The organism is Burkholderia theae, from assembly GCF_048565265.1.
Lineage (GTDB): Bacteria > Pseudomonadota > Gammaproteobacteria > Burkholderiales > Burkholderiaceae > Burkholderia > Burkholderia theae.
Genome location: NZ_CP183461.1, coordinates 2,148,393 through 2,204,134 on the forward strand (window position 1 = coordinate 2,148,393; position 55,742 = coordinate 2,204,134).

Sequence of the window (55,742 nt, forward strand, 5' to 3'; positions counted from 1 at the left end):
CGCAGGTTCAGCGGTACCGCGCGGTTGCGGTAGTTCCACTTCTGCTCGCCCGTCTGCGCGTTGAACGCGATCACCTGGCCGTCGATCGTGCGGACAACCACGAGGCCGTTGCCGACGAGCGGCGGCGAGAAGATCTCGCCCTGCACGCTGGTCTTCCACAGTTGCTTGCCGTCCGGGCCCAGCACGAACACGCCGCCCTTCAGCGCGCCAACCGCGGTCAGGTTGCCGTCGCTGCCGACACCGGCCGACAGGTCGGAGTCGACCTTCGAGCGCCAGACCGTCTGGCCCGTCTTCGCGTCGATCTTCTCGACCGAACCGTTTTCGCCCGCCGCATAGACGGCGTCGCCCACGGCCACCGGCGAGAACAGGTAGCGCCCGCCCTTGCCGACGCTCGCCTTCCAGACCTGTTGCACGTCCATGACGGGCTTGAACTCGGTGAGCGGCGTCGGCACGCGGCGCGCGTCCTTCGACGACGAGCAGGCCGCCAATGCGAGGACAGCCGCCGCGCAGGCGACGGGCACAGCGTAACGTTTCAGCAAATTCATCGGTTAGCGAAGCAGAGTTAAGAGGTTGAGGGGACCGGGGTTCAGCCGCCGAGTGCGTCCAGCTTGAACTGTACGAGCTGGCGTGCAGACTGGTCGTCCTTCGACAGGCCGTCGAGCGCGAGCTTGTAAGCGGCGCGCGCATCGTCGGTCTTGCCTTGCGCGGCAAGCAGATCGCCGCGGCGATCGGCCACGAGGCCCTTGAATGCATCGACCGGCGTACCCGACAGCAGCGTGAGGCCCGCGTCGTACGCCTTCTCGTCGAGCAGCAGCGATGCGAGACGGAGCTTCGCGATCTGCTTGTACTCGTCGTCCTTGGCGTGATCGACGGCCCATTGCAGCTGCGCCTTCGCGCCTGCCGCGTCGCCTGCCGCGTACAGCACCTTCGCGGCGGAGAGCGCCGTCATCTGCGCATACGGCGTGCTGCTGAACTTGTCTTCCATGTCGGCAGCCGCGCGCGCCATCGTCGCCTTGTCGTTGGCGGCGGCGGCCTTCTGGACCTGCTCGTACAGCCCGGACGCCTCGGCAGCCTGACGCCGCTGCCAGTAGTTCCAGCCGTTGAAACCGGCCGCAACGACGAGCGCCGCGAGCACGATCCACGTGGTGAGGTTGCCCCAGCGGGCCCACCACGCCTTCAGACTTTCAATCGATTCTTGTTCGTCGTGATAACTCATCGGCGAGCGTTTCCTTCCTGTTCAGGCTTTTCTTGTCGAGCGGATGTCAGCGCGATCAGTCGTCGCCGTCTTCGGCGGATGCAACCATCGCATTGATTAGGAATTCGGTCAAGCTTTCGACCGGTACGGTCTGCTGAACGTTCTTTTCCCCTTCTTCGCCCGCACCGCGCAGCGCTTTCACGCCCACCGTGCCGTTCGCGACCTCTTCTTCGCCGAAGATCACCGCGAACGCGGCGCCGCTTGCGTCGGCCCGCTTCATCTGCGACTTGAAGCTTGCCGTCGCACCGTCGGCGCTGCAGTGGAAGATCACGTCGAGGCCCGTGTCGCGCAGGCGCTCGGCGGCGATGAACGCCTGTTCGCGCGCGGTCTCGCCCTGGTGCACGACGTACACGTCGACACCTTCCTGCTCGGGCGCGAGATCCTCTTCCTTCAGCAATTCGAGGATACGCTCGATGCCCATCGCCCAGCCGCACGCGGCGGTCGGCTTGCCGCCGAGCTGCTCGATCAGCGGATCGTAGCGGCCGCCGGCCGCGACCGTACCCTGCGCGCCGAGCTTGTCGGTCACCCACTCGAACACGGTCAGGTTGTAATAGTCGAGGCCGCGCACGAGGCGCGGGTTGATCTTGAACGGAATGTTGTTCGCGAGCAGCAGGCGCTGCAGCCCGTCGAAGTGCGCACGCGATTCGTCGCCGAGGAAGTCGATCAGCTTCGGCGCGTTCTGCGCGATCTCCTGCAGCGCGGGATTCTTCGTGTCGAGCACGCGCAGCGGGTTCGTATACAGGCGGCGCTTCGCATCCTCGTCGAGCACGTCGGCAAACTGCTCGAGGTACTTGATCAGTTCGACGCGGTGCGCGGCGCGCTCTTCGGCGAGGCCGAGCGAGTTGATCTCGAGCTTGATGCCGGTCAGGCCGAGGTCGTCCCACAGGCGCTGGCACATCATGATGATCTCGGCATCCGCATCGGGACCCGCGAAACCGAGTGCCTCGACACCGACCTGGTGGAACTGGCGATAGCGGCCGCGCTGCGGGCGCTCGTGGCGGAACATCGGGCCGATGTACCACAGGCGCTTCGGGCCGTCGTACAGCATGTTGTGCTCGATCGACGCACGCACGACGGCCGCGGTGTTCTCCGGGCGCATCGTCAGGTTCTCGCCGTTCAGCGCGTCGGTGAAGCTGTACATCTCCTTCTCGACGATGTCCGTGACTTCGCCGATGCCGCGCGTGAAGAGCTGCGTATGTTCGACGATCGGCGTGCGGATGTTCTGATAGCCGTAGGCGCGCAGCAGCGATTTCACCGTGGCTTCGAAGAACTCCCAAAGACCGGCATCCTGCGGAAGGATGTCGTTCATGCCCTTGACGCCGGCGAGCTTCTCGATCTTGCGTTTCTGTTCAGTCATCGTGTGTATGGACGAATTAATTCAGGGCCTCGGTGCGGCCGTAATTGCGTGCGACGTAGTCGCTGACGATCTGCTGGAATTCCTCGGCGATCCGCTCGCCGCGCAGCGTCTTGACCTTCTCGCCGTCGATGAAGACGGGCGCGGCCGGGTTCTCGCCCGAACCCGGCAGGCTGATGCCGATGTTCGCGTGCTTCGATTCGCCCGGGCCGTTGACGATGCAGCCCATCACCGCGACGTTCATCTTCTCGACGCCCGGATACTCCTTGCGCCACGCGGGCATCTGCTCGCGCAGGTAGGTCTGGATCTGCATCGCGAGTTCCTGGAACAGCGTGCTCGTCGTACGGCCGCAGCCCGGGCACGCGATCACCATCGGCGCGAACGAGCGCAGGCCCATCGTCTGCAGGATTTCCTGGCCGACGATCACCTCGCCCGTGCGCGACGCGCCCGGTTCCGGCGTCAGCGAGATGCGGATCGTGTCGCCGATCCCTTCCTGCAGCAGCACGCCGAGCGCGGCCGTCGATGCGACGATGCCCTTCGAGCCCATGCCGGCCTCGGTCAGCCCGAGGTGCAGCGCGAAGCCGCAGCGGCGGCCGAGTTCGCGGTAGACGGCGATCAGGTCCTGCACGCCGCTGACCTTGCACGACAGGATGATGCGGTCGCGGCCGAGGCCCAGTTCGACCGCGCGCTCGGCCGAGCCGATCGCCGACTGGATCAGCGCCTCGTACATCACGCTCTGCGCGTCCCACGGCTGCGACCGCGCGCCGTTTTCGTCCATCATGCGCGCGAGCAGATCCTGGTCGAGGCTGCCCCAGTTCACGCCGATCCGCACGGGCTTGTCGTACTTGGCCGCGGCTTCGATCATCTGCGCGAACTGCGTATCGCGCTTCGCGCCCTGACCGACGTTGCCGGGATTGATCCGGTACTTCGACAGCGACTCCGCGCAGCCCGGGAAATCGCGCAGCAGCAGATGGCCGTTGTAGTGGAAATCGCCGACGAGCGGCACGGTCACGCCCATCCGGTCGAGCTGCTCGCGGACCGCCGGCACGGCGGCCGCGGCCTCAGGCGTGTTGACCGTGATGCGCACCAGTTCGGAGCCCGCATTCGCGAGTTCCTTGATCTGGATCGCCGTGCCGATCGCGTCGGCCGTATCGGTATTCGTCATCGACTGCACGCGCACCGGCGCGGTGCCGCCAATCGTCACGAGCTGTCCGCCCCAGCGGACATCCACCGCATGCGACACGCGGCGCGGCTGATGCCCGCCGAACACCGGCTCGGTTGAACAAATCTGACTGCTGCGTGGGGATTGGGCTTCGGATTGCATCGATAGATCCATTTACGCGGAATGCGCCGCAACGCAGCGCATGAATTGAAAAAGCGCCGTGCCCTCGCGGCCTGCCGATATCGACGACAGGCCTTCGCCACGGCGCTTGACGTCAGGGCAACGTGAACCGCGCCACATTACCCCGCGCTGCCGAATATTTTGCCGGATCGACAGGTTTTCCGTCGAACGCGACCGCGTCGAGGCCTGCCTTGTTGCCGATCGTGACCTTGAACGGCCCGTCGCCGGCGACCTGCTTCGTCTCGCCGGCCCGCACCAGCGCCGAGAACAGCTCCTTGCCGTTCTTGTCGCGCACGCTGAACCAGCAATCCTGCTTGACCTTCAGTTCGACCATCGACTGACCTGCCGCGACCACGACGCTCGCCGGCTCGGCCGGCGTGGCGGCGCTCGCCGGCTCGGCCGGCGTGGCGGCGCTCGCCGCCGTCGTTGCCACGACGGGCTGCGACGCAGGCGCCGTCACGGCCGGTGCCGCGGGCGCCGGGACAGCAGATGCAATCGCCTGCACGGCGCCTGCGGACGTCGAAGCCGGGGCCGGAACCTCATTGGCGACCACCGCCGACGCGCCGCTCGCGGCCGCATCTTCAACGGACGACGAGGACGCAGCCGGCGCGCTCGCGGCCGACGCATGCTCCGTGTCACCGCCCTTGAAGCGCGCGAGCAGGCTCGACGAATCGCCGCCAGTGTGCCACATCAGTACGGCAACCACCGCGACGACGACGATCGCCGTTCCCCACAGCCACGGGTGGTGACGCGACGAGCCGCCCAGCGGAATCGACACGCGGCCGCGCGGCAGATCCGTCCCGGACGACGCAGGCATCGACAGGTCGACTTCCGGCACCCCGCGCTCACGGCGCAACGCCTGCGCGAACGGTTCCGGGTCGACGCCGAGCATCTTCGCGTAGCTGCGCACGACACCGAGCGCGAACGTCACACCCGGCAAATGGCTGATGTCGCCAGCCTCGAGCGCTCGGAGCTTCTGCGGTGCGACCTTGAGTCGCGCCGACACGTCGTCGACCGTCCAGCCCTTCGTCTCCCGAAGCTGCGCCAGCCGGCTGCCGACCGCCGCCAGCGATTCCAGTCCCGCCGGTGCCGGCTTCGCGGCATTCGTCTCTGCGCCGTTAGACGGCTGCGGCTCACTCATCCTTGTCCTCGCGTCGATTCTTCTTCACTGGCGGCCGCCGCCGGCTTCCACCGGCCGGCACCCGCAACTGTCCATACCATGCGCGGCGCCGTGGCGCCGCGACCGATCGCTGTTCGCGTGTTGTACTGCCAAAAGGTTCGGACATCCCCGGACAGGCATCCCCGACTAGGCGTCCCCGACTAGGCGTCCCCGTCAAATTGCCCGAACTTCGATGATTTTTGCTGCTGCGCCCGTTCGTTCCGCGAGGCGCGTGCGGTCCTTCACCGCGCCGGCCAGCTGGCCGCACGCGGCATCGATATCGTCGCCGCGCGTCTTGCGCACGGTCGTGACGACACCCGCGTCGATGAGGATCTGTGCAAAGCGCTTGATCTGCTCCGACTTCGAGCGGAGGAGGCCCGATTCCGGAAACGGATTGAACGGAATCAGATTGAACTTGCACGGCACGTCACGCGTGACGGCCAGCAATTCGCGTGCATGCGCTTCGGTGTCGTTGACGCCGTCCAGCATGCAGTACTCAAAAGTAATGAAGTCACGCGGCGCGACTTTCAGATAGCGCTGGCACGCAGCCATCAGCTCGCGGAGCGGGTACTTCTTGTTGAGCGGCACCAGCTCGTCGCGCAGCGCATCGTTCGGCGCGTGCAGCGAAACGGCCAGCGCGACCGGCAACTCGGCGCCGAGGCGGTCCATCATCGGCACCACGCCGGACGTCGACAGCGTGACGCGGCGGCGCGACAGGCCGTACGCGTTGTCGTCGAGCATCAACCGCATCGCGGGCACGACCGCGCTGTAATTCAGGAGCGGCTCGCCCATGCCCATCATCACCACGTTGGTGACGACCCGTTCGGCCTTGCCGTTCGGGCCGGGCGCGCGGCCCAGCGACGCTCGCAATGCAAATTCGGCCATCCGTAGCTGGCCGATGATTTCGGCTGTCGACAGGTTGCGGGAGAAACCCTGCTTGCCCGTCGAGCAGAAGCGGCAGTTGACCGCGCACCCGGCCTGCGACGACACGCACAGCGTGCCGCGCGTCTCTTCCGGGATGAACACGGTTTCGACCGCATTGCCGTTTCCGACGTCGATCAGCCACTTGCGCGTGCCGTCGGTGGAAACGTGATCGCTGGCGATATCCGGCATCACGATCGACGCGCGGCCCTTGAGTTTTTCTCTCAGGGACTTCGCGAGATCGGTCATGCCGTCGAAATCGCCGGCGTTGTATTGGTGGATCCAGCGCTGCAACTGCTTGGCGCGGAACGGCTTCTCGCCCAGGCTGCCGCAGTACGCGACAAGACCCTCGGCATCGAAGTCGAGAAGATTGACGGAAGTTTCGCTCGTCATGATGTGCTGCCTTGCCGCGTGCGCTGAATCCTGCCTACTTGCTGTCAGCCAGGGCTTAACGCGAGTAAACGTTCATTTCCGGGAAGAAGAACGCGACTTCGACGGCAGCCGTTTCCGCTGCGTCCGAGCCGTGCACGGCGTTCGCGTCGATGCTGTCTGCGAAGTCGGCGCGGATCGTGCCCTGTTCCGCCTTCTTCGGATCCGTTGCGCCCATCAGGTCGCGGTTCTTCAGGATCGCGCCTTCACCTTCCAGAACCTGGATCATCACCGGGCCCGAGATCATGAAATCGACGAGGTCCTTGAAGAACGGACGCGCTGCGTGAACCGCGTAGAACTTCTCTGCGTCAGCACGCGACAGGTGTGCCATGCGCGATGCGACGATCTTCAGGCCGGCGCCTTCGAAACGGCTGTAGATCTGGCCGATCACGTTCTTTGCCACAGCGTCCGGCTTGATGATCGACAGGGTGCGCTCGATTGCCATAAAAACTCCAAAAAATTAAGAAGTTACAGGTTCAAATGAATCCGCTATTGTAGCACGATCCCGTGTATCATTGCGATTGAACCCTTACACATGTGAAAGATTCCGAATCCATATGTTTTGCGCCGTGCAGCCATTGAAACCTCCCGGCGCGGAACGTATCTTAGCCATAGCTGCTCCGGTTTGCTGCGCCGCACACCGCGCGCGCCGAACCGGCCCCGGACGCCCATGCGTTCAATGTTAGGAGAAACCATGAACGACTATCCGTACAATTTCGGCCGTGGCGGTTCCGTCAGCACCGCCGAGGTTCGCAACCGCGTGCTGCGGAACACGTACTGGCTGCTCGCGCTGTCGATGGTGCCGACCGTGCTGGGCGCCTGGGTCGGCGTCGCGACGGGCTTCTCGCTGTTCGCGGCCACGAGCCCGATGATGAGCCTGCTCGCGTTCTTCGCGATCGCGTTCGGCTTCATGTTCGCGATCGAGCGGACGAAAAACAGCGCGGCCGGCGTGTTCGTGCTGCTCGGCTTCACGTTCTTCATGGGCCTGATGCTGTCGCGGCTGCTGAGCTTCATCCTCGGCTTCTCGAACGGCCCGTCGCTGATCATGCTCGCGTTCGGTGGCACCGGCATCATCTTCGCCACGATGGCGACGATCGCCACCGTCAGCAAGCGTGATTTCTCGGGGCTCGGCAAGTGGCTGTTCATGGGCGTGATCGTGATCCTGCTCGCATCGGTCGCGAACATCTTCCTGCAACTGCCGGCGCTGATGCTCACCGTGTCGGTGCTCGCGATCGCGATCTTCTCCGCGTACATGCTGTTCGACGTCCAGCGTGTCGTGAACGGCGGCGAGACGAACTACATCTCGGCCACGCTTGCGATCTACCTCGACCTTTACAACGTGTTCACGAACCTGCTCGCGCTGCTCGGCATCTTCGGCGGCAACCGCAACTGACGTTCGCCACGCACCATGAAAAAACCGGCCTTCAGGCCGGTTTTTTTACGTCCACCGCCCGGCTCAGTCGCGCTCGAACAATGCGATCGATTCGACGTGCGACGTATTCGGGAACATGTTCACGACACCGGCGCCCTTCAGCCGGTAGCCGGCCTCGTGCACGAGCAGGCCCGCGTCGCGCGCGAGCGTCGACGGGTTGCACGACACGTAGACGATGCGCTTCGGCAGCGGGCCTTCACCGCTCTGCGCGATCTCGGCCAGTGCCTTCGACACCGCGAGCGCGCCTTCGCGCGGCGGGTCGATCAAGTACTTGTCGAATGCGCCGAGCGCGCGGAGGTCGTCGCCCGTCACTTCGAACAGGTTCCGGCACGCGAACGTCGTGTGCCCGTCCACACCATTCTCACGCGCGTTCGCCAGCGCACGCGTCGTCAGCGTGTCGCTGCCCTCGATGCCCATCACTTCGCGCGACAGGCGCGCGAGCGGCAGCGTGAAGTTGCCGATCCCGCAGAACAGGTCGAGCACGCGGTCGTCGCGCGACGGCGCGAGCAGGCGCAGCGCGCGGCCCACCAGCACGCGGTTGATCTGATGGTTGACCTGCGTGAAGTCGGTCGGCTTGAACGGCATGCGGATGCCGAATTCCGGCAGCGTGTAGTCGAGCGGCACGTCCAGCGGATAGAACGGCGTCACCGTATCGGGGCCCTTCGGCTGCAGCCAGAACTGCACCTTGTGCTCGTCCGCGAACGCGCGCAGCAATGCTTCGTCGTCCGCGTTGATCGGCTCCAGCACGCGCAGCACGAGCGCCGTGACCTCCGAGCCGACCGCCAGCTCGATCTGCGGCATCCGATCGCGGATCGACAGCCCCTCGACGAGCCGGCGCAGCGGCACGAGCATCGCCGACACATGCGGCGGCAGCACTTCGCAGCTCGTCATGTCGGCCACGTAGCTGCTCTTCTTCTCGTGGAACCCGACCAGCACGCCGCCCTTCTTCACCACGTTGCGCACGGTCAGGCGCGCACGGTAGCGATAGCCCCACGACGGGCCGTGGATCGGCGCGAACATCGTTTCCGCGCGCAGCTTCGCCAGGTGCCACAGGTTGTCTTCGAGCACACGCTGCTTGACCGCCACCTGCGCGCGCATATCGAGATGCTGCATCGAGCAGCCGCCGCAGGTACCGAAGAACTTGCATTTCGGCTGGGTGCGCATCACGCTCGGGCGCAGAATATCGACAACCGTCGCCTGCTCGTAGCTCGGCTTGCGGCGGTAGCTCGAATAGGTCACGCGCTCGCCCGGCAGCGCACCCTCGACGAAGATGACCTTGCCCGGCTCGCCGTCCTCGGTGATCGTGCGGCCGACACCGCGCGCTTCCATGTCGAGCGATTCGATCTCGAGAACCGGGGCGATCCCGGGCGCGACGGGCGCATTTTTCGATTTGCGCGCAGAAGTGGGGACGGCTTCGGACACCAGCTTTTCCTGACAAACGTTGAAGAAGGCGAGATTGTAGACGACGAAGGCCCGCATCGGCCGCTTTGCATGGGGCAAGCGTCGACACTTAAGCATAGACGGCCCTGCATCGCGCCGGAACGGCCAGGCAGGCGGCTCGGGCAGGCCCGCGGCCGGCGGGGCGCAGCGCCAATCGGGAGCGGTGCGCGGCCCGGTATCCGCGCGGCAGGAGATTCGACCATGCGACTGATCGACTGGAACATCCAATGGGGCCGGGACGCGGACGGCGTCGTCGACCTCTCGCGCACCGTCGCGGCGATCCGCCGGCTCGGCGATTTCGACGTGCTGTGCCTGCAGGAAGTCACACGCGGCTTCGGCGCGCTGCCCGGCCGGCCCGGCCCCGACCAGTTCGCCGAACTCGCGGCGCTGCTGCCCGGCTACACGATCGTCGAAGCCATCGGCGCCGACCTGCCGGCCATCGAACCCGGCGCACCACGTCGCCAGTTCGGCAATGCGATCGCAACCCGGCTGCCGGTCGGGCGCGTGCTGCGCCTGTTGCTGCCGTGGCCGGCCGATGCCGACGCGCCGTCGATGCCGCGCGTCGCGCTCGACGTCGAGTTGCAGGCACCGTTCGGCCCGCTGCGCGTGATCACCACGCATCTGGAATATTATTCGGCGCGCCAACGGCTGGCGCAGGTCGACGCACTGCGCGACCGGCATCGCGAAGCCTGCACGCACGCGGAACAACCGGCGCCCGCCGAAACCGCCGAGGGGCCGTTCAGCGCGACCGGCCAGCCGCGCGACGCAATCGTCTGCGGCGACTTCAACAGCGCGTTCGGCAGCGACGCATATCGGCGCTTCCTGGAACCGATCGCCGACGCCCCGTGCTTCGTCGACGCATGGGCCGCGCGGCATCCCGGCAGCCCGCCGCCGCCGACGGCGGGCGTCTACGATACGGTGCAATGGTCGGAGGGGCCGCTGGCGTGCGACTTCGTGTTCGTGACCGACACGCTGCTGCCGCGCGTCACGCGGTGCGAGATCGACGGTGATACGCGCGCATCGGACCACCAGCCGGTGCTGCTCGAACTCGCTTGATCGCGCGGGCCGCATGCGGCGGCGCCGCCCGCCCGCACTATGCGTCGAAGCCGGCCAGGTATTCGGCCCAGTGCGACGCCGGTTCCAGCGCGAGCGCGTTCTTCACGAGCAGGATCTCGTCCGCATACTCGCTCGGCGTCAGGCCGCCGCGCATCAGCTGGAACCGGCAGTACAGCAGGTAGGTATTGACGACGTCGGTCTCGCAATAATTGCGGATCTCCTCGATCCGCCCTTCCCGGAACGCCGGCCACACCTGGCTGCCGTCCATCCCGAGCTTGCCCGGAAAGCCGCACAGCTTCGCGAGCGCGTCGAGCGGCGCGTTCGCGCGCGCCTGATACATCGCGAGCACGTCCATCAGGTCGGTGTGCCGCGAGTGATAGCGCGAGATGTAGTTGTTCCACTTGAATTCACGGTCGTCCTCGCCGAGATCCCAGTAGCGGGTCGCGGGAATGCCGTGCACGAGCGCGCGGTAATGGAGCACCGGCAGATCGAAGCCGCCGCCGTTCCACGACACGAGCTGCGGCGTGTATTTCTCGATCACGCGGTAGAACGACTGGATCAGCGTCGCTTCGTCGTCCTGCGGCGTGCCGAGCGAGCGCACGCGGAAACCGTTGTTGTCGCGGAACACGCATGAAATCGCCGCGATGCGCTGCAGGTGGTGCGGCAGGAAATCACCGCCGGTCTTCTCGCGGCGTGCGGCGAACGCATGTTCGGCCACCGCGGCATCGTTGAGCGTCGCGGGCAGGTCTTCCAGACGGCGAATGCCGTCGACATCGGGGATCGTCTCGATGTCAAAAACAAGAATCGGAGTCATCAGTTACAGAACGGCGTCCTTGCGCACGCCGTTGGAGGCAAAGAACCGCTTGAGGCGCACCAGCGCTTCCTGCTGGATCTGCCGCACGCGCTCGCGCGTGAGCCCCATCTCGTCGGCCAGCTCCTCGAGCGTCGCCGGTTCGATGTGGTTCAGACCGAAGCGGCGCTCGATCACGTGCCGATGCTTGTCGGACAGCCGCGACAGCCAGGCGCGCGTCAGTGTCTCGAGCTCGCGGTGCTGCACCTCGGCGTCGGGCGACTGGCTCTGGTCGTCGGGTAGCAGATCGAGCAGGCTGCTCGCGGGATCGAGATCGAGCGGCGCGTCGAGCGACGCCGTGTGCTCGTTCAGCGCGAGGATGTCGGTGACTTCCTCGGCGGTCTTGCCGGTGAGATAGGCGATGTCGTCGATGCTGGCTTCGCGGCGCTCGGCCGCCTCGCCCGTCGACATCGAATTCTTTTCAAGGTGACGCTTCGCGCGCAGCACCTGGTTCAGTTCGCGGATCACGTGCACGGGCAGGCGCACCGTGCGGGCCTGGTTCATGATCGCCCGCTCGATGCTCTGCCGGATCCACCAGGTCGCATAGGTCGAGAAGCGGAAACCGCGCGTCGGGTCGAATTTCTCGATCGCGTGCATCAGGCCGAGATTGCCCTCCTCGATCAGGTCGAGCAGCGGCACGCCGCGATTCAGATACCCCTTGGCGATACTGACGACGAGACGCAGGTTGCGCTCGATCATCACTTGCCGCGCCTCGAATTCGCCGGCCTTCGCGAGACGGGAATAGCGCTGCTCCTCCTCGACGGTCAGCAGCGGCTTCACGCTGATGCGGTTCAGGTAATGCTGGATCGTGTCGGCCGTGAGTTCGGCCTGCAGCAGCGTGCGGAAATCGTCGACCTCGGGCGATACTTCCGAGCGGCCTTCGCGCTCGTCGTCGCCACCGTCCGCCTCGACGTCGCGTGCCTCGAGGTCACGCTCGTTTTCCGCGACGTCGTCTTCGTCGTCCGTCGAAGCGCCAGCTCGCCCCACCGATGCTTGCGTGGCACGACTGATCTTCTCAGACTCGGCTTGCGGCTCGTGGCGCTTCGATTTCGGCATGGTCGTCTCGGTTATTGAGGCGGCAAATACTTCAGCGGATCGACAGGCTTACCCTGCCGGCGAACCTCGAAATGCAGCATCACGCGGTCGGCATCGCTATTACCCATCTCGGCGATCTTCTGCCCCTTCGTTACCGCGTCCCCCTCTTTTACCATCAAAGCGCGATTGTGTGCATACGCCGTGAGGTAAGTTGCATCGTGTTTGATGATAATGAGGTTGCCGTAGCCGCGCAGGCCGTTGCCCGAGTAGACGACGCGGCCGTCGGCCGCCGCCTTCACGGCTTCGCCGGCCGTGCCGCCGATGTTGACACCCTTGTTCTTCGCATCGTCGAACCCGTTCAGCACGGGGCCGCGCGCGGGCCACGCGAACGTCACGGGGCCGCTCGGGGCTGCCGCCGTGTCGCTCGATCCGGTGGCCGCGGCCGGCGGCGTCGCAAGCGTGGACGACGTGCCGGCAGCCGGCGTCGCGGGGCCGCTGCTCAGCGGCGCGGTTGCGACGCCTGCGCCCGTGATCGGCGCGGTAACCTGTGCGCCCGCAGCCGGTACGCCCGCAACCGCGGCGCCGCCCGGCGGCGCGACGCGCAGCAGCTGGTCGACTTCGATCTGGTTCGGGTTCGCCAGGTTGTTCCACGTGGCGATGTCGCGATAGTTCTGCCCGTTCTCGAGCGCAATCCGGTACAGCGTGTCGCCCGGCTTCACACGGTAGAAACCAGGAGGCGGCGGGCCGAGCGGCACCGCGGGCTGCGCGGTGCCGGACGTGCCGAGCGACCCGGAGCGGTCGACGACGGGCGCGTTGTCGAGCCGCGTCGCACACGCGGCCAGTAGGGTGGAGAACGCTGCCACACAGATCGCGCGCTGGGCGAGCGTGAGCGGTTCCCTGGATCGGTTGTTTTGCATCGCGCGCAACATACTCATCGGTTTCAAATCACTCCGGATTTTAAAGGGACAAAGAAAACGCGATCAAGCCGTGACTCTCGCCATTGCGCGTGCGCGACGCGCTCGACGAGGGTGAGCACCTGGTGCTGCCCGCTCTGCGCGCCGACCGGCGCGATGAGCCGCCCGCCGATCGCGAGCTGCTCGAGCAGCGCCTGCGGCACGTCGAGCCCCGCCGCCGCGATCACGATCGCGTCGAACGGGGCCGCGGACGGCAGACCGACACGCCCGTCGCCGTAGTGCAGACGGATGTTCGGCACGCGCAGCGGCCGCAGGTTCAGCTTCGCGCGCTCGTACAGCGGCTTGATGCGTTCAATCGAATACACGTCGCGTGCCACGTGGCTCAGCACGGCGGCCTGATAGCCGCAGCCCGTGCCGATCTCGAGGACGCGCTCGAGTGTGCGGCCGGCCATCGCGAGTTCGATCATGCGCGCGACGACCGACGGCTTTGAAATTGTCTGCTGGTGGCCGATCGGCAACGCGGAATCCTCGTAGGCCTGCGTCGCGAGCCCCGGATCCACGAACAGGTGGCGCGGCACCGCGGCCATCGCCTCCAGCACGCGCGCGTCGCTCACGCCGTTCGCGCGCAGCCGTTCGACCATCCGCTCGCGCACACGTTCCGACGTGAGCGCGAACGCGCCGGCCGGCGCGACGCTCGGCGCCGCCGGCTTCGGCAGCGCGGGCTTGAGTACGGTCGGCTTCGGCGCGGTCGCGGGCTTCGCGGCGGCGGGACCGGGCAGCGTCGTTCGCACGGCGGCCGGCTTCACCGCAACCGGTTTCAGCACGGTCGCGGGCTTGTCGGCGGCCTTCGGCTTCGCGGCTGCCGCATGGCGATCGCCGGCCCGACCTTCCGACTTGCGTGGCGCTCGTTTGAGATCCTCGAGCGCGAGCGGGAACCGCTTCGCGCGCTCGCCGCTCATGAAGCCCGCCCTCCGGCGCGCGCCCATTCGCGCGTCGCGGGCAACATCTGCGTATGCGTGAGGTCGAGCTGCAGCGGCGTGATCGACACGAAACCGTTTGCGACGGCGTGGAAATCGGTGCCTTCGCTCGCGTCCAGCGCCGCGCCCGCCGCACCGATCCAGTAGACCGGCTCGCCGCGCGGGTCGGTCTGGCGAATCACCGGCTGCGACGGATGACGCTTGCCGAGGCGCGTGACCTTCCAGCCTTTCAGTTCGTCGTACGGCAGGTTCGGAATATTGACGTTCAGCAGCGGCTGGCCCGGCAGCGGATGCGCGAGCGTGTGCTCGACGATTTCCGCGGCGACGCGCGCGGCGTCCGCCAGATGGGCCCAGCCCTTGTCGGCCAGCGAGAATGCGATGGCCGGAACGCCGAACATGATGCCTTCGGTGGCCGCTGCAACTGTCCCCGAATAGAGCGTGTCTTCGCCCATGTTCTGGCCGTTGTTGATCCCCGACACAACGAGATCCGGCTTCGCGTCGGTCATCCCCGTCAACGCGACGTGCACCGAATCGGTCGGCGTGCCGTTCACGTAGAAGAAACCCGTACCCGTCGCGCGCTGCACCGACAGCGGCCGCGACAACGTCAGGGAATTCGACGCGCCGCTGCAGTTCTGCTCGGGCGCGATCACCGTGAGTTCGGCCAGCGGCCGCAGCGCTTCGCTGAGCGCGGCGAGACCGGGGGCAAGATAGCCGTCGTCGTTGCTGAGTAGGATTCGCATCCGGCGATTGTAACCGAGGAAAGATGGCGCGAGAGCGACAGTCCGGCGGCCGCGGATGGACGGCGCACGCATCCGCGCACGGTGCGCCGCCGCATTGCGCGGCGGCGTTCTGCGCTCAGATCGCGCCCGCGTCGCGCAGTGCGGCAATCGCCTGCGCGTCGTAGCCGAGGCCGCGCAGCACCTCGTCCGTATGTTCGCCGAGCTCGGGCCCGAGCCAGCGCGTTTCGCCCGGCGTGTCCGACAGCTTCGGCGTGATGTTCGGCAGCGGAATATCGGTGCCGTCGGCCAGCTTGAAGCGCTGGATCATCTGACGCGCGACGAACTGCGGATCGGTGAACATGTCGGCGGCACTGTAGATACGCCCGGCCGGCACGTCGGCCGCGTTGAGCACGACGAGCGCATCGTCGATCGTGCGCGGCGCGAGCCACGCGGCGATCGCGTCGTCGATCTCCTGCGTGCGCGGCACGCGTCCGTCGTTTCGCGCGAGCGCGGGATCGTCGGCGAGGTCGTCGCGCTCGATCGCCTTCATCAAGCGCTTGAAGATCGGGTCGCTGTTGCCGCCGATCACGATGCTGCCGTCGCGGCACGCATAGGTATTCGACGGCACGATGCCCGGAAGCGACGCGCCGGTGCGCTCGCGCACCATCCCGTACACGCCGTATTCGGGCACCACGCTTTCCATCATGTTGAATACGGCTTCATACAGCGCAACGTCGACCACCTGCCCCGCGCCGCCATTGACCTTGCGGTGATGGAGCGCCATCAGCGCGCCGATCACACCGTGCAGCGCGGCGATCGAATCGCCGATCGAGATGCCGATGCGCGGCGGCGGCAGATCGGGATAGCCGGTGATGTGGCGCAGCCCGCCCATCGATTCGGCGATCGCGCCGAAGCCGGGCCGGTCGCGGTACGGGCCCGTCTGCCCGTAGCCGGACAGGCGCACCATCACGAGGCCCGGGTTGTCGGCCGACAGCACGTCGTAGCCGAGCCCGAGCTTTTCGAGCAGGCCCGGACGGAAATTCTCGATCACGATGTCGGCCTCGCCCGCGAGCTGTCGCGCGATCGCCTTGCCGGCTTCGGATTTCAGGTTGAGCGTGACCGATTTCTTGTTGCGCGCCTGAACGGACCACCACAGCGACGTGCCGCCCTGCTCCGGGTGGAGCTTGCGCCACTTGCGCAGCGGGTCGCCACCGTTCGGATCCTCGATCTTGATCACTTCCGCGCCGAATTCGGCGAACAGCCGCGACGCGAACGGCCCCGCGATCAGCGTTCCGAATTCGAGCACTTTGACGCCCGCGAGCGGGCCCTGGCTGGTGCTCATGTGTCTCCCTGGCATGAGGAACGGCGCCGCCCGCGGGCGGCGCCCGGCTTACATCGTGCGGCGGTCGAGCATCGCGCGGGCGATGGTGCCCGCGTCGACGTATTCGAGCTCGCCGCCCACCGGCACACCGCGCGCGAGGCGGGTGACCGCGAGCCCGCGCGCCTTCAGCGTCTGGCCGAGGTAGTGCGCGGTGGCTTCGCCCTCGTTCGTGAAGTTGGTCGCGAGCACGACTTCCTTGACGATGCCGTCGGACGCGCGCCGCACGAGGCGGTCGAAATGGATTTCCTTCGGGCCGATCCCGTCGAGCGGGCTCAGCCGCCCCATCAGCACGAAATACAGCCCGCGGTAAGTCATCGTCTGCTCGAGCATGATCTGGTCGGCAGGCGTCTCGACGACGCACAGCAGCGTCGGATCACGCTCCTCGTCGCTGCAGACCTCGCAGATCTGCGCTTCGGTGAAGGTGTTGCACTTCTCGCAGTGCTGCAGGTGCTCGGTCGCGAACAGCAGCGACCGGCCGAGCCGCTCCGCGCCCTCCCGATCGTGCTGCATCAGGTGAACCGCCATGCGCTGCGCGGATTTCGGCCCGACGCCGGGCAGCACGCGCAACGCTTCGACGAGAGCGGACAGGGCGGACGGCTGTTTCATACGGCGGCAAAAAGTGGCACGGACGCTGCGCTCAGAACGGCAGCTTGAAGCCCGGGGGCAACGGCAGACCCGACGTCATGCCGCTCATCTTTTCCTGCGACGTCGCTTCGGCCTTGCGCACGGCGTCGTTGAACGCAGCCGCGACGAGATCCTCGAGCATGTCCTTGTCGTCCGCGAGCAGGCTCGGATCGATCGACACGCGACGCACTTCGTTGCGGCACGTCATCGTCACCTTGACGAGGCCGGCACCCGACTGGCCTTCGACTTCGATCAGCGCAAGCTGCTCCTGCATCTTCTTCATGTTTTCCTGCATTTGCTGCGCTTGCTTCATCAGTCCGGCGAGGTTGCCTTTCAACATGGGAATACTCCTTCTTGATCGTGTGAAAACCGGCACGCGGCGCGTGCCGGCCAATGTGTGGGCGTGATTGTGCCTGTCGGGGCGCGGTCAGTTCAATGCAGCGTCGGCGGCGGGCCGTCCGACGCCGAATCGGCGAGCGGACGCACCGAACCCTCGACGACGCGCGCACCGAAGTCGCGCACGAGCTGCTGGACGAACGGATCGCCGTGAATCTCCTGCTCGGCCTCGCGCTGGCGTGCCGCGCGCGCGGCCGCGTCGAGTGCCGCCGCGGTGCGCCGTGCGGGCCCGACCTCGACGGCCACCTCGACCGGCTTGCCGAGCGCGTCGGCCAGCGCGGCCTTCAGCTTCGCTACCTGTGCGGCGTCCGCATACTGCGGCACCGGCACGGAAAGTTTCAGCGTCGTCGCATCGACGGCAGTCAGTTCGCTGTTGAACGCGAGCTGGTACGCGACGCCCTTGAGCGGCAGCCGTGCGGCCAGCGCCGGCCAGTCGCCGTCGAAGCCGACCGGATCGAGTGCGATCGCGGGCGGCAACGGCCGCGTGTCGACCGGTGCGGACGGACGGGCTTCCACCGGATTCGGCGTCACGCGCACATCGTCGGGACCGCTGTCGAACACCGGTACGAAGCCATCGTCGGGCGGGCCGCCGAACATCTCGTCGGCGCTGAGCGGCACGTAGTCGTCCGGCGGGATGTCTTCCCACGGCGGCGAGGCCTGGCGCGAATCCGCTGCCTGCGGCGCACGGGCGGCAGCGCGCGGCGTCGGCACCTGGACGGCAGGTCGCGGCGCGGCCGGTTTCTCGGCGGCCGGCTGGGCAGCCGGTTTGGGTGCAGCGCCTGCGCGCCCGCGGTCGGACGACACGCGCATCCCTGCATTGCGCAACACGTCGAGCGCGGCGGCAGCACCGCCTGCGCGCGCGGACGGACGCGCGGCCTGTTCGGGCGGCGCAGCGCGCTGCGCCGTTGCGGCAGGCGCAGCCGGTTCGTCGTTTCGCTGTGCAACGGCAACGGCAGCAGCGGCAGGCGGCTCGGATTCCTTGCGGGCGGGCGGCGGTGTATCGCTGGCCGGCGCCGCTTGCGGCACCGCATCCGCTTCCGGCTGCGGCGTTTCGATAACCTGCGCTTCAACCGCGGCCGGCGCGGACGCCTGGACGGCAGCCGGCTTCACGGCCGGCTGGCCTGCTGGATCGCCGGACAGCGCCGGCGCCGGTGCCGGTGCTGAACGCGCAGCCGGCGCAGCGGGTGCAGCCGGTGCGGCAGCCTGCGCGCGCACTGCTTCAGCGGGTGCGGCCGATACCGGCTTCGCCGCAGCGGCCGATGCGGCAGCGCGCGGGCCCGGCACGGCACGCGGCACGGACGGCTGGCCACCCGGTGCACTGCCGGCGGCAACGGCCGGCTCGAATGCGAGCATCCGCAACAGCGTCATCGTGAAACCGGCGTACTCGTCCGGCGCAAGACCGAGCTCCGCGCGTCCGACCGTCGCGATCTGATAGAACAGTTGAACCTGTTCGGGGCTCAGCGTCTCCGCGAAGCGGCGCAAGTCGGTCGCTTCCGGCCATTCGTCGAGCACCGAGCCCGGCGCGAACTGCGCCCAGGCGATCCGGTGCAGCAGGCTCGCGAGATCCTGCAGCGCGGTCGAGAACGACAGGCTGCGCAGCGACATCTCGTCGGCAATCGCGAGGATTTCCGGGCCGCTGCCGGCCGCCAGCGCGTCGAGCAGGCGCACCATGTAAGTCTGGTCGAGCGCGCCGAGCATGCCCGACACGGCCGACTCGGTCACCTCGTTCGCCGAATAGGCGATCGCCTGGTCGGTGAGGGACAGCGCATCGCGCATGCTGCCTTGCGCGGCGCGTGCGAGCAGTCGCAGCGCCTGCTGCTCGAAACTGATCTGCTCTTCGCCGAGGATCCGCTCGAGATGCGACACGATGTGCCCGGCCGGCATCTGCTTCAGGTTGAACTGCAGGCAGCGCGACAGCACGGTGACGGGAATTTTCTGCGGATCGGTCGTCGCGAGGATGAACTTGACGTGCGGCGGCGGCTCTTCGAGCGTCTTCAGCATCGCGTTGAACGCGTGATTCGTCAGCATGTGCACTTCGTCGATCATGTAGACCTTGAAGCGCGCATCGACGGGCGCGTACACCGCGCGCTCGAGCAGCGCGGCCATCTCGTCGACGCCGCGGTTGCTCGCGGCGTCCATTTCGACGTAATCGACGAAACGGCCCTCGTCGATCTCGCGACAGGCACGACACACGCCGCACGGCTGCGACGTGACGCCGGTTTCACAATTGAGTGCCTTCGCGAAGATCCGCGACAGCGTCGTCTTGCCGACACCGCGGGTTCCGGTAAACAGATAGGCGTGATGGAGACGCCCGCCGTCGAGCGCGTGCGTGAGCGCCCTGACAACGTGCTCCTGGCCGACGAGCGAAGCGAAATCCTTCGGACGCCACTTGCGTGCGAGAACTTGATAGGTCATCGGGAAATTGTATCAGTAACGTTGCGTCGCGCCGACACGCGAAACAGTGCGGAAGTCGGGCAAAGTGCAGGTAAAACGGAGTGTGGCGCAGAAATGAAAATCGCCCGGCGAACGGGGCGAGAAGGAAGGTGACGAGCCCGACCCTCGGCACTGGCGGAAAACGATTGTGGCTGCTTCGTTCCCGACCTGACCAGGTTCACCGCCCCACCATGCGAGGAGGCCCGTCACGGCATATTCTATCACCGCTTCCGGATGAATGCGACCGTTTGTTCGCATCAATGCGAAAGGCCAGGCAAAACCGGCGCGCGTCCGGCCATGCGAATCGCATGCGTGCCCGCCCCCCTTGTAATTCGCGAGCCGGCCTCCACCTGCAGGGCACAACGGTCGAACGTCGCGTCGTACCCCTACTCGCGTAGCGGCTACTATCGCCGCCCGCAGCAGATAGCAATTTAGGCTAATATGACGCCCGAACGACCCGCGAGCCGCGGCATGCAGCGCTTACGCCCCTCCCGTCCGGAGAGCGGAGCTACCTGCCACGGCGGCCGGCAGCCTACGGAGGCCGGTACGCCGCAACGCGCAAGCAGGCAGTCCCCGAACCGTAAGAGGTATTGACCCAATGAGCGAACAGATCAAACACATCAGCGACGCATCGTTCGAACAGGACGTCGTCAAGTCCGACAAGCCCGTGCTCGTCGATTTCTGGGCCGAATGGTGCGGCCCGTGCAAAATGATCGCCCCGATCCTCGACGAAGTCGCGAAGGACTACGGCGACAAGCTGCAGATCGCGAAGATCAACGTCGACGACAACCAGGCGACGCCCGCGAAGTTCGGCGTGCGCGGCATCCCGACGCTGATCCTGTTCAAGAACGGCGCGGCCGCCGCGCAGAAGGTCGGCGCGCTGTCGAAGTCGCAGCTCACCGCATTCCTGGACAGCCACCTGTAATACCGGCAGTTCCGCGGACGTGTTGTCAGCCGGCAACACGTCCGTCGTCAAGCCGCCGATCGGCCGCTCAAGCGCGAATCGGCCTATGCTAGAATTAAAAAACGTCTACAAGACGCATTTAAGTCTCTGAGCGCTTCCGCTCGCCCTCCTCCCTTTATTTCTTTCGTCGCTTCTCCTCCCTGGCGGGTTCTCCGTATGCATTTATCCGAGCTCAAGTCTCTGCACGTCTCCGAACTGATCGAAATGGCCAATGGCCTCGAGATCGAAAACGCGAACCGCCTGCGCAAGCAGGAGTTGATGTTCGCCATTCTCAAAAAGCGCGCCAAGACGGGAGAGACGATCTTCGGCGACGGTACGCTCGAAGTGCTGCCGGACGGCTTCGGCTTCCTCCGCTCGCCGGAAATGTCGTACCTCGCGAGCACCGACGACATCTATATCAGCCCGTCGCAGATCCGCCGCTTCAACCTGCACACCGGCGACACCATCGAAGGTGAAGTCCGCACGCCGAAGGACGGCGAGCGCTACTTCGCGCTGGTGAAGGTCGACAAAGTCAACGGGCAGCCGCCCGAGGCCTCGAAACACAAGATCATGTTCGAGAACCTCACGCCGCTGCACCCGAACAAGCCGCTGTCGCTTGAACGCGAAATGCGCGGCGAAGAGAACGTCACGGGCCGCATCATCGACATGATCGCGCCGATCGGCAAGGGCCAGCGCGGCCTGCTCGTCGCGTCGCCGAAGTCGGGCAAGACCGTGATGCTCCAGCACATCGCACACGCGATCAAGCAGAACCACCCGGACGTGATCCTGTTCGTGCTGCTGATCGACGAGCGTCCTGAAGAAGTGACCGAAATGCAGCGCTCGGTCGCCGGCGAAGTGATCGCATCGACGTTCGACGAACCGGCCACGCGCCACGTCCAGGTCGCCGAAATGGTGATCGAGAAGGCCAAGCGCCTCGTCGAAATGAAGCACGACGTCGTGATCCTGCTCGACTCGATCACGCGTCTCGCACGCGCTTACAACACCGTGATCCCGGCTTCGGGCAAGGTGCTGACGGGTGGTGTCGACGCGAATGCACTGCAGCGTCCGAAGCGCTTCTTCGGCGCGGCGCGCAACATCGAGGAAGGCGGTTCGCTGACGATCATCGGCACCGCGCTGATCGAAACCGGCAGCCGCATGGACGACGTGATCTACGAAGAGTTCAAGGGCACCGGCAACATGGAAGTGCACCTCGAGCGCCGTCTCGCGGAAAAGCGCGTGTATCCGTCGATCAACCTGAACAAGTCGGGCACGCGTCGCGAGGAAATGCTGATCAAGCCCGAGATCCTTCAGAAGATCTGGGTGCTGCGCAAGTTCATCCACGACATGGATGAAGTCGAGGCAATGGAATTCCTGCTCGACAAGATCCGCCAGACGAAGAGCAACTCCGAGTTCTTCGACCTGATGCGCCGCGGCGGCTGATCGCCCTCGCTCCGCAACGAACGGCCGCCTGCGCATCTTGCCGGCGGCCGTTTTTCGATCCCAACCTGAACGTGAACGTACAGGTTGATCTATAATCTCGCCATCACCCCGACCGAATCCCCCGCCTCCCGATGCCGAACGACGCCTCCACCCCGCTGCTGACCGTGAGCGACGCCGCGTCGCGGCTCGGCGTCACGCCGCGCACGCTGAAGTATTACGAAGAGCGCGGGCTCGTCACGCCGTCGCGCAGCGAAGGCCGCTACCGCCTCTACGACGAAGCCGACCTCGAGCGCTTCGCGCGCATCCTGCGGCTGCGCGCACTCGGCTTCTCGTTGCACGGCATCACCGAAATGCTGAAGCGACCGCTCGAGGAAACCGGCGACGGACGCCGCCGCTATTCGGACGCGTCGCTGCGCGACATCCGCACCGGCCTCGCGGAGCAGATCGGCACGCTCGACCGGCGGATCGCGGCCGTCCAGCGCGAACTGAAGGAAGCCGTCGCGCTGCGCAAGGAGCTTCAGCACGACATCGACTACGTCGAGCGGCGTCTTGCCGGCGAAAACCCCGATGCGCTGATCGCACAGCGACAGGCCGAAGCCGGAACGCGGCGCGCGCGCAAGGATCGCGAATGAGTGCGTTGCCCGGTCGTTCGCCGCTGTGGAGCCGCGCGAACCTGCGCGCGGACCTGTTCCCGTGGGCGCTCGCGCTCGTCACCGGCATCGACTACTTCGACAACGCGGTCTTCTCGTTCTTCGCGAGCTACATCGCGGGCGGCATCAACGCGTCGCCCGACGAACTCGTGTGGTCGTCGAGCGCGTACGCGGTCACGGCCGTGCTCGGCATCCTGCAGCAGCAATGGTGGGTCGACCGGCTCGGGCATCGTCGTTACGTCGCCGGCTGCATGCTGATGTTCTCGTTCGGCGCGATCGCGGCCGCGCTCGCCGATACGTCGCTCGAACTCGCGTTCGCGCGCGGTTTCCAGGGGTATTTCATCGGCCCGATGATGGGCGCATGCCGGATCCTGATCCAGATCAGTTTCAAGCCGCAGGAACGGCCGCCCGCGACGCGCGCGTTCCTGATCATGATCCTGCTCGGCAGCGCGCTCGCGCCGATCGTCGGCGGGCTGCTCGTCGCGCATTCGACGTGGCGCGCGCTGTTCGCGTGCACCGCGCCGGCCGGCATCGCGTTCGCGATCCTCGCGCTGCTCACGCTGCCCGATTCGGGCAGAACCCCCGACGACGAACGCGGCTCCGGACACTTCTGGCCGTATGTCGTGTTCGCGCTCGCGCAAGGTGCACTGCAGATCGTGCTGCAGCAGGTGCATTACCAGCTCTACAGCGGCTCGCCGATGCTGATCCTGCTGACGATCGCGGGGCTCGGCGCGCTCGCATGGTTCGCGTATCACCAATGGAATCACCCGACGCCGCTCGTGCGGCTGCATGCGTTCCGCGAGCGGACGTTCCAGGTCGGGCTGCTGCTCTACATGTTCTATTACTACGAGACAACGGGTTTCAGTTACCTGACATCGCGGTTTCTCGAAGGCGGGCTCGGTTATCCGGTCGAGAACGCCGGGCGGCTGGTGGGCACGATGTCGCTGATTTCGGCCACCGCGCTGTTCGCGTACCTGCGCTACGCGAAATTCGTCACGCACAAGAAGTGGTTCGTCGTGCCGGGGTTCGCGATCGCGGTCACGGCCGCGCTGTGGATGACGCGGATGACGCCGCAGGTCGGCGAAGCCGCGCTAATCGTCCCGCTGCTGCTGCGCGGCCTGCTGCTGCTCTTCATCGTGCTGCCGGTGGCCAACCTGACGTTCCGGATCTTCGCGATCGACGAATACACGCACGGCTACCGGCTGAAGAACATCGTGCGGCAACTGACGATCTCGTTCGCGACGTCGTCGGTGATCATCGTCGAGCAGCATCGCGTGGCCGTGCACCAGACGCGGCTGGTCGAGCGCGCGAACGTGTTCGACCCGCTGTTCCAGCAGACCGTCGACACGCTGACGCGCAGCTATGCGGCGGCCGGCCACGCGCTGAACGAGGCGCACGGCCTCGCGATTGCCGCCATCGCCCGCATGGTCGCGCAACAGGCATCGTTCCTGGCGTCGCTCGACGGCTTTTATTTCCTGGCGGGCGTGGCACTCGTCGGCGGCCTCTTCGCAGCATGGCAAAAAGAGATCGATTGAGTTAAAAGACAGAGTTTGGATTTCCGCGAGCCGCCTCCATGCTCTCGAAACTGACCCGCTGGTTCGACGACCGCCGCCGCGACCGCGCGCTGCGCAGCCACCCGATCTCGGACGCGCTGTGGCACGACACCGTCGAGCGCCTGCCGTTCCTCGCCACGCTACCGCCCGACGCGCTCGGCCGGCTGCGCGAGCTGACGAGCCTGTTCGTCGCGAAGAAATCGTTTTCGACCGCGCACGGTCTCGAATTGACCGACGCGATGATCGTCGCGATCGCGGCGCAGGCCTGCCTGCCGGTGCTGAATCTCGACCTGTCGCTGTACGACGGCTGGGTCGGCGTCGTCGTGTATCCGGGCGAATTCCTGATCCGCAAGACCGTGCAGGACGAAGACGGGGTGGTCCACGAAGTCGAACAGGATGCGAGCGGCGAGGCCTGGGAAGGCGGCCCCGTGATCCTGTCGTGGGAAGACGCGCAGATGACGGACGGCCAGGACGCGTACAACGTCGTGATCCACGAGTTCGCGCACAAGATCGACATGGTCAACGGCGCGGCCGACGGCTATCCGCCCCTTTTTCGCCGCTGGCATGCGCCGCATCTCGACGCGCAGGCGTGGGCCGACGTGTTCGAGCATGCGTACGACCAGTTCTGCGCGCGCGTCGACGCGGTGCCGGACCGCGCGTGGGCGCGCTTCGAGCGGGAATCGCTGATCGATCCGTATGCGGCCGACCACCCGTCGGAATTCTTCGCGGTGTGCAGCGAAGCGCTGTTCGTGCGACCGCGCGCGTTCGAGTCCGAATTTCCGGAGCTGTACCGGTTGCTCGCCCGCTACTACCGGCAGGATCCGGCCGGCACCGGCGCGCTCGACGCACCGTGAAAATTATTCGTCAACCATCTGATTTTCTGGCATAATCGCCGTTTTTCGACCTTAGGCAAGTGGCTCGCGCCGGGCTTGGCGTCGGCTGGTACGCGTAATTCACGCGATCCGGCACGGCAAGCGGCGGGTTGGCTACCGCTCTCACCAAGGAAAGACCATGAAAGAAGGCATCCACCCGAATTACCGCGAAGTCGTCTTCCAAGACATGTCGAACGGCTTCAAGTTCATCACGCGCTCGACGATCCAGACGCGCGAAAACATCGAACTCGACGGCAAGACCTACCCGCTCGCCAAGATCGAAGTGTCGTCGGAATCGCACTCGTTCTACACGGGTCAGCAAAAGATCATGGACACGGCAGGCCGTGTCGAGAAGTTCAAGAACAAGTTCGGCGTTCGCGCCAGCGGCAAGGCGAAGTAAGCTTCGCACCGCATCCGGTGGTTGCAACGCACCGGTATCGCACAAAAGGGCAGCCCAGGCTGCCCTTTTTTGTCTCTGCTCACCCGGAAATCGCCGGCCGGCGCCCGGGGCATCGACCTGACGCGCAACAGCCGGCGCGTCTACAATGCCGGATGCTCGAAACCGGCTCGGCCGCGCGCGATCGCGCCGGCCGCCCGCCCATAACAAATCGCTCATCTGCATGAAGCCTGTCGTCCGTCTCACCGCCTCCGCCACGCGTGCGCTGCCGCGCTGGCTGCTGCTCACCCTCTGCTTCGTCTACGCAGCGTTCGGCCTGTTCGGCCGCGACCCGTGGAAGAACGAGGACGCGGCGGGCTTCGGCGTGATGTGGACGATGGCCAAGGGCGGCTGGCACGACTGGCTGCTGCCGAACCTCGTCGGCAAGTTCATCACGACCGACGGGCCGCTCGGCTACTGGCTCGGCGCGCTGTCGATCCGCGGCCTCGGCCCGTGGGTTGATGCGAGCAACGCGTCGCGCGTCGATACGGGCGTGCTGTTCTGCGTCGCGTGCGCGTTCGTCTGGTACGCGGCCTACCTGCTCGGCCGGCGCGCCGAGGTCCAGCCATTCAAATACGCCTTCGGCGGCGAGCCCGAGCCGCGCGACTACGGCCGCACGCTGGCCGACGGCGCGCTGCTGGTCCTCGTCGCCTGCTTCGGCCTCGCGGAACGCGGGCACGAAACGACGCCGCAGGTCGCGCAGTTCGCGTGGATCGCGATGCTCGTCTACGGGATCGTGCGCGGCATCGACAAACCGATGCAGGGCGCGCTGTGGTGGGGCCTCGCGATCGGCCTCGTCGCGCTGTCCGGCAATCCCGTGCTGGTCGTCGCGCTGCTCGCCGGCACGGCCGCGCTGTGGCTCGTCACGCCCGAGATGCGCAACCTGCGGCTGCCGCTGGTCGGCGTGCCGCTCGCGGCCGCGATCTTCGCGCTGTGGCCGCTTGCCGCATTCGTTGCGGCGCCCGACGACGCCGCATGGTTCTTCAACCAGTGGATCCACGGCAGCCTGATGCGTTTCTCGGGCCCGCCGACCGCCGTGCTCGCTTACGCCGCGAAAAACCTGCCGCTGTTCACGTGGCCCGCGTGGCCGCTCGCGATCTGGGCGTGGTGGAGCTGGGCCGGCATGCGCCGCCGCGCGCACATCGCGATTCCGCTGTCGGTCGCCGTGCCGCTCGTCGCGCTCGTGATCCTGCAAAGCCAGCAGTCGAACCGCATGTACATGCTGCTGCTGCCGCCGCTCGCGGTACTCGCGACGTTTGCGCTGCCGACCCTCAAGCGCGGCGCGATCAACGCGTTCGACTGGTTCGCGGTGCTGAGCTTTACGATCCTCGGCACCTTCGTATGGCTCGTGTGGCTCGCGTCGCTCACGGGCTTCCCGCATCCACTCGCGCGCAACCTCGCGCGTCTCGTGCCCGGCTACGAGCCGCATTTCAAGATCCTGTCGTTCATCTGCGCGGTGATCGTCACGGTGTGCTGGTGCGTGCTCGTGCGCTGGCGCATCTCGCGGCAGCCGAAGGTGCTGTGGCGCAGCGTCGTCCTGTCGGGCGCGGGCACCACGCTGATGTGGGTGCTGCTGATGACGCTGTGGCTGCCGATCGTCAACTACGGCCGGACCTATCGCGACGTCGCACAGCAGATCGCGGTGCACCTGCCGTCCGACTACGAATGCATCTCGCCGGTGCGGCTCGGCGATGCGCAGATCGCGACCTTCGCGTATTTCGGCAACATGCATTTCGATTTCTCCGGCGACTGCGACGTGATCCTGCGCCAGGACCGCGCGGACTTCGGCGAGCCGAGCGCGATGTCGCAATACGTGTGGCGTCTCGTGTGGGAAGGCCGCCGCGTCGCCGACCGTGACGAACGCTTCCGCCTGTACGAACGCATCGAGCGGCCGAAGACGCCCGTCAAGCGGCGTCCGCCGCGCCGCCAGGCGGCCGATTGACGATGCTCGGCGACATCCGCCGAATCGTCGGTCTCGCGTGGCCGGTGCTGGTGGGCCAGCTCGCGATCATCGCGTTCGGCGTGATCGACACCGCGATGGTCGGCCGCTACTCAGCCACCGATCTGGCCGCGCTCGGGCTCGGTTCGTCGATCTACGTGTCGATCTATATCGGCCTGACGGGCATCCTGTCCGCGCTGCAGCCGATCACCGGGCAACTGTATGGCGCGCGGCGCTATGCCGAGATCGGCGAGGAAGTGCGCCAGGCGTTGTGGCTCTCGCTGCTGCTCGCGGTGCCCGGCTTCCTGCTGCTGCATTTTCCCGAACCGCTGCTGCACCTCGCGCACACGCCCGCCGCGCTGCACGACCGCACCGTCGACTACCTGCGCATCCTGTCGTACGGGCTGCCCGCCAGCCTCGTATTCCGCATCTACAACGCGCTGACCAACGCGGCCGGCAAGCCGCGCCTCGCGATGATCCTGCAGATCGGCGCGCTGCTGCTCAAGTTTCCGCTCAACGTGTGGTTCATCTTCGGCGGGTTCGGCGTGCCGGCGCTCGGCGGCCCGGGCTGCGGGCTCGCCAGTACGCTGATCAACTGGGCACTCGCGCTGATCGGCTACACGCTGCTCGCGAAACTCGACGTGTTCGCGCCGCTCGCGATCTTCTCGCGCTTCTGCTGGCCCGTCTGGGAACGCCAGAAGGCGATCCTGAAACTCGGCGTGCCGATGGGCCTGTCGTACCTGATCGAGGTCACGTCGTACACGTGCATGGCGCTGTTCATCGCGCAGTTCGGCACGACGACGCTTGCCGGCCACCAGATCGCCGGCAACATCGGCGCGGTGCTGTACATGACGCCGCTGTCGATCGGCGTGGCGGCCTCGACGCTGGTCGCGCGCGCGCTCGGCGCCGGACGTCCCGAAGAAGCACGGTTGCTCGGCCGGCACAGCGTGATGTTCGCGTGCGGCGTCGCCGCCACCTACGGCGTGCTCGTGTTCACGCTGCGCCCGCTGATCGTCAGCGGCTACACGCCGAACCCGGCCGTCGCCGCGGCCGCGATGCCGCTGGTCGCGATCGTCGCGTGCTACCACTGCTTCGATGCGCTGCAGGTCACGTCGGCCTTCGTGCTGCGCGCGTACAAGGTGGCGATCGTGCCGACCGTGATCTATGCGGTCGCGCTGTGGGGCGTCGGGCTCAGCGGCGGCTACGTGCTCGGCTTCGACGTGGGCGGCATCGCGCCCGCGTGGCTGACGGGCGCGCGCGGCTTCTGGTTCGCGAACACGATCAGCCTGATGCTCGCGGGCGCCGGGCTCGTGTTCTACCTGCGCCGCGTGAGTCGCGCGCACGTCGCGGCCGAGGCCTGACGCGGCACGACCTGCCGGCCGACATCACCGCGCAGCTCGGCGAATGCCCGATCGTCAGCGGATCGGGGGCAGAACGTTTCGATACGGTTCTCGACCTGCCAGGAACAAAACCACGCCCCGCGACACCGTAAAGAATGGTCAAAATCGCCGCCCGGCGCGGCTTTCGGTCTTTACAGCAACGCAAGCCTTCAGCAAGATTCGGTCAGCCTGTCTTAAAAAGGGCACGCATTTGTCCTATGCTTAACGGCGACACTTCGCCGGGTCTCGCCCCGCCGTCCGTTGCAACAGCCATTCATCCGTCAGAACCAGGGAGCCTTTGCCATGCTGAAAAAGCTGCTGATGCTGTTCGTCGCGCTATCGCTGTCGCTTGCCGCCGGCCTTGCCGCGGCCGTCGAAGTCAACACGGCCGACCAGGCCACGCTCGAATCCGTGAAGGGTCTCGGGCCGGTGAAGTCCAAGGCGATCATCGACGAACGCACCAAGAACGGCCCGTTCAAGGACGCCGACGATCTGGCGAACCGCGTGAAGGGCCTCGGCACGAAATCGGTCGGGCATCTCGAGGAAAATGGCCTGACGATCGGCGGCTCGGCGACGCCGCCGAAGGGCGTGAAGCTGTCGAAGCCGGCCGCGACGGCACCGGCCACCACGCCGGCGACGACGTCGGCAGGCACTGCGACGTCCACGACCACGACGGCCGCTACGACGGCCCCGGCTGCCAGCGCGCCGGACGCGGCAACGAAGCCGGCGAAGAGCAAGCGTATGTCGAAGAAGGACAAGGCGGCGGCTGCCGCGTCGGCGTCCGCGGAAGCGGGTGCGAGCGCACCGGCCGCGGCATCGTCCGCGAAGGCGGCGAAGGGTTCGAAGAAGAAGAGCAAGAAGGACAAGGCAGCCTCCGCCGCCGCGGCGTCGGGCGCCTGATGTGCGCCGCGCGCGCGACGGCGTGCGCGCGGTATTCGTTCAACGGGCGCCGTCGTCACGGCGCCCTTCTCAGTGAAGGTGAAGAACCATGGGTCTCCTCGACATCGTTGGCGGTCTGATCGGCGGCCAGGCAGGCGGCAACTCGCAAAGCGCGCTGATCACCACCGCGCTCGAATTCATCAACAACCAGCCGGGCGGCCTGAACGGCCTGATCGAGAAGTTCAAGGCAGGCGGCGCCGGCGACATCATCGGCTCGTGGGTCGGCAACGGCCAGAACCAGCCGATCTCGCCCGACGCGCTGCAGAACGTGCTCGGCTCCGACGCGATCGGCGCGCTGGCGAGCAAGTTCGGCGTCGACCCGTCGATGGCATCGACCGTCCTCGCGCAGGTGCTGCCGCACGTCGTGAACCACGCGACGCCGGACGGCGCGGTGCCGGCCGACGGCCAGGCGCAGGTCGACCCGTCGAACGTGCTCGGCTCGCTGTCGCAGCTCGCCGGCATGTTCGGCGGCAACAAGCAGGGCTAAAGGGCCAGGCGCGCCGCGCAGCGGCCGCTTCAGCCACCCCATAAGCAAACACCCCGCCGAGGCGGGGTGTTTGTTTTTGCGCGCCCGGCGCGAACCGGGCGGGCGGCCGATGGCAGGCGATCAGTGAACGACGCGGTCGAACACGAACTTGCCGTCGTTGACGTCGACCGGAATCACGTCCTTCGGACCGAAGCGACCCGCGAGGATGAGCTTCGCGACCGGGTTCTCGATCTCCTGCTGGATCGCGCGCTTCAGCGGCCGCGCACCGAACAGCGGATCGTAGCCGACCTTCGCGATCTGCTCGAGCGCCGCTTCCGACACGTCGAGCGCCATGTCGAGCTTCGCGAGCCGCTCGTGCAGGCGCGCCAGCTGGATCTTCGCGATCGACTCGATGTTGCTGCGGTCGAGCGCATGGAACACGACGACGTCGTCGATCCGGTTCAGGAACTCGGGGCGGAAATGCTGCTTCACCTCGAGCCACACGGCGTCCTTGATCTCGTCCTGCGGCGCACCCGTCATCGCCTGGATCACCTGCGAGCCGAGGTTCGACGTCATCACGATCACCGTGTTCTTGAAGTCGACCGTGCGCCCCTGCCCGTCCGTCATGCGGCCGTCGTCGAGTACCTGCAGCAGCACGTTGAACACGTCCGGATGCGCCTTCTCGATCTCGTCGAGCAGGATCACGCTGTACGGCTTGCGGCGCACGGCTTCCGTCAGGTAACCACCTTCCTCGTAGCCGACATAGCCCGGCGGCGCGCCGATCAGCCGCGCGACGCTGTGCTTCTCCATGAATTCGCTCATGTCGATGCGGATCAGATGCTCTTCCGAATCGAACAGGAACGACGCCAGCGCCTTGCACAGCTCGGTCTTGCCGACACCCGTCGGGCCGAGGAACAGGAACGAGCCGTACGGACGGTTCGGATCGGCGAGACCCGCGCGCGAACGGCGGATCGCATCGGCCACCGCGCCGATCGCCTCGTGCTGGCCGACCACGCGCTCGTGCAGCTTTTCCTCGATGTGCAGCAGCTTCTCGCGTTCGCCCTGCATCATCCGCGACACGGGGATCCCCGTCGAACGCGACACGACTTCCGCGATTTCCTCGGCGCCGACCTGCGTGCGCAGCAGGCGCGGACGCGTCGGGTTGTGCTGCTCCTTCTCTTCGGCCTGCGTGACCTGCTTCAGTTGCGCCTCGAGCTGCGGCAGCTTGCCGTACTGCAGTTCGGCGACCTTCTCGAGCTTGCCGTCACGCTGCAGCCGCGCGATGTCCGCACGCACCTTCTCGATCTCTTCCTTCAACTGCGCGCTGCCTTGCACCGCGGCCTTCTCGACGGTCCAGATCTCCTCGAGGTCCGCGTATTCGCGGCCGAGGCGGTCGATCTCTTCCTCGATCAGCTGCAGGCGCTTCTGCGACGCTTCGTCCGGCTCCTTCTTCACGGCTTCGCGCTCGATCTTCAGCTGGATCAGCCGGCGGTCGAGCTTGTCCATCTCTTCGGGCTTCGAATCGATTTCCATCTTGATCTTCGAAGCGGCTTCGTCGATCAGGTCGATCGCCTTGTCGGGCAGGAAACGGTCGGTGATGTAGCGATGCGACAGCTCGGCCGCGGCGACGATCGCCGGGTCGGTGATGTCGACGCCGTGGTGCAGTTCGTACTTCTCCTGCAGCCCGCGCAGGATCGCGATCGTCGCCTCGACGCTCGGCTCGTCGACCAGCACCTTCTGGAAGCGGCGCTCGAGCGCGGCATCCTTCTCGATGTACTTGCGGTATTCGTCGAGCGTGGTCGCGCCGATGCAGTGCAGCTCGCCGCGCGACAGCGCCGGCTTCAGCATGTTGCCCGCATCCATCGCGCCTTCGGCCTTGCCCGCGCCGACCATCGTGTGGATTTCGTCGATGAAGACGATCGTCTGGCCTTCGTCCTTCGCGATGTCGTTGAGCACGGCCTTCAGGCGCTCCTCGAATTCGCCGCGGTACTTCGCGCCCGCGAGCAGCGCGGCCATGTCGAGCGACAGCACGCGCTTGCCCTTCAGTGTCTCGGGCACTTCGCCGTTGACGATCCGTTGTGCAAGCCCTTCGACGATCGCGGTCTTGCCGACGCCCGGCTCGCCGATCAGCACCGGGTTGTTCTTCGTGCGGCGTTGCAGGATCTGGATCGAGCGGCGGATTTCGTCGTCGCGACCGATCACCGGATCGAGCTTGCCCGCACGGGCACGCTCGGTCAGGTCGACCGTGTATTTCTTGAGCGCCTCGCGCTGGCTTTCCGCGTCCTGGCTATGCACCTGCGAGCCGCCGCGCACCGCGGCGATCGCGGCTTCGAGCGACTTGCGCGTGAGGCCGTGCTGACGCGCGAGCTTGCCGGCTTCGCCCTTGTCGTCGGAGACGGCGAGCAGGAACATCTCGCTCGCGATGAACGTGTCGTTGAGCTTCTGCGCTTCCTTGTCGGCCTGGTTCAGCAGCCCGGCCAGCTCGCGGCCGATCTGGATGTCGCCGCCCGTGCCCGTCACTTGCGGCAGGCGCGAGATGGCTTCGTTCAGCGCGCCTTGCAGCGCCTGGATGTGAACACCCGCGCGCGACATCAGCGAGCGGGCGGAACCGTCCTGCTGCGCGACCAGCGCCGCCAGTACGTGAACGGGTTCGATGTATTGATTGTCGCGGCCTGCCGCGAGGCTTTGCGCGTCCGAGAGTGCTTCCTGGAACTTGGTGGTGAGCTTGTCGATTCTCATTTAGTCGAGACCTCCAATTTTCGATTAACACCAAGATGAGGATGGTTATGCGGCTTTCAAGCGAAATTCGGGTTGATTCAGCGCAAAAATTGCTGGATATCCGTGAAGCGGCCCGGGAGCAGGTCGCGACCGGATCGCGGGACGCGGTGCCCGCGCGTCAGCCGGCCGTCGACGGCGGCTCGACGGCTGCAGCCGCTTCGTCCGGTGACGGCTCGGCACGCACGAGCGCGAACGGACGGATGCCGAGCAACGCCACGAGCGGCGACGCATCTTCGACCAGCTCGCCGAGCGTGTGACGGTCGAGTTCGGCGAAGAACGCATCGCGTGCGGCCGCCAGCACGCCCTTCAGGCGGCACTGCGGCTCGATCACGCAGCCGCGCGACTCGCCGTCGTCGGTCGAAAAGCAGCCGACCAGCGCGAAGTCGCTCTCGGTCGCGCGCACGACCTGGCCGACCGTCAGCCGCAGCGATTCCGGGAAGAGGCGCAGCCCGCCATTGCGGCCGCGAACCGTGTCGACCCATCCCAATTCGCCGAGCTGCTGCACGACTTTCATCAGATGGTTCTTCGAGATGCCGTAGGCATCCGAGATCTCCTGGATTGTCGCGAGCCCCTCGCCGCGCACGGCAAGGTACAGCATCACGCGCAGCGAATAGTCGGTGTAGTCGGTGAGTCTCATGGGCGAATACGGAAAAGATCGATCATGCCCCGGTCACGTGAACCGGGCCGATCGGGATGCGCGGGGCCGACCGACGGCCCTGTTTCGCAGCCCGGGTTGCCGGGATGGCGCGCGCACATATAAGATGCGTGACATCTGCACGTTTTTCAGGGGGTGTTGGACGCTATTTTGCGTCAAAATCCGGCCGGCGTCCTGTCCGTTGCCTGCGCCGCCGCGTTGACGTTGCCCAGCTCTCCCGGCCCTTTTTGCCATGACCGCCATCCCCGCCTCGCCCGATACCGCCCCGGCCCGCCCTCGCGATGCCGAGCCGACCGAAGACAACATCCGCGCGCTCGTCTACGCGTTCTACGACCGCGTGCGCGCCGATCCGCTGCTCGGGCCCGTGTTCGACGCGAAGCTGGCCGGCCGCTGGGACGACCATTTGCCGAAGATGGTCACGTTCTGGTCGGGCCTCGTGCTCGGCACCAAGGGCTATCGCGGCAACGTGCAGCAGGCGCACCAGCCGCTCGACGGGATCGAACCGGCCCATTTCAGCCGCTGGCTGTCGCTGTTCCTGAAGACCGTCGAGACGCGCTACGCACCGCCCGCGGCGATCCGCTTCATGGAACCCGCGCTGCGGATCGCGCAGAGCCTGCAATTGAGCCGGTTCGGCTGGGATTATCGGATTCCGCCCGAGCAGCAGGCCCTGCTCGACGCGATCGCGCCGCGCCGCCGCGACACGGGCGACGACCCGCATGCGTTGCCGTCGCGCGCCCGCGGCGAGCCGTTTCCGACGAAGATCATCGGGCGCAGCGCCGATCCGGACGCGTAACGCGCGTCGCGCACCGATTGCGCACCTGCGGCACATGGCCGCAGCGCGCGGACGCGCGTTCAGCGCGGCGTGTTGCCCGATTCGACGCCCCAGCGCGCGAGCGCGGCATCGTCGGTCGTACGGGCATCGACCCAGCGCTCGCCGTCCGGCGTCGTTTCCTTCTTCCAGAACGGCGCCTCGGTCTTCAGGTAGTCCATCACGAACTCGCACGACGCGAACGCATCGCCGCGGTGCGCGGCGACCGTCGCGACCATCACGATCTGGTCGAGCGGGAGGAGCTTGCCGACGCGATGCACGATCGCGACGTCAATACCCGGCCAGCGCCGGCCGGCCTCGGCCGCGATCTTCTCGAGCGCCTTCTCGGTCATGCCCGGATAGTGTTCGAGCTCCATCGCGGCGACCGAATCGCCTTCGTTCAGGTCGCGCACCGTGCCGACGAAGCACGCGACCGCGCCGATCTTCGGGTTGCGCGCGCGCAACGCCGTCACTTCGGCGTTCAGATCGAAGTCGTCGGCCTGGATGCGTATCGTTGCCATCGCGTGCTCGTCAACCGCCCGTCACCGGCGGAAAGAACGCGACTTCGCAGCCCTCGGTGAGGCGCGTGTCGGGATCGGTCATCTCGTGGTTGCAGGCCATGCGCAACGCGCGACCTTCGGCGAGCGTCTCGGCCCACGCACCGCCGCGCACGCGCAGCCACGCGCGCACGTCGCCGACGGTCGTCACGCCGTCCGGCACGTCGGCCTGCTCGTCGGCCACGCCCAGTGCCTCTCGTACGCTTGCGAAAAATTTCAGTTGAATCTTCATGAGTCGGGAAGCCGTCGCGTTACGACAGCAGTTCGGAAAACGGAATGAAACGCACGGTCTCGCCTGCGCTGATCGCGTGCTGCGGCGGATTGTCGATCAGGCCGTCGCCCCAGACCGTCGACGTCAGCACCGCCGAACTCTGGTTCGGGAACAGGTCGAGGCCGCCGGCCGCATTGACGCGCGCGCGCAGGAATTCGTTGCGCCGGTCGCCCTTGCCTTGCGAAAAGTCGGCACGCAGCGACAGCGCGCGCGGCGCGACGTCGCGCACGCCGGACAGGCGCAAGAGGAACGGCCGCACGAACAGCAGGAACGTGACGAAGCTCGATACGGGGTTGCCCGGCAGCCCGATGAAATGGGCGGCGGGGCGATCGTCGCCGCGGCGTACCGCGCCGAAGGCGAGCGGCTTGCCGGGTTTCATCGCGATCTGCCACAGCGCGAGCCGCCCTTCGGCCTCGACGGCCGGCTTCACGTGATCCTCGTCGCCGACCGAGACGCCGCCGCTCGTCAGGATCACGTCGTGATCGCGCGCGGCCTCGCGCAGCGTGTCGCGCGTCGTGGCGAGCGAATCGGGCACGATCCCGTAGTCGGTCACGTGGCAGCCGAGCCGCTCCAGCAGCCCGCGCAGCGTGAAGCGGTTCGAGTTGTAGATCGCGCCGGGCTTCAGCGGCTCGCCCGGCATCGTCAGTTCGTCGCCGGTGAAGAACACCGCGACGCGAAGCCGCCGCGCGACCGGCAGCTGCGCGCAGCCGACCGACGCGGCAAGACCGAGCGCCTGCGGCGTGAGCCGCGTGCCGGCCGGCAGGATCACCGAGCCCTGCCGGATATCCGCGCCCTGCGCGGTGATCCATTCACCGGCCTTCGGCGTGTGCAGGATCTCGACCGCGTCGCCTTCGGCCGATGCCTGCTCCTGCATCACGACCGCGTCGGCGCCGGGCGGCACCGTCGCGCCGGTGAAGATCCGCGCGGCCGTGCCGGCCGCGAGCGGCACGGCCGGGTGGCCGGCCGGAATGCGCTGCGACACCGGCAGGCGCCGCGCGCCGTGCAGCAGGTCGGCGACGCGCACCGCATAACCGTCCATCGCGCTCGTATGCATCGGCGGCACGTCGAGCGGCGAACTCACGTCGGCCGCCAGCACGCGGCCAAGCGCGTCGAGCGTGGCAACGGTTTCGGTACCGGGCAGCGGCTTCGCGGCTTCGAGCAGCGCGGCGAGCGCCTCGGCGGTCGACAGCATCGGCGCGCGCGGCGCCGCGGGATTCGGGTTCGACATCGATGGAAGCGGGGATCGTTGGATTCAATACGTCATTGTAGCGACGCCGTCGCGCGGGCGCGCGATATGGCGGACATGCGGAAACTGTGATCGGCGCGAACGCGGGGTACTGGCACTTGTTTCGCGCGAGGTGCGGCGGGTGTCGAACACATGCGCCACCAAATGAAACGGCCGGAACCCCGATCCGTTCGACGAATCGGCATTCCGGCCGTCGTGCGCAGCCGGGCCCGAGGCCCGGCCGTGCGTCACTCGCCCGTATGCGCGGCGATGAAGTCCTTCACCTGCTGCGCGTCGGCCTTCACGACCTCGAAGCGCTGCGGCAGCGCCTCGAGCCCGTCGAATGCAGCCGGACGCTCGGGTTCGCGATCGAGCGCTTCGCGGATCGTCTCGCCGAACTTGATCGGCTGGGCCGTCTCGAGCACGACCATCGGCACGCCCGCGTCGAGATGCTCGCGCGCGACCTTCACGCCGTCGGCCGTATGCGTATCGATCGTGGTGTTGTAGCGCGAGAACACGTCGCGGATCGTCGCGATGCGGTCCGTGTGGCTGCTGCGGCCCGACACGAAGCCGAACTCGGCGACGCGCGCGAAATCGCCGCTCGCGACGAGATCGAAACCGCCCTTCTCCTCGACGTCGCGGAACAGTTGCATCACGCGCGCCGGATCGCGGCCGAGCAGGTCGAACACGAAGCGCTCGAAGTTCGATGCCTTCGAGATGTCCATGCTCGGGCTGCTCGTGTGATACGTGTTCTCGGCGCTGCGCACGCGATACGCGCCCGTGCGGAAGAACTCGTCGAGCACGTCGTTCTCGTTGGTCGCGACCACGAGCTTCGCGATCGGCAGCCCCATCATCCGCGCGATGTGGCCCGCGCAGACGTTGCCGAAGTTGCCCGACGGCACCGTGAACGACACGCGCTCGTCGTTGGACTGCGTCGCCGCGAAGTAGCCCTTGAAGTAGTACACGACCTGCGCGACGACGCGCGCCCAGTTGATCGAGTTGACCGTGCCGATCTTCTGCTGCGCCTTGAACGCGTGATCGTTCGATACGGCCTTCACGATGTCCTGGCAGTCGTCGAACACGCCTTCGACCGCGAGGTTGAAGATGTTCGGATCCTGCAGGCTGAACATCTGCGCCGTCTGGAACGCGCTCATCTTCTTGTGCGGCGACAGCATGAACACGCGCACGCCGACCTTGCCGCGCATCGCGTATTCGGCCGCGCTGCCCGTGTCGCCCGACGTCGCGCCGAGGATGTTCAGCGCCTTGCCCTGCTTCGCGAGCGTGTACTCGAACAGGTTGCCGAGCAGCTGCATCGCCATGTCCTTGAACGCGAGCGTCGGGCCGTTCGACAGTTCGAGCAGCGACAGCGCCGCACCGTTCTCGGTGCCGAGCGTCTTCAGCGGCGTGATGTCGGACGCGTTCTCGCCGTGGCGCGTGTTGCTGTACACGTCGGCCGTGTACGTGCGGCGCGTGAGCGCGCGCAGGTCGTCGGCCGGAATGTCGTCGCTGAATTTCGACAGGATCTCGAACGCGAGATCCGCATACGGCAGCGTGCGCCAGCGCGCGAGCTCGTCGGCGGACACCTTCGGGTACTCGGCCGGCAGGTAGAGCCCGCCGTCCTTCGCCAGACCGCCGAGCAGGATGTCGGAGAACGTGTGGCGCTCGCCGATGCCGGCGCCGCGCGTGGAGATGTAGTTCATGTCGTCCTCAGTTCAGCGCTTCCATGCGCAGCTTCGTCACCTTCGAGACGACCGTCGCGAGGCTTTCGATCTGCGCGATCGCCGCGTTGACGTTCTTCTCGATCGTCTCGTGCGTGATCAGGATGATGTCGGTCTCGCCGTTGGCGCCGTCGACCTGCTCCGATTCCTTCTGCAGCAGCGCGTCGATCGAGATGCCCGATTCGGCGAGGATGCGCGTGATGGCGGCCAGCACGCCGGTCTGGTCGGCCACCCGCAGGCGCAGGTAGTAGCCGCTCGTGATTTCCTCGATCGGCAGAATCGGCGTGTTCGACAGGCTGTCGGGCTGGAACGCGAGATGCGGCACGCGATGCTCGGGGTCGGCCGTGTGCAGGCGCGTAACGTCGACGAGATCCGCGACCACCGCCGACGCGGTCGGCTCCGCGCCCGCGCCCTTGCCGTAGTACAGCGTCGTGCCGACCGCGTCGCCGTGCACGACGACCGCGTTCATCGCACCTTCGACGTTCGCGAGCAGGCGCTTCTCGGGGATCAGCGTCGGATGCACGCGCAGTTCGATGCCGTTTTCGGCGCGACGCGCGATGCCGAGCAGCTTGATCCGGTAGCCGAGCTCTTCCGCGTAACGGATGTCGGTCGCGTCGAGCTTGCTGATGCCCTCGACATACGCACGGTCGAACTGCACCGGCACGCCGAACGCGATCGCGCTCATGATCGTCGCCTTGTGCGCGGCGTCGACGCCTTCGATGTCGAAGGTCGGATCGGCTTCCGCGTAGCCGAGCTCCTGCGCGGCCTTCAGCGCCGTCGCGAAGTCGAGCCCGCGGTCGCGCATTTCCGACAGGATGTAGTTGGTCGTGCCGTTGATGATGCCGGCGATGTACTGGATGCGGTTCGCGGTCAGGCCTTCGCGCAGCGCCTTGATGATCGGGATGCCACCGGCGACGGCCGCCTCGAACGCGACCATCACGCCCTGCTCGCGCGCGGCCTCGAAGATCTCGGTGCCGTGCACCGCGAGCAGCGCCTTGTTCGCCGTCACGACGTGCTTGCCGTTCGCGATCGCACGCAGCACGAGCTCGCGCGCGATGCCCGTGCCGCCGATCATCTCGGCAATGATCGAGATCGACGGATCGTCGACGACCGAATTGAAATCGTCGGTGATCTCAACGGCGCCGGCGGCGCCGAGCGCAGCCTGCGCCTTGGCCGGGTTGCGCACGGCAATGCGCGTCACCTCGATGCCGCGCCCCGCGCGTCGCTTGATTTCTTCCTGGTTGCGGCGCAGCACCGTGAAGGTGCCGCTGCCCACCGTGCCGAAGCCCAACAGGCCAACTTTGATCGGTTCCATGCTGCGTGTGATCGATGAGTAAGAATGAGTGAGTGCCATGTGGTCCTGCCCGCTCAGGCCGAATGGCGCTTGCGGTAGCCGTCGAGGAAGCGTGCGATCCGGTTGATCGAATCGGTCAGGTCGTCGAGATTCGGCAGGAAGACCACACGGAAGTGGTCCGGCGTCGCCCAGTTGAAACCCGTGCCCTGCACGAGCAGCACGCGTTCCTCGAGCAACAGGTCGAGAATGAACTGCTGGTCGTTCTGGATCGGGTAGAGCTTCGGGTCGAGGCGCGGAAACATGTACAGCGCGGCCTGCGGCTTCACGCAGGTCACGCCCGGAATCGACGTGAGCATGTCGTAGGCGAGTTCGCGCTGCTTGTACAGGCGCCCGCTCGGCACGATCAGCTCGTTGATGCTCTGGTAACCGCCGAGCGCCGTCTGGATCGCGAACTGCCCGGGCACGTTCGCGCACAGGCGCATCGACGACAGGATGCCGAGCCCCTCGAGGTAATCCTTCGCGTGCCGGCGGTTGTCGCCGCCCAGGCCCGACACGGCCATCCAGCCGGCGCGGTAGCCGCACGAGCGATAGCTCTTCGACAGGCTGTTGAACGTGACGGTAATCACGTCCTCCGACAGCGCGCCCATCGCCGTGTGCTCGAGGCCGTCGTAGACGATCTTGTCGTAGACCTCGTCGGCGAACACGATAAGCCCGTGCTGGCGCGCGATCTCGAGCAGTTCGAGCAGCAATTCGTCGGAATAAAGCGCGCCCGTTGGATTGTTCGGGTTGATCACGACGAGCGCCTTGGTATTCGGCGTGATCTTGCGGCGGATGTCGTCGAGATCGGGCATCCACGCGTTCTGCTCGTCGCAGACGTAGTGCACGGGCGTGCCGCCCGACAGGCTCACCGCCGCCGTCCACAGCGGGTAGTCGGGCGCGGGCAGCAGCACTTCGTCGCCGTCGTTCAGCAGCGCCTGGGTCGCCATCACGATCAGCTCGGACGCGCCGTTGCCGATGTAGATGTCGTCGAGACCGACGCCCACGACGCCCTTTTGCTGCGTGTAGTGCATCACGGCCTTGCGGGCCGAGAACACGCCCTTCGAATCCGAATAGCCCGACGACGTCGGCAGGTTGCGGATCATGTCCTGGATGATCTCGTCCGGCGCGTCGAAACCGAACGGCGCGAGGTTGCCGATGTTCAGCTTGATGATGCGGTGGCCTTCGTCCTCGAGGCGCTTCGCGTGCTCGAGCACCGGGCCACGGATGTCGTAGCAGACGTTGAGCAGCTTGTTCGACTTCTGAATCGGTTTCACGACGACACGGTTCCTGGGTTGGCCTTGCGGCCGGGGGGGGCGGGATCAAAACTGGAAAGCGGCCGGTCTGTGCGCGCTGTCTAGACTGGAAAAAGCGGGCGGTCGGACGCGGCTTGTGGCGACGCACGACGCAAGTGGCGCCCGGGGGCGACCAAAAAGTTATAATTTAGCGGATTTTGGCCGACTTTCGCAATGCACCATAACCGCATCGGGCCCCGCCGTCGGGCGTCCCGCCAGTACTGGAGCGCGAAACCGGCCGCCCGGGCCCGTGTGGCCCAGCGACACATTCCCCTACGGAACCGCGGAATACCGATTTGAAACTGCACCAGGACACGAGCGGCGCGCTCAACACCGTCACCGGCTACGGCCCCGATTATGTCGACGTCAATCTCGAACGCCACGAAACGAGCGTCATCGTGCTGCCCGGCGCGCCGGTCCAGGCGTGGCCCGTGTCGTCGTTCGACGCACTCGCCCCCGAGCATTTCGCGATGCTGCTCGACCCGCCCCCCGAACTCGTGATCTTCGGCAGCGGCGCGCGGCTGCGCTTCCCGCACCCACGGCTCGTCGCGGCGCTCACGGCCAAGCGGATCGGCGTCGAAACCATGGATTTCCAGGCGGCCTGCCGCACCTACAACATCCTGATGGCCGAGGGCCGCAAAGTCGCCGCCGCGCTCTTAATTGAACGTTAATCCCCGATGCGGTAAAACTCGGGCCGGCGCAGCGGGTCGATCCCCCGGATCGGCCCGGCCAGGCCGCCCGCCCCCGGCGCAACCCGCCGGCGGCCCGTCACAACAACCAACAGGCTGAAAATCCATGAACGATACGCCGTCGAGGCTACCGCTCAATCGCATCACGCTCGTCCTCCTGCTCGTCGCGCTCGCGATCGTCTGGTTCGCGCCGCTCGGGCTGCGCCACCTGATCCCGAGCGACGAAGGCCGCTACGCGGAGATGGCGCGCGAGATGTTCGTCACCGGCGACTGGATCACGCCGCGCTACAACGGCTACAAGTACTTCGAGAAGCCGCCGCTGCAGACCTGGCTGAACGCGCTGACGTTCGCCTGGTTCGGCATCGGCGAATGGCAGGCGCGCCTCTATACGGCCGTCGCGTCCTTCGCCGGCGTGCTGCTCGTCGGCTACACCGGCGCGCGCCTGTTCAACCCGCTGTCGGGCTTCCTCGCGGCCGTCGTGCTCGCCTGCTCGCCGTACTGGAACCTGATGGGCCACTTCAACGCGCTCGACATGGGGCTCGCGTTCTGGATGGCGCTGTCGCTCTGCTCGCTGCTGCTCGCGCAGCGGCCCGGGCTGCGGCCGGCCGCGGTGCGCGGCTGGATGTGGGCGTGCTGGGCCGCGATGGCGTTCGCGGTGCTGTCGAAGGGCCTGGTCGGCGTGATCCTGCCCGGCGCCGTGCTCGTGCTCTATACGCTAGTGGCACGCGACTGGGCGCTGTGGAAGCGCCTGTACCTGATCAGCGGCCTCGTGATCTTCTTCGCGATCGTCACGCCGTGGTTCGTGCTCGTCCAGCAACGCAACCCCGAGTTCTTCAACTTCTTCTTCATCGTCCAGCAGTTCCGCCGGTACCTGACCCCGGAACAGAACCGTCCGGGCCCGCTCTACTACTTCGTGCCCGTGCTGCTGGTCGGCTTCCTGCCGTGGCTGTCGGTCGCGTGGCAGAGCATCCGCCATGCGCTGCGGATGCCGCGCCAGCCGAACGGCTTTTCGCCGATGCTCGTGCTGCTGATCTGGAGCGCATTCATCTTCCTGTTCTTCAGCGCGTCGCATTCGAAGCTGATCTCGTACGTGCTGCCGGTCGCGCCGGCGCTCGCGCTGATCATCGGCGCGTACCTGCCGCTGATGACGGCCGACCGGTTCCGCCGCCACCTGCTCGGCTACCTCGTGTTCTTCGTCGTCGCGGCGTTCGGGCTCATCTTCCTCGCGTACCAGGGCGATGCACGCACGCCGAACGCGCTGTACCGCGCGTTCCAGATGTGGCTGTACGCGGGCCTCGCGGTCTCGGCCGCGCTGACGCTCGCGGCCGCATGGCTGAACCGCCGCGCGGGTGTCGCGGCCGCGATCACCGCATTCGGCGCCGCGTGGCTCGCGTTCGGCACGATCGGCGGCACCGGGCACGACGAGTTCGGCCGCTACAGCTCGGGCGCGCTGCTCGCGCCCGCCGTGCGCGCCGAACTCGCGAAGCTGCCGCCCGACACGCCGTTCTACTCGATCGAGATGCTCGATCACACGTTCCCGTTCTATATGGGCCACACGACGATCATGGTCCAGCGCCAGGACGAGCTCGCGTTCGGGATCTCGGTCGAGCCGAACAAGTGGATTCCGACCGTCGACGAATGGATCACGCGCTGGAAGCAGGAAACCCATGCGCTCGCGATCATGCCGCCCGGCCAGTACGACACGCTGGTCAAGCAAGGCGTGCCGATGCGCGTCATTGCGCGCGACAGCCGCCGCGTGATCGTCGAGAAACCGCAATCGTAAGGACGCCCACCGCATGAATCCCGTTTCACTCGTCTGCATCATCACCGGCGTGATGCTCAACGCCTGTGCGCAACTTCTGCTGAAAGCCGGCGTCAACGCCGTTGGACACTTCGAATTCAGCCGTGCGAACATCATCCCGGTCGGCCTGAAGATCGCGACCCAGTTGCCGATCATCGGCGGCCTCGGCTGCTACGTACTGAGCGTCGTCGTCTGGATCGTCGGGCTGTCGCGGGTCGACGTGTCGATCGCGTACCCGATGCTGTCGCTCGGCTATGTCGTCAACGCATTCGCGGCCTGGTACCTGTTCGGCGAAGTGCTGTCGGTCCAGCGGCTCATCGGCATCGGCATCATCCTGATCGGGGTGCTCGTGCTCGCACGCAGCTGAGCGTCCGCGGCACCCGGCGGCGTTAAGCGTCCGCCTACAAAAAATCACGGTGCGAATCCGTCAACCGGTGTTTAATGCCGGTTTCGGACGGGATCGCCCGACCCTTTTATTACACGCCATTACAGGCCAAAGCGTTCATGAGCCAGACTTCCGCTCCGTTTCTGCCGTTCACCCGCCCCGAGATCGATGAGGAAACCATCCAGGGCGTCGTCGACGTGCTGCGCTCGGGCTGGATCACCACCGGCCCGCAGAGCCAGAAATTCGAAGCGGCCCTGTCCGAGTACTGCGGCGGCCGTCCGGTCCGCGCGTTCAATTCGGGCACCTGCACGCTCGAGATCGGCCTGCGCATCGCGGGCGTCGGCGCCGGCCACGAGGTGATCACGACGCCGGCGTCGTGGGTCTCGACCAGCAACGTGATCCTCGAGACCGGCGCGACGCCCGTGTTCGTCGACATCGATCCGGTCACGCGCAACATCGACCTCGACAAGCTCGAGCAGGCGATCACGCCGCGCACGAAGGCGATCATCCCCGTCTATCTGGCTGGCCTGCCGGTCGACATGGACCGCCTGTACGCGATCGCGCGCGCGCACAACCTGCGCGTGATCGAGGATGCCGCGCAGGCGCTCGGCTCGACGTGGAACGGCAAGCGCATCGGCGCGATCGGCGACATCGTGTCGTTCAGCTTCCACGCGAACAAGAACCTGACGACGATCGAAGGCGGCGCGCTCGTGCTGAACAACGAGGACGAGGCGACGCTCGCACAGAAGTACCGGCTGCAGGGCATCACGCGCACGGGCTTCGACGGCATGGACTGCGACGTGCTCGGCGGCAAGTACAACCTGACCGACGTCGCCGCGCGCGTCGGCCTCGGCCAGCTGCCGCACCTCGCGCGGTTCACCGCGCAGCGCCATGCGCTCGCCCGCGCGTATTTCGCCGCGTTCGACGGCGGTGCGGCCACGAAGCTCGGTCTCGGCCTGCCGCTCGCCGAATTCGAGAACGGCAACTGGCACATGTTCCTCGTCACGCTGCCGCTCGAGCGGCTGACGATCACCCGCGCCGAGTTCATGGCGCAGATGAAGGAACGCGGCATCGGCACGGGCATCCACTACCCGGCGATCCATCTTTTCACGCTGTACCGCGGGCTCGGCTTCAAGGAGGGCATGTTCCCCCACGCCGAACGGTACGGCGCATCGACCGTCACGCTGCCGCTCTTCACGCAGATGACGGAAGACGACGTGCGTCGCGTGGTCGACGCCATCAACCAGATTTGCGAACAATACGGAAAATAAGCGTACATGAGTCACCTTGAAGCACGCGCCGGGCATCCGGGCGCCGGGCACCTGGACGCCGGCCGGCCCGAAGTATCGATCATCATCCCCGTGTACAACGAGGAAGATGGCCTTGCCGCGCTGTTCGCGCGGCTGTATCCGGCACTCGACGCACTCGACACGTCATACGAAGTGATCCTGATCAACGACGGCAGCCGCGACCGCTCGGCCGCGATGCTCGCCGATCAGTTCCACGTGCGCCCCGACACGACGCGTGTCGTGCTGCTCAACGGCAACTACGGCCAGCACATGGCGATCCTCGCCGGCTTTGCGCAGTCGCACGGCGACATCGTCATCACGCTCGACGCCGACCTGCAGAACCCGCCCGAGGAAATCGGCAAGCTGATCGCGAAGATGCGCGAGGGCTACGACTACGTCGGCTCGATCCGCAAGCAGCGCCAGGACAGCCTGTGGCGACGCAAGGCGTCGCAGATGATGAACCGGCTGCGCGAGCGCATCACGCGCATCAAGATGACCGACCAGGGCTGCATGCTGCGTGCGTACAGCCGCCGCATCATCGACACGATCAACGTGTGCGGCGAAGTCAACACCTTCATCCCCGCGCTCGCCTATACGTTCGCGCAGAACCCGACCGAAATCGAGGTCGCGCACGAGGAACGCTTCGCGGGCGAGTCGAAGTACTCGCTGTACAGCCTGATCCGGCTGAACTTCGACCTCGTGACGGGCTTCTCGGTCGTGCCGCTGCAGTGGCTGTCGTTCATCGGCGTGATCCTGTCGATCGGCTCCGCCGCGCTGTTCGTGCTGCTGCTCGTACGGCGCTTCATCGTCGGCGCGGAAGTGCAAGGCGTGTTCACGCTGTTCGCGATCACGTTCTTCCTGCTCGGCGTGATCATCTTCGCGCTCGGCCTGCTCGGCGAATACGTCGGCCGCATCTACCAGCAGGTGCGCGCGCGGCCGCGCTACCTGATCCAGGCCGTGCTCGAGCAGCACGACGGCGTGCCGGCGGTGCCGGCCGGCGCGAACCGCGCGGGAGCCGCGCAATGAAGCCGCGCGCGGTCGTCTTCGCGTATCACAACGTCGGCGTGCGATGCCTGCAGGTGCTGCTCGCGCGCGGCGTCGACGTCGCGCTCGTCGTCACGCACGAGGACAACCCGAACGAGAACATCTGGTTCGGCAGCGTCGCATCCGTCGCGACCGAGCACGGCATTCCGGTCGTGTCGCCGGCCGATCCCGCGGATCCGGCGCTGCGCCGCGCGGTGTCCGACGCGCAGCCGGATTTCATCTTCTCGTTCTACTACCGCCACATGCTGCCGGTGGACCTGCTCGCGATCGCGCCGCGCGGCGCGTACAACATGCACGGTTCGCTGCTGCCGAAATACCGGGGTCGGGTACCGACCAATTGGGCCGTGCTGAACGGCGAGACCGAAACCGGCGCGACGCTGCACGAGATGGCCGCGAAGCCCGACGCGGGCGCGATCATCGGCCAGACCGCGGTGCCGATCCTGCCGGACGACACGGCCACGCAGGTGTTCGACAAGGTCACGGTGGCCGCCGAGCAGACGCTCTGGCGCGTGCTGCCCGCGCTGCTCGCGGGCGAGGCGCCGCACCTGCCGAACGATCTCGCGACCGGCAGCTACTTCGGCGGGCGCAAGCCCGAGGACGGCCGCGTCGACTGGTCGAAGCCGGCCGCGCAGGTCTACAACCTCGTGCGCGCGGTCGCGCCGCCGTATCCCGGCGCATTCACGGACGTCGGCGGCACGCGTTTCGTGATCGCGCGCGCGCGCCTCGCGGCACCCGGCAGCGCGGCGGCGGCCGCCGCGGCAGATTTGCCGCCTGGCCTGCACGTAAGCGATAATGCGCTATTCGGCGTCTGCGGCGACAGCCGCGCCCTATCCATTCTCGAGCTGTGGCAGCAGCGCGACGGCAGCGAAACCGTCGTGACGCCCGCGGAATTCGCGCAGTTCATTCATTCTTCCCGTCATTCATGAAAGCAAAAAAAGTCCTGATCCTGGGTGTGAACGGCTTCATCGGCCATCACCTGTCGAAGCGCATTCTTGAAACCACCGATTGGGAAGTGTTCGGCATGGACATGCAGACCGATCGGCTTGGCGATCTCGTCAACCACGAGCGGATGCATTTCTTCGAAGGCGACATCACGATCAACAAGGAGTGGGTCGAGTATCACGTGAAGAAGTGCGACGTGATCCTGCCGCTCGTCGCGATCGCGACACCCGCCACCTACGTCCAGCAGCCGCTGCGCGTGTTCGAGCTCGACTTCGAGGCGAACCTGCCGATCGTGCGTTCGGCCGTCAAGTACGGCAAGCACCTCGTGTTCCCGTCGACCTCCGAGGTCTACGGCATGTGCTCGGACGAGCAGTTCGACCCGGACGCATCGGCGCTCACCTACGGCCCGATCAACAAGCCGCGCTGGATCTACGCGTGCTCGAAGCAGCTGATGGACCGCGTGATCTGGGGCTACGGGATGGAAGGCCTGAACTTCACGCTGTTCCGTCCGTTCAACTGGATCGGCCCGGGCCTCGACTCGATCTACACGCCGAAGGAAGGCAGCTCGCGCGTCGTCACGCAGTTCCTCGGCCACATCGTGCGCGGCGAGAACATCAGCCTCGTCGACGGCGGTTCGCAGAAGCGCGCGTTCACCGACATCGGCGACGGCATCAGCGCGCTGATGAAGATCATCGACAACGCGAACGGCGTCGCATCGGGCAAGATCTACAACATCGGCAATCCGAAGAACAACTTCTCGGTTCGCGAGCTCGCGCACAAGATGCTCGAACTGGCGGCGGAATACCCCGAGTACGCCGATTCGGCCAAGCAGGTGAAGCTCGTCGAAACGACGTCGGGCGCCTACTACGGCAACGGCTACCAGGACGTGCAGAACCGCGTGCCGAAGATCGACAACACGATGCAGGAGCTCAACTGGGCACCGCAAGCGACGTTCGACGACGCGCTGCGCAACATCTTCGAAGCGTATCGCGGCCACGTCGCCGACGCGCGCGCGCTCGTCGAACAGCAAGGCTGATCGGGTCGTTCGCTTGGCTCGCATCGTCCTCAAGATCGACGTCGACACGCTGCGCGGCACGCGCGAAGGCGTGCCGAACCTCGCGCGCATCTTCGACCGCTTCAGTGCGCGCGCGACCTTCCTCTTCAGCCTCGGGCCCGATCACACGGGCTGGGCGCTGCGGCGCGTGTTCCGCCCCGGCTTCCTGAAGAAGGTGTCGCGCACGTCGGTGGTCGAACACTACGGCGTGAAGCAGCTGATGTACGGCGTGCTGCTGCCGGCCCCCGACATCGGTCGCCGTGCGATCGCCGACATGCGCGCGATCCACGAGGCCGGCTTCGAATGCGGCATCCACACGTGGGACCACGTGTACTGGCAGGACAACGTCCGCGCGCGCGATCGCGACTGGACCGCGCGTGAAATGCAGAAGAGTCACGCGCGCTTCGTCGAGATCTTCGGCGCGCCGCCCGTCACGCACGGCGCGGCAGGCTGGCAGATGAACGATTCCGCATTCGAGCAGATCGACGCATGGGGGATGCGCTACGCATCCGACGGTCGCGGCCATTCGCCGTACCTGCCCGTCGTCGGCGGCCGCACGCTGTCGCACGTGCAGATGCCGACGACGCTGCCCACGCTCGACGAAGTGCTCGGCATCGACGGCATCGACACGCACAACGTCGCCGCGCACATCCTCAAGTTCACCGAAACCAATCCGCACGACCAGGTGTTCACGCTGCATGCGGAACTGGAAGGCCAGAAGCTCGCGCCCGTGTTCGAGCAACTGCTCGCCGGCTGGCGCGCGCAAGGCCACACGTTTGCGACGATGGGCGACTACCACGCGACGCTGGACCGCGACTCGCTGCCATCGTACCCTGTCACGTGGGGCGAAATCCCCGGCCGCTCCGGCGAACTGATCGTCCAGCCCGACTGAGTTCGCGCGCGAGCCGGCGTCGCCCGCTCCGCCCTTGCGGCGCACTGCCGCGACGCCCCGCCGAACCGCGCCGCCGCCGCGGCGCCTTTGCATAACAACAGGAGAAACACGTGTCTGTCGAAGTTGACCGCCAAGTTCCCGATTTCACCGCACCGGCCACGGGCGGCGACATTTCGCTGTCCGACCTGAAGGGCAAGAAGCTCGTGCTGTACTTCTATCCGAAGGACAACACGCCGGGCTGCACGACCGAAGGGCTGCAGTTCCGCGATCTCTATCCGAAGTTCAAGAAAGCCGGTGCGGAAGTCATCGGCGTGTCGCGCGACAGCCTGCGCTCGCATGACAATTTCAAGGCAAAACTCGAACTGCCGTTCCCGCTGATTTCCGATGCCGACGAAGCGCTGTGCGCGCTGTTCGATGTCATCAAGATGAAGAAAATGTATGGCAAGGAAGTACGCGGAATCGAGCGCTCGACGTTCCTGATCGACGCCGACGGCGTGCTCCGTCAGGCATGGCGCGGCATCAAGGTACCGGGGCATGTGGACGACGTGCTAAGTGCTGTACAAGCGCTTTGAGGCGCGTTATATTGGCCCGCAATGAATGCCAGTTCGCCCCATATTTCTCGTAGCTGCGCCGGTGCTCGTAGCGATGCTTGCCAGCACCTGACGCGCATTACGACGGTATCAGCCGAGCCGCATGCCCCTGTCGACGGGGCAGCGGCTTTTTTTATGGATTGCGCGCCGGCCCTCGGTCCGGCCCTCACCCCGTCAAGGAGCTGATCGACACTTAGGCGAACCGGCTAGACGAAATTCCTGTGCGCCACCGCGCGCAAACTGCATGCGTCTACGTCACGCAGGATGCGATCAGCGGCGCACGCCATGCGACACGATTCCTCCCGAGGGACACCATGCCTTTGCCTACTCCCCCCAGCAAGCTCGGCAGCCTTCTGCCGCCCGACGAATACAAGGTGAAAGCGCGGCCTGCGAAAACCGCGAAGAAATCCGCCGAAGGGGACGCATCCACAGCCGGTGACTATGGCCCGGCCAGCGTGGCCCAACCGATGATCGAAGCCGCGAACACGGCCGCGCCGCTGCGCGCCGTCGCGTCTTCGGCGCAGGATGCCGCGAGCGCACCCGCCCGCGGCCGCAAGACCAGACAGACGGCCGCCCTGCTGCAGCCGATGCCGGCGCCCGCCGAACCCGCGGCACCGGTCGTCGCGCGCAACGACAAGCCGGCCGCCGACAAACCGGCCGCGGCACCCGCGCGCGATACCGGCGCGACGACGAAGTCGCGCAGCCGCAAGCCGGCCGAAGCCGAGCAGCAGAAACTGTTCGTGCTCGACACCAACGTGCTGATGCACGACCCGAGCAGCCTCTTCCGCTTCGAGGAACACGACGTCTATCTGCCGATGATGACGCTCGAGGAACTCGACAACCACAAGAAGGGGATGTCCGAGGTCGCACGCAATGCGCGTCAGGTCAGCCGCACGCTCGACGCGCTCGTCGCCGACGGCGGCCCGATCTCGGCCGGCATTCCGCTGTCGCGCCTCGGCAGCCGCGAGGCGCTCGGCCGCCTGTACTTCCAGACCAAGCTCACCGACATCGCTCCCGTCGAAGGGCTGCCCGAAGGCAAGGCCGACAACCAGATCCTCGGTGTCGTGCGCGCGTTGCAGCGCGACCGGCCCGACCGCCAGGTCGTGCTGGTGTCGAAAGACATCAACATGCGGATCAAGGCGCATGCGCTCGGCCTGCCCGCGGAAGACTACTTCAACGACCAGGTGCTCGAGGATTCCGATCTCCTCTACACCGGCGTGCGCGAACTGCCGCAGGACTTCTGGACCAAGCACGCGAAGGGCATGGAGAGCTGGCAGGACACGAAGACGGGCACCACGTACTACCGCGTGACCGGCCCGCTCGTCGCGTCGATGCTCGTCAACGAGTTCGTCTATCTCGAGCCGCAGAACGGCGAACCGACGTTCCATGCGATCGTCCGCGAACTGAACGGCAAGACGGCGCTGCTGCAGACGCTGCGCGACTACAGCCACCACAAGAACAACGTGTGGGGCATCACCGCGCGCAACCGCGAGCAGAACTTCGCGCTGAACCTGCTGATGAACCCGGAGATCGATTTCGTCACGCTGCTCGGCCAGGCCGGTACCGGCAAGACGCTCGTCGCACTCGCGGCCGGCCTCGCGCAGGTACTCGACGACAAGCGCTACAACGAGATCATCGTGACGCGCGCGACCGTGCCCGTCGGCGAGGACATCGGTTTCCTGCCCGGCACCGAGGAAGAGAAGATGCAGCCGTGGATGGGTGCCTTCGACGACAACCTCGAAGTGCTGCAGAAGACCGACGACGCGGCCGGCGAATGGGGACGTGCCGCGACGCAGGAGCTGATCCGTTCGCGCCTGAAGGTGAAGAGCATGAACTTCATGCGCGGCCGCACGTTCGTCGACAAGTACCTGATCATCGACGAAGCGCAGAACCTGACGCCGAAGCAGATGAAGACGCTCGTCACGCGTGCGGGCCCCGGCACGAAGATCGTATGCCTCGGCAACATCGCGCAGATCGACACGCCTTACCTGACCGAAGGCAGTTCGGGCCTGACCTACGTCGTCGACCGCTTCAAGGGCTGGGGCCACAGCGGCCACGTGACGCTCGCGCGCGGCGAACGCTCGCGGCTCGCCGACTACGCGTCGGACATCCTGTAACGCGGCAGGCCGGCCCCGTCGGCCGGCTTTCGACGCATCGCGGCGCTCCGTTTCCGGAGCGCCGTTTTTATTTGGGGTCGAAAACGGAAGTAACACATCGTCACGCAACAACCTCACTTACGCGCGAAACTTCAAGTAAATTCTCAGGAATGGTTGCTTAAGCCCCGCCGGAGCGTCTACCATCGGGTCTGTCTGTTGTCATACGATTCGCGAGCGCGCCGCGCTCGCCCGCCTTGCCATGCTTCGAATCTGGGTTCCCGTCACCGTCGTTTCGCTGCTTGCGGCCTGCTCGAGCGTGCCGCCGCAGTCGGCATCGCGCGACCCGGGAATGAAGATCACGACGCCGCGCGCATTCCCGGCGCCCGCCAATTTCCCGAAATTCGTCGATCACAGCGTCGGCCAGGAAGAAATCTCGATCCAGGCGATGAGCCTCGTCGGCGTTCCGTATCGCTGGGGCGGCAACACCCCGACGAGCGGCTTCGACTGCAGCGGGCTCGTGCGCTACGTGATCGGTCGCGCGGCCGACGTGAACCTGCCGCGCACGACCGCCGACATGAGCGGCCGCGGCGTGTCGATCGAGCCCGACCAGGTCGCACCGGGCGACCTGATCTTCTTCAACACGACCGGGCGGCCGCATTCGCACGTCGGCATCTATGTCGGCAAGCTGCGCTTCGTCAACGCACCGTCGACGGGCGGCACCGTGCGGCTCGACTACCTGACGAACCCGTACTGGGCCAAGCGCTTCGATGGCATTCGCCGCGTCGCGCCGCCGCGCACGGCGCCTACGCCGTTCGATGCGCCGACCTACGACGCCCGGCGCGACGAGCCGCGCAACCCGCCGGCGGTCACGCCCGCCCCTGTCGTCGTGACTACCGCCGCGCCGCGCCCGCCGGCCTACGCTTCGTCGCAAACCGGAGCGACCCAGTCGCCCGCTCGGGTCACGCCGGCCACGCCGGCCACGCCGGCCGTGTCGACCGCCGCGGTTGCGGTTGCACCGGTCGCCGCGCCCGCTGATCCGTACGAACCGCCACCGCCCCGCGTGCAGGCAGCTCAGCAGCAGGCGACGTCCGCGAATGACGGCGCAACCGCGATGGCGTCGAATGCAGCGCCGGCCAGCCCGGCGGAGGTCGGCACACAGATTCCGACCACGGCACTGACGGCCGCCCAGGCGGCCGCTTTCGACGCGGAACCAGCACCCGCCCCCATCGCGACGGCTGCGCGCAGCGCCGAGCCCGCCGCTGTGCAGGTACTGCGTGCATCCACACAAGCCGCGCCCGTCGCCCCGCGCACCGGCACGGCCGACGATCCGATCGCCCGGTTCGCGAACGGAAGTTACTGACCCGTTTCGTCCGTGCCTGCGGCCACGCGGCACCGCACCCACCGTTCGTCGCTCACTCCCGCAGCCACAAAAGAAAATACGCCGCAGCCTTTCGGCGTGCGGCGCATTTCATGTCGATCCTGCGGTGTCGGCGATCAGAAGATCCGGTGTCCGAGCCACCATCCGCCGGCCGCGATCAGCGCGGACGCGGGAATCGTCAGCACCCATGCCCACACGATGTTGCCGGCAACGCCCCAGCGCACGGCCGACAGCTTGCGCGTCGCGCCGACGCCGACGATCGCGCCGGTGATCGTATGCGTGGTCGAAACGGGAATGCCGAGGAACGACGCAATAAACAGCGTGATCGCACCACCGCTTTCCGCGCAGAAACCGCCGACCGGCTTGAGCTTCGTGATCTTCTGGCCCATCGTGCGCACGATGCGCCAGCCGCCGAACAGCGTGCCGAGGCCCATCGACAGGTAACACGCGCCGATGACCCACGCGGGCGGCGCATCGGACGTCGCCGACGCATAACCCGACGCGATCAGCAGCATCCAGATGATGCCGATCGTCTTCTGCGCGTCGTTGCCGCCGTGGCCAAGGCTGTACAGGCCGGCCGACAGCAGCTGGAGCCGCCGGAAGCGCCGGTCGACCTTGCTGGGCGCGGTACGGAAATACAGCCACGACACGCCGAGCATGAACAGCGAACCGAGGACGAAGCCGAGCAGCGGCGAAATGAAGATGAACGCGACGGTCTTCATCAGCCCGTCCATGTTCAGCGAGCTCCAGCCCGACTTCGCGAGTGCCGCGCCGACGAGGCCACCGATCAGCGCGTGCGACGAGCTCGACGGAATCCCGTAGTACCAGGTGATCACGTTCCAGCCGATCGCACCGACCAGCGCGCCGAACACGACATAGTGGTCGACGATCTCGGGATCGATCGTGCCTTTACCGACGGTCTGCGCGACTTTCAGGTGGAAGATGAAATACGCGATGACGTTGAACGCGGCCGCGAACACCACGGCCTGCTGGGGCTTCAGCACCCCGGTGGACACGACGGTGGCGATCGAGTTCGCCGCGTCGTGAAAGCCGTTCATGAAGTCGAATACGAGCGCGACGAGCACCAGCGTCGCGACCATCCATAGGGCGAGTTGTATCGAATGCATCGTGGTCCGCTCAGGCGTTTTCCAGCACGATGCCTTCGATGATGTTCGCGACGTCCTCGCACTTGTCGGTGATCTCTTCGAGCAGCTCGTAGATCGCCTTCAGCTTGATGAGCGTCTTCACGTCGTCTTCCTCGCGGAACAGCTTCGACATCGCCGCGCGCAGCACGCGATCGGCCTCCGACTCCCAGCGGTCGATCTCCTCGCACTGCTTGAGGATCTGCCCCGACTGCTTCATGTCGGACAGCATGCCGACCGCCTGCTGCACGTGCTGGGCCGACTGCGTGACGATGTGCGCGAGCTGGCTCGCCTCCGACGTGACGGCACGCACGTCGTACAGCGAGATGGCCGTCGCGACGTCCTCCATCAGGTCGAGGATGTCGTCCATCGTCGTGATCAGCTTGTGGATCTCGTCGCGATCGAGCGGCGTGATGAAAGTCTTGTGCAGCAAATCGATCGCTTCGTGCGTGAGCTTGTCAGCGGCCTTCTCGGCGGTCTGCACGTTTTGCTTGTGAATCTCGGCGTCGGCGAGATTGTCGATCAGCAGTTCGAGCTCGCGGCCACCGGAAACGATGTGCTTCGCGTGCGCGTTGAAGAGTTGAAAGAACTTGCCCTCGGTGGGCATGAATCGACCGAACATGGGATTCCTGAGAGATTGTCAAACTACTGTCACGAAAACGGGCGACATTGTACCGTTTCCGGTCGTGACTCGGCGCGCACATATGCGCGCGCCGGGATTGAATACAACGTTTGGCGAAATAAGGGTTTACTTCCGGCGTTACTCGCCGAGGAAGTTCTGCGCCCCGGCAAAATTATCGAACTTCGTGTATTGCCCAAGGAACGTGAGCCGAACGGGTCCGATCGGACCGTTACGCTGCTTGCCGATGATGATCTCGGCCGTCCCTTTGTCCGGGCTGTCGGGATTGTAAACTTCATCGCGGTAGATGAACAGGATCACGTCCGCATCCTGTTCGATTGCGCCGGATTCACGCAGGTCCGACATCACCGGACGCTTGTTCGGGCGCTGCTCGAGGCCGCGGTTCAACTGCGACAGCGCGATCACCGGCACGTCGAGTTCCTTCGCGAGACTCTTCAGCGAACGTGAGATTTCCGAGATTTCGGTCGCGCGGTTCTCGCCCTGCGACGAGCCCGACATCAGCTGCAGGTAATCGACGATGATGAGGCCGAGCTTGCCGCATTGCCGCGCGAGACGCCGCGCGCGCGAGCGCAATTCCATCGGGTTCAGGCCACCCGTCTCGTCGATGAAGATCTGCGCCTCGCTCATCTTCTGCACCGCATGAGTCAGCTTCGGCCAGTCCTCGTCGGTCAGGCGCCCCGTCCGCATCCGGTGCTGGTCGAGCCGGCCGATCGAGCCGAGCATACGCATCACGAGCTGGGTGCCCGGCATTTCCATCGAGAACACGGCAACAGGCAGCCCGTACTCGACCGCGACATATTCGCCGACGTTCATCGAAAACGCTGTCTTG

At 66.4% G+C, this 55,742-nt stretch carries 52 protein-coding genes, 1 other RNA gene and 1 pseudogene (2 of these 54 cut by a window edge); 24 read left to right on the forward strand and 30 right to left on the reverse strand.

Features of this window, described 5'->3' with window-relative positions:
• The 7 genes from bamB to ndk form a co-directional block, all read right to left on the reverse strand.
• On the reverse strand, positions 1 to 545 hold the start of the coding sequence (gene bamB / locus ACN22W_RS10135; RefSeq protein WP_129512273.1) for an outer membrane protein assembly factor BamB. The gene continues 601 nt to the left of window position 1, outside the view; the window shows 545 of its 1,146 coding nt (coding positions 1-545); its start codon is at positions 543 to 545; its stop codon lies off the left edge, out of view.
• Positions 546 to 586: 41 nt separating this feature from the next.
• On the reverse strand, positions 587 to 1,216 hold the full coding sequence (locus tag ACN22W_RS10140) for a tetratricopeptide repeat protein (RefSeq protein WP_193098504.1): 630 nt from the start codon (positions 1,214 to 1,216) through the stop codon (positions 587 to 589).
• A gap of 55 nt (positions 1,217 to 1,271) precedes the next feature.
• Positions 1,272 to 2,612, reverse strand: coding sequence for a histidine--tRNA ligase (hisS, locus tag ACN22W_RS10145; RefSeq protein ID WP_129512275.1), 1,341 nt, complete (start codon positions 2,610 to 2,612; stop codon positions 1,272 to 1,274).
• Positions 2,613 to 2,628: 16 nt separating this feature from the next.
• Positions 2,629 to 3,933: a flavodoxin-dependent (E)-4-hydroxy-3-methylbut-2-enyl-diphosphate synthase gene (gene ispG / locus ACN22W_RS10150; RefSeq protein ID WP_419683977.1), complete on the reverse strand. Its 1,305-nt coding sequence runs from the start codon at positions 3,931 to 3,933 to the stop codon at positions 2,629 to 2,631.
• A gap of 112 nt (positions 3,934 to 4,045) precedes the next feature.
• The gene (locus tag ACN22W_RS10155; RefSeq protein WP_419683979.1) at positions 4,046 to 5,092 is read right to left on the reverse strand and encodes a helix-turn-helix domain-containing protein; all 1,047 of its coding nucleotides are present in this window, start codon (positions 5,090 to 5,092) and stop codon (positions 4,046 to 4,048) included.
• Between the two features lie 192 nt (positions 5,093 to 5,284).
• Positions 5,285 to 6,424, reverse strand: coding sequence for a 23S rRNA (adenine(2503)-C(2))-methyltransferase RlmN (gene rlmN / locus ACN22W_RS10160; RefSeq protein WP_193098506.1), 1,140 nt, complete (start codon positions 6,422 to 6,424; stop codon positions 5,285 to 5,287).
• Positions 6,425 to 6,479: 55 nt separating this feature from the next.
• On the reverse strand, positions 6,480 to 6,905 hold the full coding sequence (ndk, locus tag ACN22W_RS10165) for a nucleoside-diphosphate kinase (protein WP_047900843.1): 426 nt from the start codon (positions 6,903 to 6,905) through the stop codon (positions 6,480 to 6,482).
• Positions 6,906 to 7,154: 249 nt separating this feature from the next.
• Here ndk and ACN22W_RS10170 point away from each other — a divergent pair, with 249 nt between their 5' ends.
• Complete coding sequence (locus ACN22W_RS10170; protein ID WP_006484459.1) at positions 7,155 to 7,853, forward strand: Bax inhibitor-1/YccA family protein; 699 nt, start codon at positions 7,155 to 7,157, stop codon at positions 7,851 to 7,853.
• A 63-nt stretch (positions 7,854 to 7,916) separates the two neighbouring features.
• Here the strand turns inward: ACN22W_RS10170 and rlmD are convergent, their stop codons facing one another.
• Complete coding sequence (gene rlmD, locus ACN22W_RS10175) at positions 7,917 to 9,371, reverse strand: 23S rRNA (uracil(1939)-C(5))-methyltransferase RlmD (RefSeq protein WP_419683983.1); 1,455 nt, start codon at positions 9,369 to 9,371, stop codon at positions 7,917 to 7,919.
• A gap of 162 nt (positions 9,372 to 9,533) precedes the next feature.
• On the opposite strand from rlmD, the gene ACN22W_RS10180 reads away from it, so the two are divergent.
• Positions 9,534 to 10,388, forward strand: a complete 855-nt coding sequence (locus tag ACN22W_RS10180) for an endonuclease/exonuclease/phosphatase family protein (protein ID WP_419683985.1) — start codon at positions 9,534 to 9,536, stop codon at positions 10,386 to 10,388.
• A 37-nt stretch (positions 10,389 to 10,425) separates the two neighbouring features.
• Here ACN22W_RS10180 and ACN22W_RS10185 read toward each other — a convergent pair whose 3' ends face one another.
• The 10 genes from ACN22W_RS10185 to ffs form a co-directional block, all read right to left on the reverse strand.
• Positions 10,426 to 11,202, reverse strand: a complete 777-nt coding sequence (locus ACN22W_RS10185; protein WP_419683987.1) for a 3'-5' exonuclease — start codon at positions 11,200 to 11,202, stop codon at positions 10,426 to 10,428.
• Positions 11,203 to 11,205: 3 nt separating this feature from the next.
• Complete coding sequence (rpoS, locus tag ACN22W_RS10190; protein WP_129512281.1) at positions 11,206 to 12,294, reverse strand: RNA polymerase sigma factor RpoS; 1,089 nt, start codon at positions 12,292 to 12,294, stop codon at positions 11,206 to 11,208.
• Between the two features lie 11 nt (positions 12,295 to 12,305).
• On the reverse strand, positions 12,306 to 13,208 hold the full coding sequence (locus ACN22W_RS10195) for a peptidoglycan DD-metalloendopeptidase family protein (RefSeq protein ID WP_419683989.1): 903 nt from the start codon (positions 13,206 to 13,208) through the stop codon (positions 12,306 to 12,308).
• A gap of 5 nt (positions 13,209 to 13,213) precedes the next feature.
• Positions 13,214 to 14,146: a protein-L-isoaspartate(D-aspartate) O-methyltransferase gene (locus tag ACN22W_RS10200; protein ID WP_419683991.1), complete on the reverse strand. Its 933-nt coding sequence runs from the start codon at positions 14,144 to 14,146 to the stop codon at positions 13,214 to 13,216.
• Entirely contained in the window at positions 14,143 to 14,904 is a 762-nt protein-coding gene (gene surE, locus ACN22W_RS10205) for a 5'/3'-nucleotidase SurE (RefSeq protein ID WP_343492257.1), read from the reverse strand. Before surE ends, ACN22W_RS10200 begins: the two co-directional genes overlap by 4 nt.
• 115 nt (positions 14,905 to 15,019) lie before the next feature.
• Positions 15,020 to 16,225, reverse strand: a complete 1,206-nt coding sequence (locus tag ACN22W_RS10210; RefSeq protein WP_343492256.1) for a CaiB/BaiF CoA transferase family protein — start codon at positions 16,223 to 16,225, stop codon at positions 15,020 to 15,022.
• A gap of 48 nt (positions 16,226 to 16,273) precedes the next feature.
• Complete coding sequence (gene recR / locus ACN22W_RS10215) at positions 16,274 to 16,870, reverse strand: recombination mediator RecR (protein WP_034181272.1); 597 nt, start codon at positions 16,868 to 16,870, stop codon at positions 16,274 to 16,276.
• Positions 16,871 to 16,901: 31 nt separating this feature from the next.
• A complete protein-coding gene (locus ACN22W_RS10220; RefSeq protein ID WP_006482124.1) occupies positions 16,902 to 17,228 on the reverse strand; it encodes a YbaB/EbfC family nucleoid-associated protein in 327 nt (108 codons plus the stop codon).
• A gap of 92 nt (positions 17,229 to 17,320) precedes the next feature.
• A complete protein-coding gene (locus ACN22W_RS10225; protein WP_419683995.1) occupies positions 17,321 to 19,699 on the reverse strand; it encodes a DNA polymerase III subunit gamma/tau in 2,379 nt (792 codons plus the stop codon).
• 127 nt (positions 19,700 to 19,826) lie between these two features.
• Positions 19,827 to 19,925, reverse strand: an RNA gene (gene ffs / locus ACN22W_RS10230) — signal recognition particle sRNA small type.
• A 390-nt stretch (positions 19,926 to 20,315) separates the two neighbouring features.
• Here ffs and trxA point away from each other — a divergent pair.
• The 10 genes from trxA (at position 20,316) to ACN22W_RS10280 (ending at position 30,355) form a co-directional block, all read left to right on the forward strand.
• Positions 20,316 to 20,642 carry a thioredoxin TrxA gene (trxA, locus tag ACN22W_RS10235; protein ID WP_006402348.1) on the forward strand — a complete coding sequence of 109 codons (327 nt, stop codon included), beginning with the start codon at positions 20,316 to 20,318 and terminating at the stop codon, positions 20,640 to 20,642.
• Between the two features lie 195 nt (positions 20,643 to 20,837).
• Entirely contained in the window at positions 20,838 to 22,100 is a 1,263-nt protein-coding gene (rho, locus tag ACN22W_RS10240; RefSeq protein WP_006478662.1) for a transcription termination factor Rho, read from the forward strand.
• Positions 22,101 to 22,231: 131 nt separating this feature from the next.
• Positions 22,232 to 22,732, forward strand: a complete 501-nt coding sequence (locus ACN22W_RS10245; protein ID WP_129512287.1) for a MerR family transcriptional regulator — start codon at positions 22,232 to 22,234, stop codon at positions 22,730 to 22,732.
• Positions 22,729 to 24,285, forward strand: coding sequence for an MFS transporter (locus ACN22W_RS10250; RefSeq protein ID WP_419684016.1), 1,557 nt, complete (start codon positions 22,729 to 22,731; stop codon positions 24,283 to 24,285). The genes ACN22W_RS10245 and ACN22W_RS10250 overlap by 4 nt, the downstream gene beginning before the upstream one ends.
• Positions 24,286 to 24,323: 38 nt before the next feature.
• Positions 24,324 to 25,157: a M90 family metallopeptidase gene (locus ACN22W_RS10255; protein WP_343492252.1), complete on the forward strand. Its 834-nt coding sequence runs from the start codon at positions 24,324 to 24,326 to the stop codon at positions 25,155 to 25,157.
• Between the two features lie 157 nt (positions 25,158 to 25,314).
• On the forward strand, positions 25,315 to 25,575 hold the full coding sequence (locus ACN22W_RS10260; protein WP_006753671.1) for a type B 50S ribosomal protein L31: 261 nt from the start codon (positions 25,315 to 25,317) through the stop codon (positions 25,573 to 25,575).
• A gap of 145 nt (positions 25,576 to 25,720) precedes the next feature.
• Positions 25,721 to 27,553 (forward strand): ArnT family glycosyltransferase, encoded by a 1,833-nt coding sequence (locus ACN22W_RS10265; RefSeq protein WP_155420241.1) that lies wholly within the window; start codon positions 25,721 to 25,723, stop codon positions 27,551 to 27,553.
• A gap of 2 nt (positions 27,554 to 27,555) precedes the next feature.
• Positions 27,556 to 28,911, forward strand: a complete 1,356-nt coding sequence (locus ACN22W_RS10270) for an MATE family efflux transporter (protein ID WP_419684019.1) — start codon at positions 27,556 to 27,558, stop codon at positions 28,909 to 28,911.
• A 321-nt stretch (positions 28,912 to 29,232) separates the two neighbouring features.
• The gene (locus tag ACN22W_RS10275) at positions 29,233 to 29,829 is read left to right on the forward strand and encodes a ComEA family DNA-binding protein (protein WP_419684021.1); all 597 of its coding nucleotides are present in this window, start codon (positions 29,233 to 29,235) and stop codon (positions 29,827 to 29,829) included.
• A gap of 88 nt (positions 29,830 to 29,917) precedes the next feature.
• Positions 29,918 to 30,355: a YidB family protein gene (locus ACN22W_RS10280; protein WP_048246875.1), complete on the forward strand. Its 438-nt coding sequence runs from the start codon at positions 29,918 to 29,920 to the stop codon at positions 30,353 to 30,355.
• A 120-nt stretch (positions 30,356 to 30,475) separates the two neighbouring features.
• Here ACN22W_RS10280 and clpB read toward each other — a convergent pair whose 3' ends face one another.
• Together clpB and ACN22W_RS10290 are read right to left on the reverse strand one after the other, a co-directional pair.
• Entirely contained in the window at positions 30,476 to 33,073 is a 2,598-nt protein-coding gene (gene clpB / locus ACN22W_RS10285; protein WP_343492247.1) for an ATP-dependent chaperone ClpB, read from the reverse strand.
• 157 nt (positions 33,074 to 33,230) lie between these two features.
• Complete coding sequence (locus tag ACN22W_RS10290; RefSeq protein WP_419684024.1) at positions 33,231 to 33,749, reverse strand: Rrf2 family transcriptional regulator; 519 nt, start codon at positions 33,747 to 33,749, stop codon at positions 33,231 to 33,233.
• A gap of 250 nt (positions 33,750 to 33,999) precedes the next feature.
• Here ACN22W_RS10290 and ACN22W_RS10295 point away from each other — a divergent pair, with 250 nt between their 5' ends.
• Entirely contained in the window at positions 34,000 to 34,560 is a 561-nt protein-coding gene (locus ACN22W_RS10295) for a group III truncated hemoglobin (RefSeq protein ID WP_419684026.1), read from the forward strand.
• A gap of 59 nt (positions 34,561 to 34,619) precedes the next feature.
• Here the strand turns inward: ACN22W_RS10295 and moaE are convergent, their stop codons facing one another.
• From moaE to ACN22W_RS10325, 6 genes are all read right to left on the reverse strand, one after another.
• Positions 34,620 to 35,096 (reverse strand): molybdopterin synthase catalytic subunit MoaE, encoded by a 477-nt coding sequence (gene moaE, locus ACN22W_RS10300; protein WP_048246867.1) that lies wholly within the window; start codon positions 35,094 to 35,096, stop codon positions 34,620 to 34,622.
• 10 nt (positions 35,097 to 35,106) lie between these two features.
• Positions 35,107 to 35,364, reverse strand: a complete 258-nt coding sequence (gene moaD, locus ACN22W_RS10305; RefSeq protein ID WP_031403202.1) for a molybdopterin converting factor subunit 1 — start codon at positions 35,362 to 35,364, stop codon at positions 35,107 to 35,109.
• A 19-nt stretch (positions 35,365 to 35,383) separates the two neighbouring features.
• A complete protein-coding gene (gene glp, locus ACN22W_RS10310) occupies positions 35,384 to 36,631 on the reverse strand; it encodes a gephyrin-like molybdotransferase Glp (protein ID WP_129512297.1) in 1,248 nt (415 codons plus the stop codon).
• Between the two features lie 245 nt (positions 36,632 to 36,876).
• Positions 36,877 to 38,328, reverse strand: a complete 1,452-nt coding sequence (gene thrC / locus ACN22W_RS10315) for a threonine synthase (protein WP_129512298.1) — start codon at positions 38,326 to 38,328, stop codon at positions 36,877 to 36,879.
• Positions 38,329 to 38,335: 7 nt separating this feature from the next.
• Complete coding sequence (locus ACN22W_RS10320; RefSeq protein ID WP_129512299.1) at positions 38,336 to 39,661, reverse strand: homoserine dehydrogenase; 1,326 nt, start codon at positions 39,659 to 39,661, stop codon at positions 38,336 to 38,338.
• 53 nt (positions 39,662 to 39,714) lie between these two features.
• Positions 39,715 to 40,953, reverse strand: a complete 1,239-nt coding sequence (locus ACN22W_RS10325; RefSeq protein ID WP_048246860.1) for a pyridoxal phosphate-dependent aminotransferase — start codon at positions 40,951 to 40,953, stop codon at positions 39,715 to 39,717.
• A gap of 314 nt (positions 40,954 to 41,267) precedes the next feature.
• On the opposite strand from ACN22W_RS10325, the gene ACN22W_RS10330 reads away from it, so the two are divergent.
• The 9 genes from ACN22W_RS10330 to ACN22W_RS10370 all read left to right on the forward strand — a co-directional run bounded on the left by ACN22W_RS10330 (position 41,268) and on the right by ACN22W_RS10370 (position 49,639).
• Positions 41,268 to 41,642 carry an Mth938-like domain-containing protein gene (locus ACN22W_RS10330; RefSeq protein WP_129512300.1) on the forward strand — a complete coding sequence of 125 codons (375 nt, stop codon included), beginning with the start codon at positions 41,268 to 41,270 and terminating at the stop codon, positions 41,640 to 41,642.
• A 124-nt stretch (positions 41,643 to 41,766) separates the two neighbouring features.
• Positions 41,767 to 43,443 carry a glycosyltransferase family 39 protein gene (locus ACN22W_RS10335; RefSeq protein WP_129512301.1) on the forward strand — a complete coding sequence of 559 codons (1,677 nt, stop codon included), beginning with the start codon at positions 41,767 to 41,769 and terminating at the stop codon, positions 43,441 to 43,443.
• Between the two features lie 13 nt (positions 43,444 to 43,456).
• Positions 43,457 to 43,828, forward strand: coding sequence for an EamA family transporter (locus ACN22W_RS10340; RefSeq protein WP_048246853.1), 372 nt, complete (start codon positions 43,457 to 43,459; stop codon positions 43,826 to 43,828).
• A 137-nt stretch (positions 43,829 to 43,965) separates the two neighbouring features.
• Entirely contained in the window at positions 43,966 to 45,117 is a 1,152-nt protein-coding gene (locus tag ACN22W_RS10345; RefSeq protein ID WP_419684032.1) for a DegT/DnrJ/EryC1/StrS family aminotransferase, read from the forward strand.
• Positions 45,118 to 45,123: 6 nt separating this feature from the next.
• Complete coding sequence (locus tag ACN22W_RS10350) at positions 45,124 to 46,161, forward strand: glycosyltransferase (protein ID WP_048246850.1); 1,038 nt, start codon at positions 45,124 to 45,126, stop codon at positions 46,159 to 46,161.
• Entirely contained in the window at positions 46,158 to 47,105 is a 948-nt protein-coding gene (locus ACN22W_RS10355) for a formyltransferase (RefSeq protein ID WP_419684034.1), read from the forward strand. The genes ACN22W_RS10350 and ACN22W_RS10355 overlap by 4 nt, the downstream gene beginning before the upstream one ends.
• Complete coding sequence (locus ACN22W_RS10360) at positions 47,102 to 48,157, forward strand: bifunctional UDP-4-keto-pentose/UDP-xylose synthase (RefSeq protein ID WP_053077665.1); 1,056 nt, start codon at positions 47,102 to 47,104, stop codon at positions 48,155 to 48,157. The genes ACN22W_RS10355 and ACN22W_RS10360 overlap by 4 nt, the downstream gene beginning before the upstream one ends.
• A gap of 13 nt (positions 48,158 to 48,170) precedes the next feature.
• Complete coding sequence (locus ACN22W_RS10365; RefSeq protein ID WP_419684037.1) at positions 48,171 to 49,067, forward strand: polysaccharide deacetylase family protein; 897 nt, start codon at positions 48,171 to 48,173, stop codon at positions 49,065 to 49,067.
• A 110-nt stretch (positions 49,068 to 49,177) separates the two neighbouring features.
• A complete protein-coding gene (locus tag ACN22W_RS10370; protein ID WP_006756046.1) occupies positions 49,178 to 49,639 on the forward strand; it encodes a peroxiredoxin in 462 nt (153 codons plus the stop codon).
• Positions 49,640 to 49,831: 192 nt separating this feature from the next.
• Here the strand turns inward: ACN22W_RS10370 and ACN22W_RS10375 are convergent.
• Positions 49,832 to 50,076, reverse strand: a pseudogene (locus ACN22W_RS10375) (hypothetical protein); the annotation flags it as partial.
• Between ACN22W_RS10375 and ACN22W_RS10380 the strand changes: the two are divergent.
• Positions 49,972 to 51,774, forward strand: coding sequence for a PhoH family protein (locus tag ACN22W_RS10380; protein WP_419684040.1), 1,803 nt, complete (start codon positions 49,972 to 49,974; stop codon positions 51,772 to 51,774). The pseudogene ACN22W_RS10375 and the gene ACN22W_RS10380 overlap by 105 nt on opposite strands.
• A 238-nt stretch (positions 51,775 to 52,012) precedes the next feature.
• A complete protein-coding gene (locus ACN22W_RS10385; RefSeq protein ID WP_419684042.1) occupies positions 52,013 to 53,113 on the forward strand; it encodes an NlpC/P60 family protein in 1,101 nt (366 codons plus the stop codon).
• Positions 53,114 to 53,247: 134 nt separating this feature from the next.
• Here ACN22W_RS10385 and ACN22W_RS10390 read toward each other — a convergent pair whose 3' ends face one another.
• The 3 genes from ACN22W_RS10390 to ACN22W_RS10400 form a co-directional block, all read right to left on the reverse strand.
• Positions 53,248 to 54,258: an inorganic phosphate transporter gene (locus ACN22W_RS10390; protein WP_129512307.1), complete on the reverse strand. Its 1,011-nt coding sequence runs from the start codon at positions 54,256 to 54,258 to the stop codon at positions 53,248 to 53,250.
• A 10-nt stretch (positions 54,259 to 54,268) separates the two neighbouring features.
• Positions 54,269 to 54,895: a DUF47 domain-containing protein gene (locus ACN22W_RS10395; protein WP_419684044.1), complete on the reverse strand. Its 627-nt coding sequence runs from the start codon at positions 54,893 to 54,895 to the stop codon at positions 54,269 to 54,271.
• 138 nt (positions 54,896 to 55,033) lie between these two features.
• Positions 55,034 to 55,742 carry the 3' portion of a replicative DNA helicase gene (locus tag ACN22W_RS10400; RefSeq protein ID WP_193098530.1) on the reverse strand. The gene runs 674 nt beyond the window's last position, so 709 of the gene's 1,383 nt are visible here — the last part of the coding sequence; its start codon lies beyond the right edge, outside the window; it ends in the stop codon at positions 55,034 to 55,036.

What these genes read in the sequence shown, in the direction of transcription:
- ACN22W_RS10140 (WP_193098504.1), bottom strand. Translation starts at nt 1,216, where the DNA reads ATGAGTTATCACGACGAACAAGAATCGATTGAAAGTCTGAAGGCGTGG.
- hisS (WP_129512275.1), bottom strand. Translation starts at nt 2,612, where the DNA reads ATGACTGAACAGAAACGCAAGATCGAGAAGCTCGCCGGCGTCAAGGGC.
- ispG (WP_419683977.1), bottom strand. Translation starts at nt 3,933, where the DNA reads ATGCAATCCGAAGCCCAATCCCCACGCAGCAGTCAGATTTGTTCAACC.
- ACN22W_RS10155 (WP_419683979.1), bottom strand. Translation starts at nt 5,092, where the DNA reads ATGAGTGAGCCGCAGCCGTCTAACGGCGCAGAGACGAATGCCGCGAAG.
- rlmN (WP_193098506.1), bottom strand. Translation starts at nt 6,424, where the DNA reads ATGACGAGCGAAACTTCCGTCAATCTTCTCGACTTCGATGCCGAGGGT.
- ndk (WP_047900843.1), bottom strand. Translation starts at nt 6,905, where the DNA reads ATGGCAATCGAGCGCACCCTGTCGATCATCAAGCCGGACGCTGTGGCA.
- ACN22W_RS10170 (WP_006484459.1), top strand. Translation starts at nt 7,155, where the DNA reads ATGAACGACTATCCGTACAATTTCGGCCGTGGCGGTTCCGTCAGCACC.
- rlmD (WP_419683983.1), bottom strand. Translation starts at nt 9,371, where the DNA reads ATGCGGGCCTTCGTCGTCTACAATCTCGCCTTCTTCAACGTTTGTCAG.
- ACN22W_RS10180 (WP_419683985.1), top strand. Translation starts at nt 9,534, where the DNA reads ATGCGACTGATCGACTGGAACATCCAATGGGGCCGGGACGCGGACGGC.
- ACN22W_RS10185 (WP_419683987.1), bottom strand. Translation starts at nt 11,202, where the DNA reads ATGACTCCGATTCTTGTTTTTGACATCGAGACGATCCCCGATGTCGAC.
- rpoS (WP_129512281.1), bottom strand. Translation starts at nt 12,294, where the DNA reads ATGCCGAAATCGAAGCGCCACGAGCCGCAAGCCGAGTCTGAGAAGATC.
- ACN22W_RS10195 (WP_419683989.1), bottom strand. Translation starts at nt 13,208, where the DNA reads ATGAGTATGTTGCGCGCGATGCAAAACAACCGATCCAGGGAACCGCTC.
- ACN22W_RS10200 (WP_419683991.1), bottom strand. Translation starts at nt 14,146, where the DNA reads ATGAGCGGCGAGCGCGCGAAGCGGTTCCCGCTCGCGCTCGAGGATCTC.
- surE (WP_343492257.1), bottom strand. Translation starts at nt 14,904, where the DNA reads ATGCGAATCCTACTCAGCAACGACGACGGCTATCTTGCCCCCGGTCTC.
- ACN22W_RS10210 (WP_343492256.1), bottom strand. Translation starts at nt 16,225, where the DNA reads ATGAGCACCAGCCAGGGCCCGCTCGCGGGCGTCAAAGTGCTCGAATTC.
- recR (WP_034181272.1), bottom strand. Translation starts at nt 16,870, where the DNA reads ATGAAACAGCCGTCCGCCCTGTCCGCTCTCGTCGAAGCGTTGCGCGTG.
- ACN22W_RS10220 (WP_006482124.1), bottom strand. Translation starts at nt 17,228, where the DNA reads ATGTTGAAAGGCAACCTCGCCGGACTGATGAAGCAAGCGCAGCAAATG.
- ACN22W_RS10225 (WP_419683995.1), bottom strand. Translation starts at nt 19,699, where the DNA reads ATGACCTATCAAGTTCTCGCACGCAAGTGGCGTCCGAAGGATTTCGCT.
- trxA (WP_006402348.1), top strand. Translation starts at nt 20,316, where the DNA reads ATGAGCGAACAGATCAAACACATCAGCGACGCATCGTTCGAACAGGAC.
- rho (WP_006478662.1), top strand. Translation starts at nt 20,838, where the DNA reads ATGCATTTATCCGAGCTCAAGTCTCTGCACGTCTCCGAACTGATCGAA.
- ACN22W_RS10245 (WP_129512287.1), top strand. Translation starts at nt 22,232, where the DNA reads ATGCCGAACGACGCCTCCACCCCGCTGCTGACCGTGAGCGACGCCGCG.
- ACN22W_RS10250 (WP_419684016.1), top strand. Translation starts at nt 22,729, where the DNA reads ATGAGTGCGTTGCCCGGTCGTTCGCCGCTGTGGAGCCGCGCGAACCTG.
- ACN22W_RS10255 (WP_343492252.1), top strand. Translation starts at nt 24,324, where the DNA reads ATGCTCTCGAAACTGACCCGCTGGTTCGACGACCGCCGCCGCGACCGC.
- ACN22W_RS10260 (WP_006753671.1), top strand. Translation starts at nt 25,315, where the DNA reads ATGAAAGAAGGCATCCACCCGAATTACCGCGAAGTCGTCTTCCAAGAC.
- ACN22W_RS10265 (WP_155420241.1), top strand. Translation starts at nt 25,721, where the DNA reads ATGCCGGATGCTCGAAACCGGCTCGGCCGCGCGCGATCGCGCCGGCCG.
- ACN22W_RS10270 (WP_419684019.1), top strand. Translation starts at nt 27,556, where the DNA reads ATGCTCGGCGACATCCGCCGAATCGTCGGTCTCGCGTGGCCGGTGCTG.
- ACN22W_RS10275 (WP_419684021.1), top strand. Translation starts at nt 29,233, where the DNA reads ATGCTGAAAAAGCTGCTGATGCTGTTCGTCGCGCTATCGCTGTCGCTT.
- ACN22W_RS10280 (WP_048246875.1), top strand. Translation starts at nt 29,918, where the DNA reads ATGGGTCTCCTCGACATCGTTGGCGGTCTGATCGGCGGCCAGGCAGGC.
- clpB (WP_343492247.1), bottom strand. Translation starts at nt 33,073, where the DNA reads ATGAGAATCGACAAGCTCACCACCAAGTTCCAGGAAGCACTCTCGGAC.
- ACN22W_RS10290 (WP_419684024.1), bottom strand. Translation starts at nt 33,749, where the DNA reads ATGAGACTCACCGACTACACCGACTATTCGCTGCGCGTGATGCTGTAC.
- ACN22W_RS10295 (WP_419684026.1), top strand. Translation starts at nt 34,000, where the DNA reads ATGACCGCCATCCCCGCCTCGCCCGATACCGCCCCGGCCCGCCCTCGC.
- moaE (WP_048246867.1), bottom strand. Translation starts at nt 35,096, where the DNA reads ATGGCAACGATACGCATCCAGGCCGACGACTTCGATCTGAACGCCGAA.
- moaD (WP_031403202.1), bottom strand. Translation starts at nt 35,364, where the DNA reads ATGAAGATTCAACTGAAATTTTTCGCAAGCGTACGAGAGGCACTGGGC.
- glp (WP_129512297.1), bottom strand. Translation starts at nt 36,631, where the DNA reads ATGTCGAACCCGAATCCCGCGGCGCCGCGCGCGCCGATGCTGTCGACC.
- thrC (WP_129512298.1), bottom strand. Translation starts at nt 38,328, where the DNA reads ATGAACTACATCTCCACGCGCGGCGCCGGCATCGGCGAGCGCCACACG.
- ACN22W_RS10320 (WP_129512299.1), bottom strand. Translation starts at nt 39,661, where the DNA reads ATGGAACCGATCAAAGTTGGCCTGTTGGGCTTCGGCACGGTGGGCAGC.
- ACN22W_RS10335 (WP_129512301.1), top strand. Translation starts at nt 41,767, where the DNA reads ATGAACGATACGCCGTCGAGGCTACCGCTCAATCGCATCACGCTCGTC.
- ACN22W_RS10340 (WP_048246853.1), top strand. Translation starts at nt 43,457, where the DNA reads ATGAATCCCGTTTCACTCGTCTGCATCATCACCGGCGTGATGCTCAAC.
- ACN22W_RS10345 (WP_419684032.1), top strand. Translation starts at nt 43,966, where the DNA reads ATGAGCCAGACTTCCGCTCCGTTTCTGCCGTTCACCCGCCCCGAGATC.
- ACN22W_RS10350 (WP_048246850.1), top strand. Translation starts at nt 45,124, where the DNA reads ATGAGTCACCTTGAAGCACGCGCCGGGCATCCGGGCGCCGGGCACCTG.
- ACN22W_RS10355 (WP_419684034.1), top strand. Translation starts at nt 46,158, where the DNA reads ATGAAGCCGCGCGCGGTCGTCTTCGCGTATCACAACGTCGGCGTGCGA.
- ACN22W_RS10360 (WP_053077665.1), top strand. Translation starts at nt 47,102, where the DNA reads ATGAAAGCAAAAAAAGTCCTGATCCTGGGTGTGAACGGCTTCATCGGC.
- ACN22W_RS10380 (WP_419684040.1), top strand. Translation starts at nt 49,972, where the DNA reads ATGCCTTTGCCTACTCCCCCCAGCAAGCTCGGCAGCCTTCTGCCGCCC.
- ACN22W_RS10385 (WP_419684042.1), top strand. Translation starts at nt 52,013, where the DNA reads ATGCTTCGAATCTGGGTTCCCGTCACCGTCGTTTCGCTGCTTGCGGCC.
- ACN22W_RS10390 (WP_129512307.1), bottom strand. Translation starts at nt 54,258, where the DNA reads ATGCATTCGATACAACTCGCCCTATGGATGGTCGCGACGCTGGTGCTC.
- ACN22W_RS10395 (WP_419684044.1), bottom strand. Translation starts at nt 54,895, where the DNA reads ATGTTCGGTCGATTCATGCCCACCGAGGGCAAGTTCTTTCAACTCTTC.